Consider the following 40,810-nt stretch of genomic DNA (forward strand, 5'->3'; position numbering starts at 1 on the left):
CGGCCTGGGTGCCCGGGCCCCGCCCCGGGGCGCTTTATTTTCTGTACTCAGGTTGGGCGAAATCGGGGGGGCGGGCCCCTACGGGGGGGGGTGTGGGAAGTCGGACGGGCCGACTTCCCACTCCGCACCGGGCGGATCAGCTCGCCCAGCCGGACGTCCGCCAGGCGTTGACGCCCGGGTGGACGGCCTGGCGGAACAGGCGGGAACGGTCGTTCCAGGGGGCGGCCGGGCCGGCACCGGCCCGGCGCGCCGCCTCGGCGGCGGCCTGCGCGGCGGCGGCCCGGGCCTGGACCACCGCCAGGACGGCGGCGAGCTCCTCGGGGGTCGGCTGCCCGTGCAGCACGTGGATCGGTGCCATGGCTCATTCTCTCCCGACGAGGGCCTACAGGGGGATGTTGCCGTGCTTCTTCGGCGGCAGCACCTCGCGCTTGCCGCGCAGCGCCCGCAGACCCCGGACGATGTGCCGGCGGGTCTCGCTCGGCGGGATCACCGCGTCCACGTAGCCGCGCTCGGCCGCCAGGTACGGGTTCAGCAGGGTGTCCTCGTACGAGGCGATCAGCTCGGCCCGCTTCTGCTCGGCACCGCCCGCCGCCTCGGCCTCGGCGATCTCCCGCCGGTGCAGGATGTTGACCGCGCCCTGCGCGCCCATCACCGCGATCTGCGCGGTCGGCCAGGCCAGGTTGAGGTCGGCACCCAGGTGCTTGGAGCCCATGACGTCGTACGCGCCGCCGAAGGCCTTGCGGGTGATCACGGTGATCAGCGGGACGGTCGCCTCGGCGTAGGCGTAGATCAGCTTGGCGCCGCGGCGGATGATGCCGTCCCACTCCTGCTCGGTGCCGGGCAGGAAGCCGGGCACGTCGACGAAGGTCAGCACCGGGATGTTGAAGGAGTCGCAGGTCCGGATGAAGCGGGCGGCCTTCTCGCTGGCGTTGATGTCCAGGCAGCCGGCCAGGTCCATCGGCTGGTTGCCGACGATGCCGACGGACTGGCCCTCGACCCGGCCGAAGCCGGTGATGATGTTGCCCGCGTACAGCGGCTGGGTCTCCAGGAACTCGCCGTCGTCGACGATGTGCTCGATCACCTTGCGCATGTCGTACGGCTGGTTCGCCGAGTCCGGCACGATGGCGTCGAGTTCGAGGTCCTCGTCGGTGACGGTGAGGTCCGCCTGCTCGGGGTAGGACGGCGGGTCCGACAGGTTGTTGGAGGGCAGGTACGAGAGCAGGCTCTTGACGTACTCGACGGCCTCCTTCTCGTCGGTGGCCAGGTAGTGCGCGTTGCCGGACTTGCTGTTGTGGGTGCGGGCGCCGCCCAGCTCCTCCATGCCGACGTCCTCGCCGGTCACGGTCTTGATCACGTCCGGGCCGGTGATGAACATGTGCGAGGTCCGGTCGGCCATCACCACGAAGTCGGTGATCGCGGGGGAGTACACCGCGCCGCCCGCGCAGGGGCCCATGATCAGCGAGATCTGCGGGATCACGCCCGAGGCGTGCACGTTGCGGCGGAAGATCTCGCCGTACAGGCCGAGCGAGACCACGCCCTCCTGGATCCGGGCGCCGCCGGAGTCGTTGATGCCGATGACCGGGCAGCCGGTCTTCAGCGCGAAGTCCATCACCTTGACGATCTTCTCGCCGAACACCTCGCCCAGGGAGCCGCCGAACACGGTGAAGTCCTGGGCGAAGACGGCGACCTGGCGGCCGTCCACGGTGCCGTAGCCGGTCACCACGCCGTCGCCGTACGGGCGGTTCCGCTCCTGCCCGAAGTTCGTCGAGCGGTGCCGGGCGAACTCGTCGAACTCGACGAAGGAGCCCTCGTCCAGCAGCTCCGCGACCCGCTCGCGGGCCGTCAGCTTGCCCTTGGCGTGCTGCTTCTCCACGGCCGCGGCGGAGCCGGAGTGCACCGCCTCGTCGAGCCTGCGCCGCAGGTCGGCGAGCTTACCGGCGGTGGTGTGGGGGTCGTACGGCGCCTCGGTCATCCGGTGGCTCTCCCTGATCCATGGGCCGCGACCTGTTCGAGTGCGCGCGGGCCGGAGTGGGGGCCCGCGCATGAGGGCAGGGCGGCGCTGCGAACTACCGTTGGGTAGCGTAGCCAGCGCACCGGCCCGGACGTCATGTCCTGGCGTTATGGCCATCGACACAGTGTGTCAACGCGCGTTCTGCGGGACGATGGGGCGGCCTACGCCCCATGCGACCTGACACGCCCTAGTGTTCTGGACCATGACCGCACCCGACTCCCCCCGCCGCAGTGGACTGCGCGGTTTCGGCCACGCCGGGCCGTCGCCGTGGACCGACCTGGACCGCCCGCCGCTGGACGAGGCCGCGCTGCGCCGCGACCTGCTGGTCCCGGACGGGCTCTGGACCTCGGTGGACGTCGTCGCCGAGACCGGCTCCACCAACAACGACCTCGCCGCCCGCGCCCGGGCCGGCGCCCCGCAGGGCGCGGTGCTGGTCGCCGAGGTGCAGAACGCCGGGCGCGGCCGACTGGAACGCCAGTGGAGCGCCCCGGCCCGCTCCGGGCTGTTCCTGTCCGTCCTGCTGCGCCCCGAGGAGGTGCCGGTCGAACGCTACGGCTGGCTGCCGATCCTGGTCGGGGTGGCCACCGCCAGCACGCTGAGCCGGGTCGCCGGGGTCGAGGTCGGGCTGAAGTGGCCCAACGACCTCCAGGTGGAGATCGACGGCGCGGAGCGCAAGCTCGGCGGCATCCTCACCGAGCTGAGCGGCGGCGCCGTGGTCGCAGGCCTCGGCATCAACGTCTCGCTGCGCGAGCCGGAGCTGCCCGTCCCCACCGCCGCCTCGCTCGCGCTGGCCGGCGCCGAGGTCACCGACCGGTCCACCCTGCTGCGCGCCCTGCTGCGCGAGTTCGCCGGGCTGTACCGCACCTGGACGGCCGCCGCCGGCGACCCGCACACCAGCGAGCTGCTCCGCGCCTACGCGGACCGCTGCACCACGCTCGGCCGCCAGGTGAAGGTGCACCTGCCGGGCGACCGGGAGCTGGTCGGCGAGGCGGTGGCGATCGACGGCGACGGCCGCCTGGTGGTCCGCACCCCCGACGGCGCACGCCGGGCGGTCGGCGCGGGGGACGTCGTCCACGTGCGCCCCGAGCCCCGCTGAACGGCACTCTTCACCTCTCCTTGACCCGGGCTGATGCCCCGGATCACGCGATTCCGTGCGAACATTCCACCTGGCAGCGGTGTGAGGCGCGCCACTGCCCGCCGGGTGGCGGGCGCGCCCGGACAGGCAGGACACGAGGCAAGTGCGGCGACCGCACGGGGACGGACCGGTGGCAGAGGACGGCAGCAGCGGCGCGACATCGGGGACCCACGACCCCACGGTCGCGCTCGAACTGGAACGCCTGATCCTGGACGCGCCACGCCGCTACACCCCGTACCAGGCCGCGCGGGCCGCAGACGTCCCGATGGAGCTGGCGACCCGCTTCTGGCGGGCCATGGGCTTCCCCGACATCGGCCAGTCCCGGGCCCTCACCGACGGCGACGTGATCGCCCTGCGCCGGCTCGCCGGCCTGGTCGAGTCCGGCCTGCTCAGCGAGTCGATGGCGATCCAGGTGGCCCGCTCCACCGGCCAGACCACCGCCCGGCTGGCCGGCTGGCAGATGGACACCTTCCTGGAGAACCTCACCCAGGCCGTCGAACCCGGCCTGACCCGCGCCGACGTCGCCTACCCGCTGGTCGAGCTGCTGCTGCCGGAGCTGGAGCAGTTCCTGGTGTACGTCTGGCGCCGCCAGCTCGCCGCCGTCACCGGCCGGGTGGTCCAGGCCGCCGAGGACAACGAGATCACCAGCGGCCGCCTCGCCGTGGGCTTCGCCGACCTGGTCGGCTTCACCCGGCTGTCGCGGCGGCTGGAGGAGGAGGAGCTCGGCGAACTCGTCGAGACCTTCGAGAACACCTGTTCGGACCTGATCGCGGGGCAGGGCGGCCGGGTCATCAAGACCCTCGGCGACGAGATCCTCTACGTCTCCGAGGACCCGGTCACCGCCGCCGAGATCGCGCTCAGCCTGATCGAGGCCCTCGCCGAGGACGAGAGCATCCCCGCGCTGCGGGTCGGCATGGCCTTCGGCACGGTCACCTCGCGGATGGGCGACGTCTTCGGCACCACCGTGAACCTGGCCAGCCGGCTCACCTCGATCGCGCCCAAGGACGCGGTGCTGATCGACGGCGAGTTCGCCGCCGCGCTGGAGCAGTACGGCAGCGTGGCCCCGCCGGACGCGGACGGCCCCGGCCTCGCCGAGGCGCTGTCGGCCGCCGCCGGGATGCCCGCCTCGGGCCTGCCGGTGCCGGGCCTGGACGCCGGGCACCGGTTCCACCTGCAGCCGATGTGGCGCCGGCCGGTGCGCGGGCTCGGGTTGGTCGAGCCGTGGCTGCTGTCGCGGCGGCTGAAGCCGGAGTAGGACTCCGCCCCTGCCCCTCCCGGGCCCTTCTCACGCCTCTCCCGGACCCTTCCCGGTCTCTTCCGGGCCCCTTCCGGTCTTCTCCTGTGCCCTTCCCGGCTTTTCCCGGGCCTTTCCGGCCTTCCCCGGCCTTTTCCAGGACGCGGCCCCGGGCCGGTCCCGATGCTTGGGGTGCCGAACGGTTGAAACCCGTACGGCCGGTTGCGGGTCCGCCCCGGCAAACGGGGCATAACCGAACGAAACCGCCATAGTCTTGGTGAAAGCGGCCGGGTGGGTGCGGCCGCCGTCGGGGGTCCGGCAGGACCGAGCACAGGGAGCGAGGCGAGCCGGTGAGCAGTGAGGCGATCATGACGGACCGCGGCTGCGACTGCGACTGCGGCGGCCCGCAGCCGGCCGGCCAACTGCCCGACCTACGGCTGCAGTCCGTGGTCGAGCTGGCCCAGGACATGGCCGGCGCGCTCACCCCGCTGGAGGCCGTCCGGGCCGCCGCCGCCCGCGCCACCGAGGCGCTCGGGGCGACCATGGCGGCCGTCTCCGTCTGGGACCGCGAATCCGGCCGGCTCCGGGTCCTGGTCAACCACGGGGAGCTCGCGCCCGGCGAGGAGGAACTGCCCGAGGACGAGTCCTACCCCGTCGCCGACTTCCCCGAGATCGTCACCTATCTGGAGGAGCGCTGGACCACCGGGCGCCTCCCGCGGGCCTGGCTGCAGACCGCCGAGAACGCCGAACCGCACGCCGGGTACGCCCACCCCACCGCCGGCGCGTACTGCCAGGAACGCGCCGCGGCGCTGCGCCGGCGCGGCCGCGCCTGCTGCGTGGTCGCCCCGATCGTCCTGCACGGGCAGGCCTGGGGCGAGCTGTACCTGGCCCGCAGCGTCGGCAAGCCCGAGTTCGCCGCCGCCGACGCCGACTACGCGACCCTGCTCGCGGCCCAGATCTCGGCCGGCCTCGCCCAGACCGAACGCCTCGCCGACCTGCGCAAACTCGCCTTCTCCGACCCGCTCACCGGCCTCGCCAACCGGCGCGCCGTCGACACCCGGCTGGAGAGCGCCCTGACGGCGCACAACCGGGACAACACCGTGGTCTCGCTCGTCGTCTGCGACGTCAACGGCCTCAAGCGGGTCAACGACCAGCTCGGCCACGAAATGGGCGACCGGCTGCTCGAACGGTTCGCCCACCAGCTCTCGGTCGCCGCGGCCAAACTCCCCGGCAGCCTCGCCGCCCGCCTCGGCGGCGACGAGTTCTGCCTGCTCGCCGAAGGGCAGAAGGCCGACGAGGTCGTCGCCGTCGCCGAGGAGCTCTGCGCCCGGGCCCTCGCCCTGTCCGAGGGCGAGGGCGTCGCCTGCGGCGTCGCCTCCACCGGCGACTCCATCGGCCCGGTCACCACCCCCGACCGGCTCTTCCGGCTCGCCGACGCCGCCCAGTACCGGGCCAAGGCCGCCCGCGCCGCCCACCCCGTCGTCGCCGGGCGCAGCCACGGCCCCGGCTTCTCGCCCGACCCCACCGTGCTGCTCGCCGACGCCGCCGACCCGCACCACCGGGCCGACGGACGCGGCGCCCGCCCCGGCCGGGCCGGAGCGGGCGACCGGCGGCGCTTCCGGGGCGCCGCGCACAGTGCCGACCCGGGCCAGCTGCTCACCGCCGTCCTCGCGGCCCTCGACCAGGCCGCCGCCGCCCGGGCCGTCCACCCCGCCGACACCCTCGGCAAGCTCGTCGTCGTCGCCGAGGCCTCCGCCCGGCTGCTCGACGCCGTCGGCTGGTGGGTCTCCTACGTCCCGCCCGGCTCCCACCTCATGCGCACCGCCCAGCACGCCGTCTACCGGATGACCAGGGGCCCCAGCAGCACCCGCGCCGAGACCCAGCGGGCCCAGATCGAGGCCCCGGACGCCGTCTTCGACCTGCGCCACTACCCGATGACCCGCCGCGCCGTCCGCGGCGGCGCCTTCGCCCTGCGCGCCGGCGCGGCCGGCAACGACCCGGCCGAGGAGGCCATGCTGGTCGTCTCCGGCTACCGCGGCATGGTCGCCGCCGGCGGCCAGAACCCGGCCGGCGGCTGGCTCGTCGAACTCTTCGCCGACGACGCCACCCTGCCGCTCGGCCAGGCCGCCTTCGCCATGCGCGCCCTGGTGGCCGTCGCCCTGGCGGGCGCGGCCTCGCCCCCGGTGGTGTGAGGCCGGGGCGGGCGGCCGGTGCGGTCAGGCTCGCCCGAGGGCGCGCAGGACCGCCTCGACCAGGCGGTCGGCGTGAGCGTGGTCGAGCGGGCCGAGGCGGTAGAGCCAGCGGTAGTGGAGCGGGCCGTAGAGGAGTTCGAGGGCGAGGTCGAGGTCCGCGTCGGGGGCGAGCTGGCCGGCCTCGCGGGCGCTGCGCAGGCGCTCGCGGGTGACGTCGAGGAGCGGGTCCAGCAGGCGGGTGCGGTAGTCGGCGTACAGGGCCGGGTCGTTGAGCAGTTCGGCGGTGAGGGCGCGGTAGGTGCGGTCGAGGGCGGGATCGGTGAGCTCGTCGGCGGCGGGGCGCAGGACGGCCCGCAGGTCGGCGGCGAGGTCGCCGGTGTCGGGGAGGGCGAGGCTGCCCTCGTGCTCGTTGGCGGCGAGGAAGGCGTCGAAGACGACGGCGCCCTTGGAGGGCCACCAGCGGTAGATGGTCTGCTTGCCGACGCCGGCCCGGGCGGCGATCGCCTCGATGGTGAGCTTGCCGAAGCCGACGTCGGCGACGAGTTCGGCGGCGGCGGTGAGGACGGCGGCGCGGGAGCGTTCGCTGCGGCGGGCCGGGTCGGGGGCGGTTCTGTGGGCCATGGCGGAAATTCTAAGCGAAGTAGCGAGACGGACCGTATCGTCTTGACGCGGCGCCGGACCCCGGACCATGCTGGAGCGGCGCCAGCGAGACGGACCGTCTCGTCTCATTCTGGACCCTGGAGGCCCCCATGACCCGCTCCGCGCACCCCGCCCACATCCTGATGGTCTCGATCCCGGCCCACGGGCACGTCAACCCCAGCCTCGCCGTGATCGCCGAACTGGTCGCCCGGGGCCACCGGGTCAGCTACGTCAACGACGCCTCCTTCGCCGGGGCCGTCGAGTCGACCGGCGCCCGCTTCGTCCCGTACCCGACGAGGCTGCCGCTCGCCGGCGGCCCGGACGCCTGGGAGGAGGACCCGGTGGCGCTCCAGGAGCTGTTCCTGGACGACGCCCTCGCGATGTACCCCGTCCTGCTGGAGGCCTTCGCGGACGACCGCCCCGACCTGGTGCTCTGCGACATCGCGGGCTTCGCCGGGCGGGCGCTCGGCGAGCGGCTGGGCGTGCCGGTGGTGCAGCTGTCGCCCACCTACGTCGGCTGGGAGGGCATCGAGCAGGACATGGCGGAGGTGTACGAGGCGATCCGCAGCGGGCCAGGCGGCGCCGAGCACTACCGGCGGTTCGCCGACTGGCTGGCCGAGGCCGGGACGGTGGAGCGCGACGTGGACGCCTTCAAGGGCCGCCCGGCGCGGTCCGTCGCCCTGATCCCGCGCGCCCTGCAGCTCAACGCGGACCGGGTCGACGAACGGCGCGTCACCTTCGTCGGACCGTGCTTCGGCGACCGCGCCCACCAGGGCGGGTGGCAGCGGCCGGCGCACGCGGAGAAGGTGCTGCTGGTCTCGCTCGGCTCCGCCTTCACCCACCAGCCCGCGTTCTACCGGGCCTGCGTCCAGGCTTTCGGCGGCCTGCCCGGCTGGCACACGGTGCTCCAGGTCGGCGCGCACACCGACCTGGCCGACCTGGGCGAGGTGCCGGACACCGTCGAGGTGCACCGGTGGGTGCCGCAGCTGTCGGTGCTCGCGCAGGCGGACGCCTTCGTCACCCACGCGGGCATGGGCGGCTCCAGTGAGGGGCTGTACCACGGCGTGCCGATGATCGCCGTGCCGCAGGCCGTCGACCAGTTCGCCAACGCGGACGCGCTGGTGGGGCTCGGCGTCGCCCGCCGCCTGGACACCGCGCAGGCGACCCCGCAGGCGCTGCGCGGCGCGCTGCTGGAGCTGGTCGGCGACCCGGCGGTGGCCGAGCGGCTGAAGGCGCTGGCCGCCGCCGGCCGGGCCGAGGGCGGCACCGCCCGGGCGGCGGACCTGATCGAGGCCGAGCTCAGGGGGTGACCGGCGCGGCGGGGGAGGGCGCCGCTGTCGAGGGCGCGGCGGGGGAGGGCGAGGCGGGGGAGGGCGAGGCGATCCGGTCCGGCCGGGTGTAGACGTTCGCGCCCTCCCCGCGCAGGAAGCCGACCAGGGTCAGGCCCAGCTCCTCGGCGAGGTCCACCGCGAGCGAGGACGGCGCCGAGACGGCCGCCAGCAGCGGGACGCCCGCCAGCGCGGCCTTCTGGGTCAGCTCGAACGAGGCCCGGCCGCTGACCAGCAGGACGTGCCCGGTCAGCGGCAGCCTGCCCTCGCGCAGCGCCCAGCCGACCACCTTGTCCACCGCGTTGTGCCGCCCGACGTCCTCGCGGGCGCAGAGCAGGTCGCCGCTGGCGGCGTCGAACAGGCCGGCCGCGTGCAGGCCGCCGGTGGACTCGAAGGTGCGCTGGGCGGCCCGCAGTCGGTCCGGCAGGCCGTACAGCAGGGACGGCGGGACGGTGAGCGGGTCCTCGCCCACCGGGTGGCGGACGTGGGTGCGGACGGCGTCCACGGTGTCCCGGCCGCACAGGCCGCAGGCGCTGGTGGTGAGCAGGTTGCGGTGCGCGGACAGCGGCAGCGCGCGGGCGGCGCCGCGCAGGGTGGCGTCGACGACGTTGTAGGTGTTGGCGCCGGACTCGTCCGTCCCGGCGCAGTACCGCAGGGCGGCGAGCTCCTCGGCGGTGTGCACCAGCCCCTCGCCGACCAGGAATCCGGCCACCAGGTCGAAGTCCTGCCCGGGGGTGCGCATGGTGACGGTCAGCGGCTCGCCGCCGAGCCGGATCTCCAGCGGTTCCTCCGCCGCCAGCGAGTCCGGCCGCACCCCGCGCTCGTCCCCCCGCAGCCGCACCACCCGGCGCCGTGCCGTCGCCCGCGTCATCGCCCTGCCACCTCCGTGCGTGTCCGTGGGCACCAGCGTGCGGCACGGGGCGGCCCGGGTGAAAATCCTGCTGGTCGGTACGGGCGTACGATCGTGGCCGTTTCGGATGGCGACCACCTGTTGTCATATCTTCATTCACCTGATGTGATGGTGTATATGGATATGCACAGTGCTGTGGCCCCCGACGCTCCGCTGGTCCAGGTCGGCAAGGCCGACGTCAGCGCCGAGGACGTGCTGGCCGTCGCCCGGGGGAACGCCCGGGTCGAGATAGGCCCCGACGCGCTCGCCGAGATGGCGACGGCGCGGGCGCGGATCGACGCCCTCGCGGCCGAACCGCGCCCCGTCTACGGCGTGTCGACCGGATTCGGCGCGCTCGCCGTCCGGCACATCAGCCCCGAACTGCGCGCGCAGCTCCAGCGGTCGCTGGTGCGCTCGCACGCGGCCGGGATGGGACCGGCCGTCGAGCGCGAGGTCGTCCGGGCACTCGTCTTCCTGCGGATGAAGACGCTGGCCTCCGGCCGGACCGGGGTGCGCCCGCTGGTCGCGCAGACCATGGCCGCCCTGCTCAACGCGGGCATCACCCCGGTGGTCCGGGAGTTCGGCTCGCTCGGCTGCTCCGGCGACCTCGCGCCGCTGTCGCACTGTGCGCTGGTCCTGATGGGCGAGGGCGTGGCCACCGGCCCGGACGGCGTGGAGAAGCCCGCCGCCGAACTGCTCGCCGCCGCCGGCATCGAGCCCGTCGAACTGCTGGAGAAGGAGGGCCTGGCCCTCATCAACGGCACCGACGGCATGCTCGGCATGCTGGTGATGGCCATCGCCGACCTGCAGCGGCTGTACACCACCGCCGACATCACCGCCGCGATGACCCTGGAGGCGCTGCTCGGCACCGACAAGGTGCTCGCCCCCGAACTGCACGCCCCGATCCGCCCCCACCCGGGCCAGGCGCTGAGCGCCGCCAACATGCTGGCCGTCCTCAAGGACTCCGGCCTCACCGGCCACCACCAGGACGACGCGCCGCGGGTCCAGGACGCCTACTCGATCCGCTGCGCCCCGCAGGTGGCCGGCGCCGGCCGGGACACCCTCGCCCACGCCCAGCTGGTCGCCTCCCGCGAGCTGGCCGCCTCGGTCGACAACCCGGTGGTGCTGCCGGACGGCCGGGTGGAGTCCAACGGCAACTTCCACGGCGCCCCGGTCGCGTACGTGCTGGACTTCCTCGCCATCGCCGCCGCCGACCTGGGCTCCATCTCCGAGCGCCGCACCGACCGGCTGCTCGACAAGGCCCGCTCGCACGGCCTGCCGGCCTTCCTGGCCGACGACCCCGGCGTGGACTCCGGCCTGATGATCGCCCAGTACACCCAGGCGGCGCTGGTCAGCGAGAACAAGCGGCTCGCCGTCCCGGCCTCGGTCGACTCGATCCCGTCCTCCGCGATGCAGGAGGACCACGTGTCGATGGGCTGGTCCGCCGCCCGCAAGCTGCGCCAGTCCGTCGACAACCTCGGCCGGATCCTCGCCGTCGAACTCACCGCCGCCGCCCGCGCCCTGGAGATCCGCCAGCAGGCCGACGACGCGGGCCGGACGGCCCCGGCCACCACGGCCGCCATGGCCGCCGCCCGGGAGGCGGGGGTCGGCGGCGCCGGCCGCGACCGCTTCCTCTCGCCGGACCTGGAGGCCGCGGCCGCGCTGGTCGCCTCCGGGGAACTGGTGCGGGCGGTGGAGCGGGTCACCGGGCCGCTGGCCTGACCCGGTGTGACCCGGTGCGTTCGGTGAGATCGGCGTGACGGGCCGTCGGGTCCGGTGCGGCCGTCGGGTCCGGTGCGGGCGGCGGGGCTCAGTCCCAGTCGTCCCGGGACCGGGACCGCGGCTCGTCCCGGTCCCGGCGGTTGCCGAACGCGGCGGCGAAGTTGACCCCGACGATGCCCGCCCAGCTGACGATCAGACCGATGAAGCCGCCGCTCTGCGGGCTGGCCGCGATCGCGGTCAGCGGGATGCCGAGGACCAGCGAGATCACCGCCAGCCGGTTGCCGGGGCGGCCGGGCCCCGGCCCCGGGCGGTGCGGTCGGCGCCGGTGCGCGGGCTCGTAGTCGTCCATCCGCTCGGCCACCCGGCGCTCGACCCGGGCGTCCAGGCGGGCGTCCAGGCGGCTCAGGAACGAGTCGACCAGCTCCGGCTCGTACTCCTTGCCGAGTTCCTTGCGAGCGTGCAGGGCGGCGTCGAGGTCGCGCCGCAGGTCGTCCTGGCGAGTGTCCATGGGAACAGCCTGGGCCCGCGCCGGGGGCGCGGTCCATCCGTCGGTGGGGGAATCCGGGCGGGTTCAGGGAGAATTCAGGGTTACCCCGAGCTCCCACCCGCTCGGGCCGTCTCACCCGGCGTCCCGCCGTACGAGACGTCTTTGCCAGGCGCGACGCACTGCTGCACAGTCGTCGTCCGAATCGCTCGCATCCGGAGGTACCGCTGATGACCGCCACCGACGAGGCCGGCACGGTCGGCCCCTCCGCCCGGCTGCTCCAGCTGTTCGAAGGCCACCGACTGACCCCGACCCAGCGGCGGATCGCGCACTCGCTGGTCCGGCACGCTACCGAGGCGCCGTTCCTCTCCAGCGTCGAGGTCGCCGAACTCGCCGGCGTCAGCCAACCGTCCGTCACCCGCTTCGCGGTCGCCCTCGGCTACGACGGCTACCCGGCGCTGCGCAAGCAGCTGCGCGAACTCGGCGCGGGCGAGCCGGCCGCACCCGAGACCCCCGACGACGCGGTGCGCAACGAGCACCAGCAGGCCGTGCTCGCCGAGATCGCCCACCTGCGCCACCTCGCCGAACTCCTCGCCGACCCCGAGCCGATCACCCGCGCCGCCCGGCTGCTCGCCGCCTCCCGCCCACTGCCGGTGCTCGGCCTGCGGGCCGCCTCCGCGCAGGCGCGCGGCTTCGCCTACTTCGCCGCCAAGGTGCACCCGGACATCCGCCTCCTCGACGAGGGCGGCAGCATGCTCGCCGACCGGCTGGAACAGGCCGCCGCGGCCGGGGCCACCGCGCTGCTCTGCTTCGCGCTGCCGCGCTACCCGCGGGAGCTGATGGACGCGCTGACGGTGGCCCGCGAGTGCGGGCTGACGGTGCTGACCGTCGCCGACAGCGCCTTCGCGCCGGTCGCCAAGCTCTCCGACCTGATGCTGCCGGCCGCCGTCGGCACCGGGCTGGTCTTCGACACCGCGTGCGCGCCGATGATGCTCGGCCGGGTGCTGTTGCAACGCATGTGCGACGAACTCCCGGGCGCGGAGGCCCGGTTGGAGGCCATCGAGCAGTCCGCCGCGGCACGTGGCCTGTTTTTGGAGTAGACACGGCGGGGAGTAGCCGTCACGAACCCGGGCATCCCCTACAGCAGGGGGTGCCGCCCATGCGCGTGATCCACGAGATGAAGTTCGTCGCCCGCCTGGCCTCGGGTGTCGACGAATGGTCCTGCCCCACCTGCGGACGCCGCGTCACCCTGCGGCGCCTGCCCGATCCCGAACTGACCGTCCTCGACCCGGGAGACGAGTCCGCCGTGCACGTCGGCGTCATCGAACCCGACGCCCGCGCCGCCGCCGCGGCCGCCGAGAAGTACGGCCTCGGCCCGGTCCAGAACATCCCCCGCCCGCCGACCCCGCCCACCCCCGACGCCGCCGACCGCCGCTGGCTCGCCGAGATCGGCATCGACTGGGACGGCGACGCCGCGGCCTGAGGGCGCCAGTGCGACCCGTTCCGGCCACGCCGGTACGGGGGCTTCGGCGTGCCTGGGCGCGGCTGCGGGCCGCTGCTGATCGGATGGGTTCGGGGTCTGGTCGGGAGTTGATTGTTTGGATATATTCAGCCGAGCTGAATCTGAATGAATCCATCCGCAGGGAGGCCAGGACATGGTGCAGCAGGCGAGTGGGCCGCGTGAGGTCAGGGCGGCGCGGGGGACGGGGCTGACGGCGCAGGGGTGGCAGCAGGAGGCGGCCCTGCGGATGCTGATGAACAACCTCGACCCGGAGGTCGCCGAGCACCCGTCGAAGCTGGTGGTGTACGGCGGGACGGGCAAGGCGGCGCGGGACTGGCGTTCGTTCGACGCCATGGTGCGGACGCTGGAGGGGCTGAAGCAGGACGAGACCATGCTGGTCCAGTCCGGGCGGCCGGTCGGCGTCATGCAGACCCACGAGTGGGCGCCGCGGGTGCTGATCGCCAACTCCAACCTGGTCGGCGACTGGGCCAACTGGGAGGAGTTCCGCCGGCTGGAGAGTCTCGGGCTCACCATGTACGGGCAGATGACCGCCGGCTCGTGGATCTACATCGGCACCCAGGGCATCCTGCAGGGCACCTACGAGACCTTCTCGGCCGTCGCCAACAAGCGGTTCGACGGCACGCTGGAAGGCACCATCACCCTCACCGCCGGCCTCGGCGGGATGGGCGGCGCCCAGCCGCTGGCCGTCACCATGAACGGCGGCGTGGCGATCTGCATCGACTGCGACCCGTCGCGGATCGCCCGCCGGATCGAGCACCGCTACCTGGACGTCGAGGCCAAGGACCTCGGGCACGCGCTGGAGCTGGCCACCGCCGCCCGCGACAAGCGGCAGCCGCTGTCCATCGGCGTGCTGGGCAACGCCGCCGAGCTGGTCCCGCAACTGCTCGCGATGGACGCGCCGATCGACATCGTCACCGACCAGACCAGCGCCCACGACCCGCTCGCCTACCTGCCGGTGGGCGTCGCCTTCGACGACATGGCGGACTACGCGGCGGCCAAGCCCGCCGAGTTCACCCAGCGGGCCCGCGAGTCGATGGCCCGGCACGTCGAGGCGATGGTCGGCTTCCAGGACGCGGGCGCCGAGGTCTTCGACTACGGAAACTCGATCCGCGGCGAGGCTCAACTGGCCGGTTACGACCGCGCGTTCGCCTTCCCCGGGTTCGTCCCCGCGTACATCCGGCCGCTGTTCTGCGAGGGCAAGGGCCCGTTCCGCTGGGCGGCGCTGTCCGGCGACCCGCAGGACATCCACAAGACCGACAAGGCCGTCCTCGACCTCTTCCCGGAGAACGAGTCGCTGCACCGCTGGATCAAGATGGCCCAGGAGAAGGTGCACTTCCAGGGCCTGCCCGCACGGATCTGCTGGCTCGGCTACGGCGAGCGCGACAAGGCCGGCGAGCGCTTCAACGACATGGTCGCCTCCGGCGAGCTGTCCGCCCCGATCGTGATCGGCCGCGACCACCTCGACTGCGGCTCGGTCGCCTCCCCGTACCGGGAGACCGAGGCGATGCTGGACGGCTCGGACGCGATCGCCGACTGGCCGCTGCTCAACGCCATGGTCAACGTGGCCTCCGGCGCGTCCTGGGTCTCCATCCACCACGGCGGCGGCGTCGGCATCGGCCGCTCGATCCACGCCGGCCAGGTCACCGTCGCCGACGGCACCGCGCTGGCCGGCGAGAAGATCCGCCGGGTGCTCACCAACGACCCGGGCATGGGCGTGATCCGGCACGTGGACGCCGGCTACGACCGGGCCACCGAGGTCGCCGCCGAGCGCGGGGTGCGCGTCCCGATGGGTGAGCTGTGACGTCCTCGTTCGAAGAGATGTGGGCGGAGCTGCTCCCCGTGGGCCGCTCCGCCGCCTCCGGCGGCTACCGCCGCTTCGCCTGGAACTCCGCCGACGCCGAGTGCCGCGCCTGGTTCGAGCAGCAGGCCCGTGACCGCGGCCTCGCCTACGAGCTGGACCGCAACGGCAACCAGTGGGCCTGGCTGGGCGATCCGAACGCGGGCGGGGCGGTCGTCACCGGCTCGCACCTGGACTCCGTCCCGGACGGCGGCGCCTTCGACGGCCCGCTCGGCGTGGTCTCCTCCTTCGCGGCCCTGGACGAACTCCGCGGCCGCGGGGCCGAGTTCACCCGACCGCTGGCGATCACCAACTTCGGTGACGAGGAGGGCGCCCGGTTCGGCGTGGCCTGCATCGGCTCCCGGCTGTCCGCCGGCGTGCTCTCCCGCGAGGCCGCGTACGAGCTGCGCGACGCCGACGGCGTCCGGCTGCCCGACGCGATGGAGCGGGCCGGCTACGACCCGGGCGCGATCGGCGCGGACGACGACCGGCTGGCCCGGATCGGCGCCTTCGTCGAACTGCACGTCGAGCAGGGCCGCCTCCTCGCCGAGGACCGGCCGGTCGGCGTGGCCAGCGCGATCTGGCCGCACGGCCGCTGGCGGTTCGACTTCCACGGCGAGGCCAACCACGCCGGCACCACCCGGATCGAGGACCGCCGCGACCCGATGCTGACGTACGCCAACACCGTGCTCGCGGCCCGCAAGAAGGCCCGGCAGGCGGGCGCGCTGGCCACCTTCGGCAAGGTCGCGGTCGAGCCCAACGGCACCAACGCGATCGCCTCGCTGGTGCGCGGCTGGCTGGACTCCCGGGCCGCCGACGAGGCGACGCTCACCGCGCTGGTCGAGGAGATCGAGCAGGCCGCCGCCGAGCGCGGCGGGCGCGACGGCGTCCGGGTCGAGCTGACCCGCGAGTCCTACACCCCGGTGGTGGACTTCGACGGCCCGCTGCGCGACCGGCTCGCCAAGCTGCTGGACGCCCCGGTGCTGCCCACCGGCGCCGGACACGACGCCGGGATCCTGGCGTCGGCCGTCCCGACCGCCATGCTGTTCGTGCGCAACCCCAGCGGGGTGTCGCACTCCCCGGCCGAGCACGCCGAGGAGGCCGACTGCCTGGCCGGGGTCGCCGCCCTCGCCGACGTACTGGAGGACCTGGCGTGTCGCTGAGCCCATTGACCTCGGGGGCCGAGTCGGTGGCGTACTGGGCGCAGTACGCCTGGCTGCCGCACCCCAACGGGCCGGTGGTCGAGCGGAACGTGCTGATCACCGCCGGCCCCGGCGGCCGGATCACCGCGGTGACCCCGGACAGCGGGCCCTGCCCGCCCGGGGCCGTCCGCCTCGACGGGCTGCTGCTGCCCGGCCAGGCGAACGCCCACTCGCACGCCTTCCACCGGGCGCTGCGCGGCCACGTCCAGGTCGGCTCCGGCACCTTCTGGACCTGGCGCGACACCATGTACCGGTTCGCCGGGGCACTCGACCCGGACCGCTACCTGGCGCTCGCCACCGCCGTCTACGCCGAGATGGCGCTGGCCGGGGTCACCGCCGTCGGCGAGTTCCACTACCTGCACCACGCCCCCGGCGGCGCCCGCTACGACGACCCCAACGCGATGGGCGAGGCGCTGATCGAGGCCGCCGCCCGGGCCGGCATCCGGATCACCCTGCTCGACACCTGCTACCTGTCCGCCGGCTTCGGCGCCGAGCCGACCAGGCCGCAGCAGCGGTTCAGCGACGGCGACGCCGAGGCCTGGGCGGTGCGGGCGGACGCGCTCAAGCCCCGCGAGCACGCCCGGATCGGCGCCGCCGTCCACTCGGTGCGGGCCGTCCCGGCCGAGCAGTTGGGCACCGTCGCGCAGTGGGCGGCGGTGCGCGAGGCGCCGCTGCACGTCCACCTGTCCGAGCAGACCGCCGAGAACGACGCCTGCCTCGCCGCGCACGGCGTCACCCCGACCCGGCTGCTCGCCGACCACGGCGTGCTCGGCCCGCGCACCTCGGCCGTGCACGCCACCCACCTCACCGACGAGGACGTCCGGCTCCTCACCGACACCTCCACCACCATCTGCATGTGCCCCACCACCGAGCGGGACCTCGCGGACGGCATCGGCCCGGCCCGCCGGCTCGCCTCGGCGGGCTGCCCGGTCACCCTGGGCAGCGACAGCCACGCCGTCATCGACCCGTTCGAGGAGGCCCGCGCCCTGGAGCTGAACGAGCGGCTGCGCACCCGCACCCGCGGGCACTGGACGGCCAACCTCCTGCTGCGGGCCGGCACCGAGGACGGGCACGCCTCGCTCGGCTGGCCGGAGGCGGGGCGGGTCGAGGCCGGCGCGCTCGCCGACTTCACCGTGATCGCCCTGGACTCGGTGCGCACCGCGGGCCCGCCGCCCCGCCTCGGCGCCGAGACCGCCGTCTTCGCGGCCTCGGCGGCCGACGTGCGGCACGTGGTGGTCGGCGGCCGACAGATCGTCCGGGACGGCGTGCACCAGCTCGTCGCGGACGTGCCGGGCGCGCTGCGGGACTCGATCGGCGTGCTGGACCACTGACCTCTTTGTTCAATTCCCTTCGGAAGGCGTTGTCTTGAGCACCAGGACCACCTTGATCACGGGCATCGGCAGCCTGGTCACCAACGACCCCGGGCACGGCACCGGGCCGCTCGGACTGCTCACCGACGCGGCCGTGGTGATCGACGGCGGAACGGTTGCCTGGGTCGGCCCGGCGGCGCAGGCCCCGGCGGCGGACGAGCGCTTCGACGCCGAGGGCCGGGCGCTGCTGCCCGGCTTCGTCGACTCGCACGCCCACCTGGTGTTCGCGGGGGATCGTACGGCCGAGTTCAACGCCCGGATGTCCGGGCAGGCGTACTCGGCGGGTGGCATCCGTACGACGGTGGCGGCCACCAGGGCGGCGAGCGACGCCGAACTGGAGGCCAACCTGGCCGGGTTCGTCCGGGAGGCGCTGCGGCAGGGCACCACCACCATCGAGTGCAAGTCCGGCTACGGGCTGACGGTCGAGGACGAGGCGCGGGCGCTGCGGATCGCCGCGCAGCACACCCCGGAGACCACCTACCTGGGCGCGCACGTGGTCGCGCCCGAGTACGCCGACGACCCGGCCGGGTACGTCGACCTGGTCACCGGCGAGATGCTCGACGCCTGCGCCCCGCACGCCCGCTGGGTGGACGTGTTCTGCGAGCAGGGCGCCTTCGACGGCGACCAGGCGCGGGCCGTTCTGACGGCGGGGATCGAGAAGGGCCTCACACCGCGCGTGCACGCCAACCAGCTCACGTACGGGCCCGGCGTGCAGCTCGCGGTGGAGCTGGGGGCCGCCTCGGCGGACCACTGCACCCACCTGACGGACGAGGACGTGGCGGCGCTGGCGGGGTCGGCGACGGTCGCGACGCTGCTGCCGGGGGCGGAGTTCTCCACCCGGGCCGAGTACCCGAGCGGGCGCAGGCTGCTGGACGCGGGCGCGGTGGTGGCGCTGTCGACGGACTGCAACCCGGGCTCCAGCTTCACCAGTTCGATGGCGTTCTGTATCGCGGTCGCGGTGCGCGAGATGGGGATGACCCCCGACGAGGCGGTCTGGGCGGCAACCCTGGGCGGCGCCCACGCGCTGCGGCGCAGCGACGTCGGCACCGTCACGGTCGGCGCCCGCGCCGACCTGCTGCTGCTGGAAGCGCCGTCGCATGTGCACCTGGCCTACCGCCCGGGTGTCCCCCTGACGGCCGCGGTCTGGCGCGCGGGGGTTCGGGAGGCCTGAGCGGCTGGAACTGTATGACCTGGGGTGATGCCGTTCGGCGGAGCCAGATCGCCACGCGATCGCCGCACCTCGGCCAGCCGTCACGCATCACGTCGCTCGAACAAAGCAAACCGCCCCGGCCTTCTCGGCCGGGGCGGTTCTCTCATCTGCTCGAACTGACCGTTAGTGCCACGGGGGAGCGACGGGCAGCCCGGGCTGCTCGGGATGGCGATTAGGCCGCGTAGAACAGGGCCGTGGCTTCCTGGATCTCCAGGACGGCAGCAGCGAAGTCCTCGGGACCGCCGCCCCACGGGTCGGTGATGCCCGAGCCGAGGATCCTCACCGGCTGGTCGGAGTCAGCGGTGGCTTCGACCGCGAGCGCCGTTTCGTCGTCGACCGCGATCACGTCGTCAGCCCAGCCGAGCAGCCCCTCGTCCAGGAGCTGGCCCCGGTGGCCGGTCAGGTCGTAGCCGAAGGCGGAAGCGGCCTCGATCATCAGCGGGTGCGCGGGCTTGCCCACGTGCCAGTTGCGGGTGCCCGCCGAGCGCACGTCCAGCGCGCCCCCGGACCGCTCCGCGATGATCAGGGCGGCGATCGGGGAACGGCAGTGGTTCCCCTTGCAGACCACCAGTACCCGCCTTCGCCTACTCACCGGGGTTCACTCGCTCGATCTCGAACGTGATCACGCCGAGGGCTTCCTTCTCCGGCGGGAAGATCGCGTGGATCGCCCGCAACTGCTCGGCCTCGGTCGCGTGCGGGTTGACCGCCTTCACGTCCTCGGTGCCGAACATCTCCTTGAAGGTCCTGTACGTGCCGATGCGCTTCACCTTGGTCAGGCGCTCCTCGCCACGACAGGTGAAGTTGAGCAGGTCCCCGACCCTGATTCGCTTCATCGAGGCGTAGGCGACCCGGACTTCGACGGTCTTGGAGCCGTCGGCGATCAGGTCGAAGTACTGCTTGTAGATCTGGATGTTGCGGGGACGGCCATGCGCCTGGGATTGGTTCCTGGCAGGCTGGCGGGTGGTCATCAGGGCTTCCAATGCGGTCGTGGTGTAGGACCGGAAGAAGTGCCTCGGGCTGCTGAGCATCAGCTCACCGGCACCCGTGAGCGCTTCGACGTAGTCCGCTTGCGTGCCGGGCCAGGCGCCCGGGTCGAGCAGCCATTCCGCGGTGCTGCCTCCCGTCGCGTCTCCGGCTTCGGCAGCCGCGCGAAGGAGGCTCTTGGAGAGCTTCCCGCCGTCGCTGCCGAGGATCTGAGGGGTGAAGACGCGCAGCGGCACCGGAGCGGCCGGCGCCCCGATCGCGACGTGGGCGCCGTCCACCAGCTGGCAGCCGAACGCCCAGTCGCCGCCCTTCACCATCACGTGCAACGTGCCGTCGTCGGGGCGGTAGGACCGTTCCTTGACCACGTTGCGGTACAGGGTGGAGAGGTCCAGGTACCCGCCGCCGAGCGGCGTAACGTCCGCCTCGTAGCGGCCGTGCTCGTGGCACATCGCTTCGAACAGTGCCCCCGAGTCGTCCAACTCCAGCAGCCGCGTGTGGTCGGCGTACTTCTGGGCCCACCCGCACACCGGACACGGCAGCCGGATGTGTGCCGTACCGCTGGCCGGAGCCAGCCAGAACCGGATCTGATCCAGGAACTCCAGCGTCCGCAGGAACTCGGCCCGGAACTCCGGGCCCGCCTGCTGCTCGGTGTAGCTGCTGACCCTGTACTCCACGCCCGTGCGGCTGGTCATCGCGTCCAGAAGAGGGGCGTAGTACTCGGCGACCAGGGCGCGGATACCGTGATCACCGAGCTGGTGGTGGTAGGTAAGCTGGTACATCCGGCCGCCATCGGTGATCGTCTCCGCCGGGGCGTTGTCCAGAGCCACGAAGTCCACGGCCGTATCGACCCCGAACTCATCGCGGGCCCGCTCGGCGACCAGGAACGACAGGCTCTGCACCAGGTGCGTGCCGATGTGCGGACGCCCGTTGAGCTGCGTCCCCACGGTGAACTCGATCCGCTCCGTCCCGGCCTCCAGGAGGCGGGGACGGAGCACGTCCAGGGCATCGTCAACGGCGTTGGCCAGCACGGTGTTCGGCGACCTGAGAAGGTCGATGGTGTTCAAGTGGTGCCTCCGCTCTGCTCATGAACCGGTACGGCCGGCTCAGTGCTGGTCTCGGTGGCGCATGCGCTCGGCACGCAGGGTCCTGAACCGCTCCACAGCGGCGCTCACGGCATCCGGCGCTTCCGGGGTGTTGGGCGGCTCGGCGGACGTCGAGGACTCGCCCGCCTCGGTCGGCGCGGGAAGGGCGACCGCGTCATTCACCGGAGCCCCCAGCGCGACACCGGGGACACCCACACCCCGGCGGCAGCGGGTACCGCACCGGCCGGGACTCCGACTGTGCCACCCGGTACTCGTTCAGGATCACGGTCATCTTCTGCGGACTGGCACGTTCCCTGCTCCGGTGCGAACCGGCGGACCTCACAGCAGCGGACATACCTGGCTCCCTCTCCTTCGCCGATGCGTAGGGGCGTGGAGTAGACCGTACGAACCTCGGCCAGCGGCACTCAACGAAGTTGCTCATAGTTGCTGGAACCCGTCTGAGCGAGCTTCGGTGCTGTCGAACGCTTGACCTCGGGGTGGTCGTAGGGGCGAAGGTCGGAGATGACATGCGGCCGGATCGCGGGGGGAGCAACATGCGGCAACACAGCAGCGACGGCGACGACTTGACCGCTACGTTCTTCTGCACGGACCCCAACTCTCAGGCGGCGTCGAGCGCGAGTCGTTCTATGAGACCGACCGTGGCTCATGGATCGTGCAGCTCAAGAAGCGCGGGCCGAAGGTTCGGGATCAGCTCGCCGCCCTTGCCGAGGACGAGACGTTCGGGGAGATGTCCGGGCGGACCATGGATGTGTTCGTTCGGAAGTACGTCAGGGAGCGTTATGGAATTGATCTCGGCGGCACGCCGAATTGAGCCGCTGTTCGGTGAGCCCGCCCAAGAGGTCCGGAAGCTTGAGCTACGGGACTTCTACGAGGTGGACCGCCCGTTGTCCGAGGCATGGAGTTCAGGCGACCGTGGGACGGTCGAGGAGACGATGCGCGGGCATCGTGCGTTCCTGGCCGGCAAGGCCGTTGCCGGCTTTCCTTACTGGCGTGTGCGGGTCGTCTCCGAACCCCTCTCGGACTACCAGCGGATGGCGGTCGAGTTGGTCGACCCCACGGAACCTCTTCGGTGGCTTCCCCACCCTCTCGTATCGGTGCTGCCCTTGCCGGGGAACGACTGCCTGATCCGGGATGACCTGGTGGTCTTCAACCTCATCGGGGGAGACAACCAACAGACCGACATCCAGCTCTCGACCGATCCGGACGTGATCCGGTTCTGCAACGAGGCGGTCGAGCAGGCATGGTCGCTCGGCGTCCCCAATGGCGAGTACAAGCCGTAGCGACATGTCCGACCAGGAACCATCCGAGTCCGCAAGGCGCGCTTTCGGGACTCAGCTCAAGGAACTCCGTCGGGATGCCCATCTCTCGGGTGTCGAGCTCGCGCAGCGCTGTGGCTGGCACAAGACCAAGGTGTCGAAGATCGAGCACGGGACGCAGATCCCGACCGAGGAAGACATCCGACGATGGGCAACGGCCTGTGCCGTCGAGGGACAGACTCCCGAACTCATCGCGGTGAGTCGTGAGACGGAGCAGATGTGGACCGACTACAAGCGGTGGCACCGGCCGGGGATGAAGCGTCTCCAGTTCCAGGCCACGGACCTGTACGCGAAGACCAAGCTGATCCGGGTGTATGAGTCGCTGTTCGTCCCCGGTTTCCTACAGACGGTCGAGTACGCCAAGGCTCAGTTCACCATCCATGCCAAGCTGCACGGCCTGCCGTTGGATGACGTGGAGGAAGCGGCACAGAACCGCGTGGTCCGGAAGCGGTTCCTCGGCACCGGGGCGCCGATATTCTCGTTCCTCCTGGAAGCCTCAGCGCTAACTAACAATACGGGTGGTGCTGAGGTGATGAACAGGCAACTTGACCACCTCCTGGAAGTGTCCAGGCTCCCGTACGTGTCCATCGGGATCATCCCGCAAGGTCGGCCACGGTCGCTCTACCCTGGCGAGGGCTTCTACCTGTTCGACGAGAGCTTGCTCAAGCAGGAGTTCTGGTCGGGGGCGTTCCAGACGTCCAGGCCCGAGAACATCTCGTACTTCGTCCGCGTGTTCGCCGCTCTGCGGGACCAAGCGGTGTTCGGTACTGCGGCCCGAAACGAGATCGAAGCGGCCCGTGGCCGTCTTCAAGGGGCCTGAGAGCGCCACCCCCGGGGCATCGTCAGAGTCGGCCTGTACGCCGGGTTCATGTCGCCCCCGTCGAGCGCCGGCTCGACGGGGGCGATGTGCGTTCCCTTCAGGGGTTGGTGGTGAGGTGGTCGAACTCGCCGGCCTTGGCGCCTTGGAGGAAGCCGGCGAACTTGAGGTGGGTGGTGCGGACGATGACCTCGCCGTCGTCGGATTCACGGAGCTCGATGGCCCCGTCAAGGGCACGTACCTCGACGCAGTTGTTGGCTGCTTCGCTGAAGCTGGATTTCTGCCACTCGGAGCTATTCATACCTGTCGTTCAGTTCCTTCATGATCGAGCGAATGTGATCTCGTGACTCGCTCTCCGGGAGCGAGACGGCTTCGATGCGCTCCAGGATCGCGCGGTAGCCCGCCAGCTGGGCGGGCGAGTCGAAGATGTGGGAGCCGTGAGACGAGTCGGACTGGACCGTGTCCAGCTCGGGCACTGGCCCCTCCGCGTAGAGCAGATTCTCGCTGGGGCCGGGGAAGTTAGCCGTAGCAAAGGGCACGACTCGCAGTGAGACGCCCGAAAGCTCGGAGTCTTTGACGAGTGAATCGAGCTGGTCCCTGAGCACCTCGGGCCCGCCGTACTGGATGCGCAACGCCGCCTCGTGGACGAGCGCCGTGTACGGCGTTTCGCCGGACCGGATGATCTGCTGTCTCCGCAGGCGGAAGTTCACTCTGCGATCGACCTCGCGATCGGGGAGAGGGGTGAACCCTCTCGCGAACACCGCAGTCGCATACGAGTTCGTCTGTAGCAGTCCCGGGATGATGCCGATAGTGAAGCTCTTGAGCCTCTTCGCATGACCTTCGATCTCCGCCACATCGATCGGGGCGGCTGCGAGTGCCGCTCGATACTCATCCCACCAGGCCGGGTCTCGCTCCCTGGCCATGTCGGCGAGCGCTTCGACCAAGGGCGCGTTGGCGCACATGCAGGCTTCCGCGATCTCGTGCAGGCGCGCCACGCTGACGGCCGACTTCCCGATCTCCATCTGACTCACCAGGGCGGCAGTCACCCCGAGCAGCCTGGCGAGGTGGCTGCCGCCGAAGCCGGCTTGCTCTCTCATCCTTCGCAGTTCGGCGCCGAGGCGTCGCTGACGCAAGGTGGGGATTCGAAGGGCCATGGCGTCCTCTCTACTGGCGCAGAGGCCAGTGTGCCGCGCCGGTCGTCGGCAGATCCACCCGGGCTTGGGAGTGTGCCGTCCCCCGTTGGGAGGAACCTTCTCCCGTCTGGATTTAATTAAAGAGTCGATGCGCTATCGTCGTTCTCAGCTCGATCCGATGGATCGTCAGTAATGCCTGCGACCGGGGCAGTAGGTGCCTGCTGCCCGCGCGCCGAAGAGCAGTCACGCGTGGCCTGGCTCACGGCGACGACCGCCATCACCTCTCCCACACCACAGCCTCACGGAGGTTCCCGTGTGCACCCGTAACACCCCCTCGCTCACCCTCTCCAAGCAGGCCCTGCGGGACGCCATGACCCGCAGCGGCTGGGACGCCGACGCCGTCTTCAACGCCGAACTCGCCCTCTGCGAGCTCATCGTCAACGCCTGGCGGCACGGCGACACCCCCGCGCCCGTCGTCTGGTTCTCCATCCTCGACCGCACCCTCCGTGTCACCGTCTCCGACGAGAGCGACGCCCTCCCGCAGCCGCGCACGCCCGCCGACCTCGCCGAGACCGGTCGGGGCCTCCAGCTCGTGGACGGCCTCACCCACCGCTGGGGCGTCGACCCGCAGAAGCGCGGCAAAACCATCTGGTACGAGCTGGACTCCCGCGCGTGACCCGCGACCCCATCGTGCCGGAGGACCCCCGGATGCGCGACCACACCAAGCCCCAAATCATGTCCCTCCTAGGGGAGTTGCACAGGCGCGGCCTGCCGCACGGGCTCCTCTGGGGGTCCGCCTCGACGGGCGGGACCACCATCGACGGACGCATCCTGATCGACTTCGGGAACGCGCCGGTCAGCACTCTGCTCAACCTCCTCCGCCTGCTCCGCGACCTGGACGATGACGACGAGGAGCGGCACCAGTGAAGTTCTTCGTCGGCGCGATCCTCCTCGCCCTCCTCGCCCTCGCCATCACCACCGTCGCCCTCGGCGTCCTCGCCACCCTCAAGATGCCCCACCCCGACGACCGCGACGACCAGCACTGAACCGCGCGAAGGCCCTCGCCCACCCGGGCGAGGGCCTCGCGGGCGCCCGCTCAGCGTCAGTCCGCTTGAAGCTCCTTCACCACCTGCTCCGCCAACACGCGGGCGCCCCGAAGGCGAGGGTCCTCGGGATGCGCGTACGGTCCGAGGATCTTCGCCGCGACGAACAAGGTCATCAGCTTGCCGTCCCGGCTCGCGAAGTCGCCGCTCCGCTCGACACGGACACGATCAGCCAGCGCAGGAACGGCAAGCGACGCCGCCCACAGCGTGGCAGCGTCCAGGCCACGCGGGGCCATACCCCAGTCTTCCCAGTCGAAGACGCAGAACTCGGGCGCCGTCACGTTCGCCCAGTTCAGATCCGCATGCGCCGGACACCACTCGCTCACCGTGGCGTCGATGCCCGGGAACACCTGACGGATCGTCCGAGTCACCAGCTCCTGGGTGATCGTCTCCGTGTCCGGCGTGGCGATCCGATTCGTTCGCTGCCCCGCGAGCGCATCGAGAGAGGCGTTCAGCTCCGGCCACCAGCTGGGCGGCAGGTCGGGACCCTCGGTCACAACTGCGGACCCCGCTGGGGCGGATGGCAGTAGTTCGGCTTCATCGGCCCGCCACATCACTGGCTCGACCTCATCCCGCCAGGCGATGCCGGCCAGCCACGCGGGCTTCGCAATCCCTCGCAGGGCCTCAGCGGAGGGGGTGCCGTCCCAGCCCTGGGCACCGATTCGATCGAGCCCTCGCCGCTCGATGCGTACCCACGTGCCACGCGCCGTGCCGGCTCCCACGGATCGGCGCTTGCGGACCACTGTCGCCCTGTCGAGTTGCGTGCCCAAGGCCGTCTCGACACGTACCAGCACCTCGTCCACCGGTGCCCGGCGCAGATCCGTCATGGGACAACGGTAGCGATGCTCAGCGGAGTTGGGGCTCGCTCCGAACGGGACGCTGTTGGTCAATCATTGGCCAACGGCGCCCCCCAGGGCGAGCGTCTCGCGGTTGCACGTGTGCAGGGAACGCGCGTCCGGTTTGCGGCGCACCGTGCCCGCTGCGGCAGCCCTGACCGCAGACCGACCGGCCCGGTTTCCTGGCGCAGGAAGTCGGCCCGGCCGACCTCCTGCGCGTTCAGGTGCTTTCTACGCGCCAGTGACCAGGCTGCGGTGTTCGGTGGCGCGGGCGCCGCTCAGCCCACGTCCAAGGACCGCCGCAGGAAGTCCAGTTCGTGCCGGAGCAGGTGCTCCACCACGGCCTCGTCGGTCGGCCGGTGGCCGGTGGCGCGCAGCGGCAGGACCTCGTGCGGGCGCCCGGCGGTGAGCAGGGCGTGGGAGAGCCGCAGGGTGTGCGCGGGGAAGACGTTGTCGTCGGCGAGGCCCTGGATCAGCAGGAGCGGGCGGCGCAGCTCCGGGGCCACGGCGATCAGGGAGCCGTCGTCGTAGTGTCCCGGGTGCTCGTCGGGGTGGCCGAGGAAGCGCTCCTGCCAGTGGGTGTCGTAGAGCCGCCAGTCGGTGGGGGCGGCCCCGGCGGAGGCGGCGTGGAAGACGTCCGGGCGGCGCAGGACGGCGAGGGCGGCGAGGTAGCCGCCGTAGGACCAGCCGCGGATGCCGACCCGGTCGAGGTCGAGCAGTCCGGGCCGCAGCCGGGCGGCCTCGTGCAGGCCCTCGACCTGGTCCGCCAGGGCGGGGCCGGCCTTGTCGCCGTAGATCGTCTTGTCCCAGCGCGGTCCGCGCCCGGGGGTGCCACGGCCGTCGACGACCAGCACCGCGAAGCCCTGGTCGGCGAACCACTGGGAGACCCGGCCCCACCACGCGCCGCCGCTGGTGACCTTGTGCATCCCGGGCCCGCCGTACGGGTCGAGCAGGACGGGCAGCGGGGCGCCGCCGGGGCGGTGGCCGGTGGGCAGGAAGAGCGCGGCGCGCAGCTCGCGGGGGCCGAGGCGGAGCAGTTCGGGGCGTGCGGTGAGGACGGGCGGCTGCGCGTACGAGGCCATCGGGTGCGCCGTCCGGTCGTCGCGGTGGACGGTGGTGCGGCCGGCCGGGAAGCCCTCGGAGCGGGTGGTGAGGACGAGGGTGCCGCCGCGCCGGACGCCCGTGTGGACGCCGGGGCCGCTGCTCAGCCGCCGGATGCCGCGGCCCGGTTCGTACTGCCAGAGGTGGGTCTCGGTGGGGTCCTCCAGGGCGGTGAACAGGATCTGTTCGCCGTCCGTGCCGAGCACCTCCCACAGCTGTAGTCCGGGCGGGGTGACGGGCTCGCCGTCGACGGTGAGGTGCCGGGTGTCGCCGAGGTCGGCGGTGTCGACCAGGGCGCCGCCGGCGGTGCGCGCGGGCAGGCCGGGGAGGAGTTCGACCCAGTGCTCGTCGCGGCGCTCGGCGAGCACCCGGGTGGCGCCGTCGGGCCCGATCGCCAGGGTGCGGACGGTGCGCTGGTCGCGGCTCTGCACGGCGGCGTACGGGCCGTGGGCGTCCCAGCCGGCGGCGGTGAGGTACTCGAACGCGGTGCGGTCCCAGCGGACCTCGGTGCGGGTGCCGTCGAGGCCGAGCAGCAGGAGCGAGACCTCGGCGTTGGCGGTGCCGGCCAGCGGGTAGCGGATCACGCGGGGCGGGCGCTGCGGGTCGGTCGGGTCGGCGAGGTGCACGCGGTGGACGGGGCGCTCGTCGACGCGGGTGACGAGCAGCGCGGTGCCGTCGGGGGACCACCAGTGGCCGCGGGTGCGGTACATCTCCGCGGCGGCGACGTACTCGGCGACGCCGTACGCGACGTCCCCGGCCTCGGGCTCGGCGAGCGCCCGGTCGTCCGTGGTGCCCCCGTCGTCCGTGCCGTCCGCGTCGTTCGTGCCGTTGACGGTGACCACGCGCAGGGCGCCGTCGCCGGTGTAGGCGATCCGGCGGCCGGTCGGGTCGAGCCGCGGGTCGTGGACGCCGGTGGCGGTGGGGACGGCGCGGACGGTGCCGTCGGCGGTGTCGGCGAGCCAGAGGGCGCCGTCGAGCGCGAAGGCGGCGAGCCGGCCGGTGGCGCCGGTGCTGTAACCGGTGATGCCGTCGGTGGAGGGGCCGGCGCCCAACGCGGCCGGGTCGGCGATCAGCCGTTCCCGGCCGGTGGCGGTGTCGAGCGCCCAGAGGCAGGCCAGCGGGTCGGTGCCGCCGCGGCTGCGCAGGAACAGGACGGCGGTGCCGTCGGCGGTGATGCCCGGGTGGGTGGGGGCGCCCAGGGTGAAGCGCCGGGTGCGGGCGAGTTGGCGCGGTAACGGGTCGGTCGTCATGCCGGGCACCATAGGCACGGCCGGAGCAGCGCTGTCGAGCGAAAAACGGCCGGGGCCGCCGCGGATCCCAGGAATCCGCGGCGGCCCCGGCTCGGGCGGGCGCGAGCGTCAGTGGACGTCGCCCATGAGCGTGACGACCCGCTTGCGGTACGTCGCCAGCGCGATGCCGGCGACGATCGCCATGGCGCCCTGGACCGCGAAGTACCAGGTGCTGCCGACCACCTTGTCGCCCAGCACCAGCTGGAAGATGGCGGCCACGCAGTCGCCGGCGGTGACGGCGAGGAACCAGACGCCGACCATCTGGCTGGCGTACTTGGTGGGGGCCAGCTTGGTGGTGACGGACAGGCCGACGGGGGAGAGGGTGAGCTCGCCGACGGTCTGGACCAGGTAGACCATGGCCAGCCACAGCGGGGTGACCTTGGCGTCGCCGGAGGCGGCGCCCATCGCCGCCATCATGACCAGGAAGGACGCGCCGATCATCAGCAGACCGAAGGCGAACTTCATGGTGGTGCTGGGGTTCTTCGACCGGCGGGCCAGGGAGACCCAGAGCCAGGCGAAGACCGGGGCCAGCGCCATGATGTACAGCGGGTTGAGCGACTGGAACCAGCTGGACGGGAAGTTGATCCCGAACAGCGTGGAGGCGGTGTGTTCCTTGGCGAAGACGTTCAGCGTCGAGCCGGACTGGTCGTAGATCATCCAGAACACGGCGGCGGCGACGAAGAACCAGATGTAGCCGCTCATCTTGGACTGCTCGTCCGCGCTGAGGTCCTTGTCGCGCTTCACCTTGGCGAACACGAAGACCGGGATCGCCAGGCCGGCGATGGACAGCGGCCAGACCGCCCAGTCGATGGTGAAGTGGCCGGTGGAGACGACGATGCCGTAGAAGACGACCGCCGCGGCCAGCCAGATGCCGGCCTTGCGGAAGATCTTGCGCTTCTCGTCCGCGCCGATCGGCGAGGTCACGATGTCGCTGGTGGGGCTCAGGTGGCGGGTGCCCAGCAGGAACTGGACCAGGCCGAGCGCCATGCCGATGCCGGCCAGGGCGAAGCCCAGGTGCCAGTCGACCTTCTGGCCGACGGTGCCGACCACCAGCGGGGCGAAGAAGGCCCCGAGGTTGACGCCCATGTAGAAGATCGTGAAGCCGCCGTCGCGGCGCGGGTCGTTCGGGCCGTCGTAGAGGTGGCCGACCATCGTGGAGATGTTGGCCTTGAGCAGGCCCGAGCCCACCGCGATGCAGACCAGACCGGCGAAGAACGCGCCGGTGAACGGCACGGCCAGCAGGAAGTGGCCGGCCATGATGATCGTGCCGCCGATCGCGACCGTCTTGCGGGCGCCGAGGAAGCGGTCGGCGATCCAGCCGCCCGGGAGGGCCAGCAGGTAGACCATGGCCGTGTAGACGCTGTACACGGCGCCGGCGGTCGCCAGCTTCATGCCGAGGCCGCCGTCCGTGACGGAGGCGGTCATGTAGAGCACCAGCAGGGCGCGCATGCCGTAGTAGCTGAAGCGCTCCCACATCTCGCTCAGGAAGAGCGTGGCGAGCCCTCGGGGGTGACCGAGGAAGGTCTTGCCGCTGGGCGAGGCCGGGGTGAGGCCGGCTTCCAGGGTGGTAGACGCCATGAGTAGGGGTTCCTTGCCTGACAGCGTCCGCCAAGGGGGGTGGCGGCGGACGTGGACGGAACCACTCTACGTGGCGATATTTAGCGTTATCAGATGACAAAAGCCACGAATCAGGTATGGGAATGGCAAAGTCCGTGACAGATCTGCCCGATCTATCGATGGTAGACGGGCAAATTTCCCTTCAATTTCAAGATTGAAGGCCGGATTCTTCACCGAACAGGCGGTCTGCGACGGCGTGTTGGGCCTGAAGGGGCCCTTGTGTAACGATCACGCTCTGTGAACTACCTCACAAGGCAGTCCGCCATACCCGGGCGGACTACCATCACCACATGACCTGTGTGCTGCTCGCCGAGGACGATCCGGCGATCTCCGAACCGCTCGCCCGAGCCCTGCGACGTGAGGGCTATGAGGTGCTCGTCCGCGAGGACGGTCCGACCGCACTGGCCGCGGGCCTGACCGAGGAGGTCGACCTCGTCGTCCTCGACCTCGGCCTGCCCGAGATGGACGGCCTGGAGGTCTGCCGCCGCCTGCGCGCCGACGGCAAGAGCTGCCCCGTCCTGGTGCTCACCGCCCGCGCGGACGAGGTGGACACCGTGGTCGGCCTCGACGCCGGTGCCGACGACTACGTGACCAAGCCCTTCCGCCTGGCCGAACTGCTCGCCCGCGTCCGCGCCCTGCTCCGGCGCGGCAACGTCGACCAGCTCACCACCGGCGCGCACGGGGTGAAGATCGACATCGAGTCCCACCGCGCCTGGCTCGGCGAGGAGGAGCTCACCCTCTCCGCCAAGGAGTTCGAGCTGCTGCGCGTCCTCGTCCGGGACGCCGGCCGGGTGGTCACCCGCGAGGAGATCATGCGGCAGGTCTGGGACACCACCTGGTGGACCTCCACCAAGACCCTGGACATGCACATCTCCTGGCTCCGCAAGAAGCTCGGCGACGACGCGGCGAACCCGCGCTACATCGCCACCGTGCGCGGAGTGGGGTTCCGGTTCGAGAAGAATTAGCCCCGTACGGAGATCGCGGCCGGGAGTCGGCCGACGAAGCGGAGCACCTCGGGGAGCGGCAGCGTGAAACGCCGGATGATCAACTCGCTGCTGGGCGTCGTCCTGGTGGTGGTCGTGGTGTTCTGCGTGCCGCTCGCCCTGGTCGAGAAGCGCACCATCGTCAACTCGGCCCAGGACCGGGTGGACGCGGCCGCCGTCCGGGTGCTCGCCCTGGTCGAGAACCGGCTCTCCGCGGGTGAGTCGGTCACCGGCCGGGCCTTCGACAACCAGGTCACCGAGGGCAGCTACGTCGAGGTGCAGATCCCCGGCCAGGACGTCGTCTCCAGCGGCGAACGCCTGGCCGGCGGCCACCTGCTGAAGGCCGTCGAACGCGGCAACAGCGGCGAGGTCGTCACCGTCGAGCAGTCCCGCGCGGACGTCGACCACGAGATCGCCAACATGCTGCTGCTGCTCGGCGTGGTCGCCCTGCTGGCCGTCCAGGCCGCCGTGGCGCTCGCCGTCTGGCAGGCCAAACGGCTCGCCCGGCCGCTCACCGACCTGGCCGAGACCGCCGAACGGCTCGGCTCCGGCGACCCGCGCCCCCGCGACCGCCGCTACGGGGTGCCCGAACTCGACCGGGTCGCCGAGGTGCTGGACACCAGCGCCGAGCGGATCGCCCGGATGCTCACCGCCGAACGCCGGCTCGCCGCCGACGCCTCGCACCAGTTGCGCACCCCGCTCACCGCGCTCTCCATGCGGCTGGAGGAGATCACCGCCCTCGCCGAGGAACCGGAGACCGTCAAGGAGGAGGCGACCATCGCCCTCCAGCAGGTCGAACGGCTCACCGACGTCGTCCAGCGGCTGCTCACCACCCAGCGCGACCCGCGCAGCCCCACCGCAGTGGCCTTCGACCTGGACGAGGTGATCAAGCAGCAGGTCGAGGAGTGGGGGCCGTCGCTGCGCGAGACCGGCCGGGTGCTGTCCCTGGAGGGCCTGCACGGGGTCACCGCCGTCGGCACGCCGGGCACTGTCGCCCAGGTGCTGGCCACCCTGATCGAGAACTCGCTGATGCACGGCGCCGGGACGATCACCCTGCGGGTCCGGCCCTCCGGCACCTCGGTGGTGGTCGAGGTGCAGGACCAGGGCGCCGGCGTGCCGCCGGACCTCGGGAACCGGGTGTTCGAACGCGCCGTCAGCGGCCGCAACTCCACCGGCATCGGCCTGGCCGTCGCCCGTGACCTCGCGGAGGCGGACGGGGGCCGGCTCGAACTGCTCTCGCTGAAGCCCGCGGTGTTCGCGCTCTTCCTCGGCCGCAGCCACGCGGACTGAGCCGGGGGCGGGTACGGCCGGGGGTACGGCCGTCCAGGGCGGACGGCCGGTCGGCTATTCGGCCTTGGCGTAGCGGATCTGCTCGGCGGCCAGCATCAGCTCGGCCTGGGCGGCCAGCTCCTGGCCGCTGGTGCCGCTCGCGTCCTGCACGACAGGCTCGGGCAGTGCCTTGAACACCCAGGTCCGGTACGAGAAGAAGCGGAACACGGTGGCCACCGCGAGGCCGGCCACCTTGGCGCCCAGCTGCTCGTAGTGCGAGTCGAGGCCGAGCACGTACACCGAGAAGCCGAGCACGCCGGTCTCGATCAGCATGCCGATTCCGCTGTACACGAGGAACAGCGTGATCTCCCGCTTGCGCGAGGCGGCGTCGCGGTCCCGGTACAGCCAGTAGCGGTAGCCCAGGTAGTTGGTGGCGATGGCGATCAGCGTCGCCGCGATGTTGGACCGCAGCGAGGCCAGGCCCAGCCCGTTGAGGCACACCCAGAACACGGCGAAGTTGACCACCACGCCGCTCAGGCCGACCAGGCCGAACTTCACCACTTCGCCTGACAGCCCCCGCAGTTTCTGCGAGAGCGAAGGGCTCGAAGCTGCGGACGTCGCCATACCGGGCTGCCTCCATGTGCCTGCGGGTCGAAGAGCGGATCGCGTGGACGCGTCCACCCCTTGAGCCCTGCGTGCACGCACATGATCGGACTGCGCAGACCAGGACCTAGCCGTCCAGGCTACCCGCTTCCACCGAACGGCTCAGCCCCCAGGGCTCCGGGTTGACTGGGACGCCCAGCCCACCCCAGCGGTTCCACCGCCCCCGACCGGCCCGGATATCCTGGCGGGGTGACTTCCCCGGGCAATGTGAATTTTCCAGTGGTGGGCATGATCGGCGGCGGGCAGTTGGCCCGCATGGCACACCAGGCGGGCATCCCGCTCGGGGTCAGGTTCAAACTCCTCGCCGACACGCCCCAGGACTCCGCCGCACAGGTGGTCTCCGACGTCGTCCTCGGCGACTACCGCGACCTCGACACGCTGCGCCGCTTCGCGGCCGGCTGCGACGTGATCACCTTCGACCACGAGCACGTCCCCACCGAGCACCTGCGGGCCCTGGAAGCCGACGGCATCGCCGTCCGGCCCGGCCCGGACGCGCTGGTCAACGCCCAGGACAAGGGCGTCATGCGGGCCAAGCTCGACTCCATCGGCGTGCCCTGCCCCCGCCACCGGATCGTCGCCGACCCGGCCGACGTCACCGCCTTCGCGAATGAGGGCTCCGGCTACCCGGTCGTGCTGAAGACCGTCCGCGGCGGCTACGACGGCAAGGGCGTCTGGGTCGTCGACGGCGAGGAGGACGCGCAGGCGCCGTTCCTGGCCGGCGTCCCGGTGCTCGCCGAGGAGAAGGTCGACTTCGTACGCGAACTCGCGGCCAACGTCGTCCGCTCGCCCAGCGGCCAGGCCGTCGCCTACCCGGTGGTGGAGAGCGTCCAGGAGAACGGCGTCTGCGCCGAGGTCACCGCCCCCGCGCCGGACCTCGACCCGGCGCTCTCCGACGAGGCCCAGCAACTGGCCCTGCGCATCGCCGGCGACCTCGGCATCACCGGCCACCTCGCCGTCGAACTGTTCCAGACCAGGGACGGCCGGATCCTCGTCAACGAGCTCGCCATGCGCCCCCACAACTCCGGGCACTGGACCCAGGACGGCGCCGTCACCTCGCAGTTCGAGAACCACCTGCGGGCCGTCCTCGACCTCCCGCTCGGCGACCCCCGGCCGCGCGCCAAGTGGACCGTCATGGTCAACGTCCTCGGCGGCGACTACCCGGACATGTACCACGCCTTCCTGCACTGCATGGCCCGCGACCCCGGCCTGCGGATCCACATGTACGGGAAGGACGTGAAGCCCGGCCGCAAGGTCGGCCACGTCAACGTCTTCGGGGACGACCTCGACGACGTCCGCGAGCGCGCCCGCCACGCGGCCGCCTACCTGCGAGGAACGATCACCGAATGACCTCCTCCCCTTCGAGCCCGCTCGTCGGCATCGTCATGGGCTCGGACTCCGACTGGCCCGTCATGGAGGCCGCCGCCCAGGCCCTCGACGAGTTCGAGATCCCCTACGAGGTCGACGTCGTCTCGGCGCACCGGATGCCCCGCGAGATGGTCGCGTACGGCGAGAACGCCCACCGGCGCGGCCTCAAGGCGATCATCGCCGGCGCCGGCGGCGCCGCCCACCTGCCGGGCATGCTCGCCTCCGTCACCCCGCTGCCCGTCATCGGCGTGCCGGTGCCGCTGCGCTACCTGGACGGCATGGACAGCCTGCTGTCCATCGTCCAGATGCCGGCCGGCGTCCCGGTCGCGACCGTCTCGGTGGCCGGCGCGCGCAACGCCGGCCTGCTCGCCGTGCGGATGCTGGCCGCGTTCGACCCCGAACTGACCGAGCGGATGACCGACTTCCAGGCCGAGCTGAACAACCAGGCCACCGAGAAGGGCAAGAAGCTCCGCGCCAAGGTGGCCGGATCCTCCTCCTTCGGCTTCGGCAAGTAACCCCGGCGGCGGGTGGGGTAGAACAGCCGGTATGACTACCGAGCTGGACTCCCCCACCCCGCTGGACCGCGCCCGGGCCCTGCTGCGCACCGCCCCCGTGGTCGACGGCCACAACGACCTCCCGTGGGCGATGCGCGAGCAGGCCGGGTACGACCTCGGCGCGGTCGACCTCGCCGCCGACCAGAGCGACCGTCTGCACACCGACCTCGCCCGCCTCGCGGAGGGCGGGGTCGGCGCGCAGTTCTGGTCCGTCTACGTGCCGACCCGGCTGGCCGGCGACCACGCGGTGAGCGCCACCCTGGAACAGATCGACTTCGTCCACGCCCTGGTCGAGCGCTACCCCGACCGGCTCCGGCTCGCCCGCACCGCCGACGACATGGAAGCCGCCCGCGCCGAAGGCCGGATCGCCTCCCTGATGGGCGCCGAGGGCGGCCACTCCATCGACTGCTCGCTCGCCACCCTGCGGGCTCTCCACGAGCTCGGCGTGCGCTACCTGACGCTCACCCACAACGACAACGTGCCGTGGGCCGACTCCGCCACCGACAAGCCGGTGGCCGGCGGGCTGACCCGCTTCGGCGAGGAGGTCGTCCGGGAGATGAACCGGCTCGGCATGCTCGTCGACCTCTCGCACGTCTCCGCCGACACCATGCGCGACGCCCTGCGGGTCACCGAGGCCCCGGTCGTCTTCTCGCACTCCTCCGCCCGCGCCGTCTGCGACCACCCGCGCAACATCCCGGACGACGTGCTCGCCCAGCTGCCCGCCAACGGCGGCGTGGCGATGGCCACCTTCGTGCCCAAGTTCATCCTGCCCGCCGCCATCGAGTGGACCCTCGCCGCCGACGAGAACATGCGCGCCCACGGCTTCCACCCGCTCGACACCACCCCGCCCGCGATGGAGCGCCAGCGCGCCTTCGAGGCCGCCAACCCGCGCCCGATCGCCACCCCGGCCACCGTCGCCGACCACCTCGACCACCTGCGCGAGGTCGCCGGCATCGACCACATCGGCATCGGCGGCGACTTCGACGGCACCGCGTTCCTGCCCGACGGCCTGGGCTCGGTGGCCGGCTACCCCAACCTGATCGCCGAACTCCTGCGCCGGAACTGGTCCGAGGCCGACCTCGCCAAGCTCACCTGGCACAACGCCGTCCGCGTCCTGCGCGACGCCGAGTCCGTCGCCGCCGGGCTGCGGGCCGGCCGCCGCCCGTCCATCGCCACCATCGCGCAGCTGGACGGCGTAAAGGGCTGAGCTCAGCCCAGCCGCGGGATCTCGATGGCCGGGCACCTGTCCATCACCATGGCGAGCCCGGCCGTCCTGGTCCGCGCGTACGCGGCCTCGTCGACCACACCCAGCTGGAACCAGACGGCCTTCGCCCCGGCCGCCACCGCCTGGTCGGCCACCTCCCCGGCCAGCGCGCTGTTCACGAACACGTCCACCACGTCGACCGGGAACGGGATCTCGGCGAGCGAGGCGTAGCCGGGCTCGCCGAGGACCGTCTCGGCCTTCGGGTGCACCGGCACGACGCGCTTGCCGTACCGCTGGAGCACCCCGGCCACCCCGTACGCGGCCCGGGCGGTGTTGCCGGACAGGCCCACCACGGCCCAGGTGTCGCCGGTGCCGGTGAGGATCTCGCGAACCGTCGCGTCGTCGCCGTAGCTCGTCATGCCGGTGCCAACGACGACCACGGGCGCCGGATTCCCGCAGGTGTCAGCTGGGGCGGCCGAGCGCGCGGTAGGTCCAGCCGGCGGCGCGCCAGGCGTCGGCGTCCAGGACGTTGCGGCCGTCGAGGAGGCGGCGTTCGGCGACCACGGCACCGAGGACGGCCGGGTCCAGCTCGCGGAACTCGGCCCACTCGGTGAGGTGCAGGACGACGTGGGCGCCCTCGGCGGCCTCCATGGCCGAGTCGGCGTAGGCGAGCGAGGGGAACATCTTGCGGGCGTTGTCGACGGCCTTCGGGTCGTAGACGGTGACCTGGGCGCCCTGGAGCTGGATCTGGGCGGCGACGTTGAGCGCGGGGGAGTCCCGGATGTCGTCCGAGTTGGGCTTGAACGCGGCGCCGAGGACGGCCACCCGGCGGCCCAGGAAGCCGCCGCCGCACTGCTCGCGGGCCAGCTCCACCATCCGGGAGCGGCGGCGCATGTTGATCGAGTCGACCTCGCGCAGGAAGGTCAGCGCCTGGTCGGCGCCGAGTTCGCCGGCCCGGGCCATGAACGCCCGGATGTCCTTGGGCAGGCAGCCGCCGCCGAAGCCCAGACCGGAGTTGAGGAACTTGCGGCCGATCCGCTCGTCGTGCCCGAGCGCGGTGGAGAGCAGCGTGACGTCGGCGCCGGCCGCCTCGCAGACCTCGGCCATCGCGTTGATGAAGGAGATCTTGGTGGCCAGGAAGGAGTTGGCGGCGGCCTTCACCAGCTCGGCGGTCGCGTAGTCGGTGACCAGGAACGGCACCCCGGCCGCGATCGGCTCGGCGTACACCTCGCGCAGCAGCCGCTCGGCGCGCTCGCTGTGGGCGCCGACGACGATCCGGTCCGGGCGCAGGGTGTCCTGGACGGCGAAGCCCTCGCGCAGGAACTCCGGGTTCCAGGCGAGTTCGGCGCCCGCGCCGACGGGTGCCAGCGCGGCCAGCCGCTCGGCGAGCCGGCTCGCCGAGCCGACCGGCACGGTGGACTTGCCGACCACCAGGACCGGGCGGGTCAGGTACGGGGCGAGGCCGTCGATCGCGGCGTCGACGTACGACATGTCGGCGGCGAACTCGCCCTTGCGCTGCGGGGTGTTGACGCAGACGAAGTGCACGTCGCCGAACTCCGCGGCCTCCTGGACGGAGCTGGTGAAGCGCAGCCGGCCGGTCGAACCCTCGTGCCCGGCGACGTGCTTGAGCAGCAGCTCGGACAGCCCCGGCTCGTACATCGGGACGCGGCCGGCGGTCAGCGTGGCGATCTTGTCGGGGTCGATGTCCAGGCCCAGCACCTCGAAGCCGAACTCGGCCATCGCGGCCGCGTGCGTGGCGCCGAGGTAGCCGGTGCCGATCACGGAGATGCGGAGGGTCACGGGTTCCCCTTTGTGCGGACTCGACCTGTACGGGTGCCTCTGATGCTATCCGCCCCGACGGATCCGGCCTCGATCGCCCGTACGCCGGGGACGCTAGGCAGCCGCAGGTCGGAGCCCTAGGATCTCTACTGAACGGTAGTTAACACCGGATTGACGTCGATCACTGGACGAGGCGGGCATCATGGCGGGCAGCGCAGGGGCGGCTGACTTCGATCTCTTCCGTATCTCCGAGGAGCACGAGATGCTCCGTGAGGCGGTGCGTTCGCTGGCCGAGGCGAAGATCGCTCCGTTCGCGGCGGAGGTGGATGAGCAGGGGCGGTTCCCGCAGGAGGCGTTGGACGCGTTGCGGGGCAGTGATCTGCATGCGGTGCACGTGCCGGAGGAGTTCGGTGGTGCGGGGGCGGATGCGCTGGCGACGGTGATCGTGATCGAGGAGGTGGCGCGGGTGTGTGCGTCGTCCTCGTTGATTCCGGCGGTGAACAAGCTGGGGTCGTTGCCGGTGCAGTTGTCGGGTTCGCCGGAGTTGAAGGCGAAGTACCTGGGGGCGTTGGCGCGGGGTGAGGGGATGTTCTCGTACTGCCTGTCGGAGCCGGAGGCGGGTTCGGACGCGGCGGGGATGCGGACCCGGGCGGTGCGGGACGGGGACTTCTGGGTGCTGAACGGGGTGAAGCGCTGGATCACGAACGCGGGTGTGTCCGAGTTCTACACGGTGATGGCGGTGACGGATCCGGAGCTGCGGTCGAAGGGGATCTCGGCGTTCGTGGTGGAGAAGGGCGACGAGGGGGTGTCGTTCGGTGCGCCGGAGAGGAAGTTGGGGATCAAGGGTTCGCCGACGCGTGAGGTGTACTTCGACGATGTGCGGATTCCTGCGGATCGGATGATCGGTGCGGAGGGGACGGGTTTCGCGACGGCGATGCGGACGTTGGACCACACGCGGGTGACGATCGCGGCGCAGGCGGTGGGGATCGCGCAGGGGGCGCTGGATTATGCGAAGGGGTACGTGAAGGAGCGGCGGCAGTTCGGGAAGGCGATCGCGGAGTTCCAGGGTGTGCAGTTCATGCTGGCGGACATGGCGATGAAGCTGGAGGCGGCGCGGCAGTTGACGTATGCGGCGGCGGCGAAGTCGCAGCGCGGGGACGGGGATCTGACGTTCTTCGGGGCGGCGGCGAAGTGCTACGCGTCGGATGCGGCGATGGAGATCACGACGGATGCGGTGCAGTTGCTGGGCGGGTACGGGTACACGCGGGACTACCCGGTGGAGCGGATGATGCGGGACGCGAAGATCACCCAGATCTACGAGGGGACCAACCAGGTCCAGCGCATCGTCATGGCCCGCAACCTGCCGTAGCCGGACGGCGCCTCGGCCCCGACCGCGCCTCGGCCCGGACCGCGCCTCGGCCTCGAAAAGCGGGCGACGGCGGGCGGCCCCGCTTCGTAGGCTGCCCGCCATGTCCTCCGCACTGAGCCTGGCCCGGATCACCCCCGACACCATCGATGCCGCCCTCGCCCTGAAGGTGCGCCCCGACCAGGAGGCCCTGGTCGCGCCGGTGGCGACGTCGCTGGCCGAGGCGTACGCCCACGGGGACACCGCCTGGCCCCGGCTGATCATGGACGGGGAACGGCCGGTCGGCTTCGTGATGGCGTTCTTCGACATCGGGTTCAACCCCGAGCAGCCCGACGACCGCCCCCGCTCCGGCCTCTGGCGCCTGCTCGTCGACGCCGACCGGCAGCGCGGCGGCTACGGCCGCTTCGCCGTCGAGCAGGTCTGCGCCGAGATCCGCCGCCGGGGCGGCACCCGCGCCACCGTCACGTACGTCCCCGGCCCGGAGGGCCCCGCGGCCTTCTACACCGGCCTGGGCTTCCGCCCGACCGGCGAGACGAGCGGCGACCAGACGGTGGCGGAGCTGGAGTTGGAGCCGGCCACGTCCTAGAGCCGGCGGTGACGAGTAGGGTGCCGGACCATGACGGAGCCGGACTTCCTCACCACGACCAGGTCGTTCTACGACGCCATCGCCGTCGACTACGCCGACCGCTTCCGCGACGAACTGGCCGGCGAACCGCTGTCCCGGGCGGTGCTCGCGGCCTTCGCCGATCTGGTCCGCGCCGAGTCGGCCCGCACCGGGCGTGCGGACGGCAAGGTGGTCGAACTGGGCTGCGGCCCCGGCCGGGTGACGCACCACCTGCACGGCCTCGGCCTCGACGTCCGCGGCATCGACCTGTCGCCGCGGATGGTCGAGCTGGCCCGCGCGACGTACCCCGGGCTGGACTTCGCCGAGGGTTCGCTGTTCGACCTCCCGCTGCGCGACGGCGAGTTGACCGGCGCGGTCGCCTGGTACTCGATCATCCACACCCCGGCGGAGCGCCTGCCGGAGGTGTTCGCCGAGTTCGCGCGGGTGCTCGCCCCGGGCGGCCACCTGCTGCTCGCCTTCCAGGTCGGGGACGAGCCGCTGCGGATCGACCAGCCCTTCGGCCACCCGGTGACGCTGGACTTCCGCCGCCAGCAGCCCGACCGGATCGCGGAGTTGGTCCGCGCGGCCGGCTTGCGGCTCACCTCCCGCACGCTCCGCGAGCCGGAGGAGGGCGTGCAGCCGACCCCGCAGGCCTACCTGCTGGCCCGCAAGCCCGCCTGAGTCGCCTGAGTCACCTGGGGCGGTGGTGACAGCGGCATGACAGTGGCGCCGGTGGGGTGTGAGAGGTCCGACAGCGGGTGCCTCGAACCTTGATGACTGCACGTCAGTCCGCCGAAACGGGAGGCCCTGCCCCATGCCCCGACCCAGCCTCACCTCCGCCCTCAGAACCGGCGCCGCCGCGGCCGCCGGGCTGCTGCTGGCCGGTCTCGCCCCGGCCGCCTCGGCGGCGGCGGCCCCGGCGGCCCCGGCGGCCCCGGCGGCCCCGGCG

Annotated in this window: 39 protein-coding genes and 1 pseudogene; 25 read left to right on the top strand and 15 right to left on the bottom strand. The window is 72.1% G+C overall.

Features of this window, described 5'->3' with window-relative positions; all coding sequences use genetic code 11:
- Positions 1-136: 136 nt before the first annotated feature.
- Both ACFWPT_RS29175 and ACFWPT_RS29180 read right to left on the bottom strand, forming a co-directional pair.
- Positions 137-358 carry an acyl-CoA carboxylase epsilon subunit gene (locus ACFWPT_RS29175; RefSeq protein WP_350877317.1) on the bottom strand — a complete coding sequence of 74 codons (222 nt, stop codon included), beginning with the start codon at positions 356-358 and terminating at the stop codon, positions 137-139.
- Between the two features lie 24 nt (positions 359-382).
- Positions 383-1,972, bottom strand: a complete 1,590-nt coding sequence (locus ACFWPT_RS29180) for an acyl-CoA carboxylase subunit beta (protein ID WP_380485375.1) — start codon at positions 1,970-1,972, stop codon at positions 383-385.
- A 241-nt stretch (positions 1,973-2,213) separates the two neighbouring features.
- On the opposite strand from ACFWPT_RS29180, the gene ACFWPT_RS29185 reads away from it, so the two are divergent.
- From ACFWPT_RS29185 to ACFWPT_RS29195, 3 genes and pseudogenes are all read left to right on the top strand, one after another.
- Entirely contained in the window at positions 2,214-3,107 is an 894-nt protein-coding gene (locus ACFWPT_RS29185; RefSeq protein WP_063351348.1) for a biotin--[acetyl-CoA-carboxylase] ligase, read from the top strand.
- Positions 3,108-3,276: 169 nt separating this feature from the next.
- Positions 3,277-4,401: an adenylate/guanylate cyclase domain-containing protein gene (locus ACFWPT_RS29190; RefSeq protein ID WP_063349085.1), complete on the top strand. Its 1,125-nt coding sequence runs from the start codon at positions 3,277-3,279 to the stop codon at positions 4,399-4,401.
- Between the two features lie 446 nt (positions 4,402-4,847).
- Positions 4,848-5,984: pseudogene (locus ACFWPT_RS29195) on the top strand (diguanylate cyclase domain-containing protein); the annotation flags it as partial.
- Between the two features lie 612 nt (positions 5,985-6,596).
- On the opposite strand, the gene ACFWPT_RS29200 reads toward ACFWPT_RS29195, so the two are convergent.
- A complete protein-coding gene (locus ACFWPT_RS29200) occupies positions 6,597-7,193 on the bottom strand; it encodes a TetR/AcrR family transcriptional regulator (RefSeq protein WP_063349086.1) in 597 nt (198 codons plus the stop codon).
- Positions 7,194-7,321: 128 nt separating this feature from the next.
- Here ACFWPT_RS29200 and ACFWPT_RS29205 point away from each other — a divergent pair, with 128 nt between their 5' ends.
- Positions 7,322-8,521: a macrolide family glycosyltransferase gene (locus ACFWPT_RS29205; RefSeq protein ID WP_380485377.1), complete on the top strand. Its 1,200-nt coding sequence runs from the start codon at positions 7,322-7,324 to the stop codon at positions 8,519-8,521.
- Here ACFWPT_RS29205 and fdhD read toward each other — a convergent pair.
- Positions 8,511-9,410, bottom strand: coding sequence for a formate dehydrogenase accessory sulfurtransferase FdhD (gene fdhD, locus ACFWPT_RS29210; RefSeq protein ID WP_380379581.1), 900 nt, complete (start codon positions 9,408-9,410; stop codon positions 8,511-8,513). The two genes, ACFWPT_RS29205 and fdhD, sit on opposite strands and share 11 nt — an antisense overlap.
- A gap of 156 nt (positions 9,411-9,566) precedes the next feature.
- Between fdhD and hutH the strand changes: the two genes are divergently transcribed.
- Positions 9,567-11,150, top strand: a complete 1,584-nt coding sequence (hutH, locus tag ACFWPT_RS29215) for a histidine ammonia-lyase (RefSeq protein WP_107452919.1) — start codon at positions 9,567-9,569, stop codon at positions 11,148-11,150.
- Between the two features lie 88 nt (positions 11,151-11,238).
- Here hutH and ACFWPT_RS29220 read toward each other — a convergent pair whose 3' ends face one another.
- Positions 11,239-11,658, bottom strand: a complete 420-nt coding sequence (locus ACFWPT_RS29220; RefSeq protein ID WP_380485380.1) for a hypothetical protein — start codon at positions 11,656-11,658, stop codon at positions 11,239-11,241.
- Positions 11,659-11,864: 206 nt separating this feature from the next.
- On the opposite strand from ACFWPT_RS29220, the gene ACFWPT_RS29225 reads away from it, so the two are divergent.
- The 6 genes from ACFWPT_RS29225 (at position 11,865) to hutI (ending at position 18,736) form a co-directional block, all read left to right on the top strand.
- A complete protein-coding gene (locus tag ACFWPT_RS29225) occupies positions 11,865-12,734 on the top strand; it encodes a MurR/RpiR family transcriptional regulator (protein ID WP_363369166.1) in 870 nt (289 codons plus the stop codon).
- 59 nt (positions 12,735-12,793) lie between these two features.
- Entirely contained in the window at positions 12,794-13,117 is a 324-nt protein-coding gene (locus ACFWPT_RS29230) for a hypothetical protein (RefSeq protein WP_063349091.1), read from the top strand.
- A 172-nt stretch (positions 13,118-13,289) separates the two neighbouring features.
- Entirely contained in the window at positions 13,290-14,957 is a 1,668-nt protein-coding gene (gene hutU, locus ACFWPT_RS29235; protein WP_380485382.1) for a urocanate hydratase, read from the top strand.
- Positions 14,958-14,974: 17 nt separating this feature from the next.
- Positions 14,975-16,156, top strand: a complete 1,182-nt coding sequence (locus ACFWPT_RS29240; RefSeq protein WP_380427762.1) for an allantoate amidohydrolase — start codon at positions 14,975-14,977, stop codon at positions 16,154-16,156.
- Positions 16,147-17,526, top strand: coding sequence for a formimidoylglutamate deiminase (locus ACFWPT_RS29245; RefSeq protein WP_380485384.1), 1,380 nt, complete (start codon positions 16,147-16,149; stop codon positions 17,524-17,526). The genes ACFWPT_RS29240 and ACFWPT_RS29245 overlap by 10 nt, the downstream gene beginning before the upstream one ends.
- 34 nt (positions 17,527-17,560) lie before the next feature.
- The gene (gene hutI, locus ACFWPT_RS29250; protein ID WP_380485386.1) at positions 17,561-18,736 is read left to right on the top strand and encodes an imidazolonepropionase; all 1,176 of its coding nucleotides are present in this window, start codon (positions 17,561-17,563) and stop codon (positions 18,734-18,736) included.
- A gap of 211 nt (positions 18,737-18,947) precedes the next feature.
- Here hutI and ACFWPT_RS29255 read toward each other — a convergent pair whose 3' ends face one another.
- Together ACFWPT_RS29255 and ACFWPT_RS29260 are read right to left on the bottom strand one after the other, a co-directional pair.
- A complete protein-coding gene (locus tag ACFWPT_RS29255; protein ID WP_380485388.1) occupies positions 18,948-19,343 on the bottom strand; it encodes a low molecular weight phosphatase family protein in 396 nt (131 codons plus the stop codon).
- Between the two features lie 16 nt (positions 19,344-19,359).
- The gene (locus tag ACFWPT_RS29260) at positions 19,360-20,823 is read right to left on the bottom strand and encodes an ASCH domain-containing protein (protein ID WP_380485390.1); all 1,464 of its coding nucleotides are present in this window, start codon (positions 20,821-20,823) and stop codon (positions 19,360-19,362) included.
- A gap of 691 nt (positions 20,824-21,514) precedes the next feature.
- Here ACFWPT_RS29260 and ACFWPT_RS29265 point away from each other — a divergent pair.
- Genes ACFWPT_RS29265 through ACFWPT_RS29275 form a run of 3 tightly spaced genes read left to right on the top strand, consistent with a single transcriptional unit; the run spans position 21,515 to position 22,998 of the window.
- Positions 21,515-21,673, top strand: coding sequence for a hypothetical protein (locus ACFWPT_RS29265; protein WP_380485392.1), 159 nt, complete (start codon positions 21,515-21,517; stop codon positions 21,671-21,673).
- Positions 21,642-22,142, top strand: a complete 501-nt coding sequence (locus ACFWPT_RS29270) for a DUF6879 family protein (protein WP_380485394.1) — start codon at positions 21,642-21,644, stop codon at positions 22,140-22,142. The genes ACFWPT_RS29265 and ACFWPT_RS29270 overlap by 32 nt, the downstream gene beginning before the upstream one ends.
- Before the next feature lie 4 nt (positions 22,143-22,146).
- Positions 22,147-22,998, top strand: a complete 852-nt coding sequence (locus ACFWPT_RS29275; protein ID WP_380485396.1) for a helix-turn-helix domain-containing protein — start codon at positions 22,147-22,149, stop codon at positions 22,996-22,998.
- A 97-nt stretch (positions 22,999-23,095) separates the two neighbouring features.
- On the opposite strand, the gene ACFWPT_RS29280 is transcribed toward ACFWPT_RS29275, so the two are convergent.
- Both ACFWPT_RS29280 and ACFWPT_RS29285 read right to left on the bottom strand, forming a co-directional pair.
- Positions 23,096-23,296, bottom strand: a complete 201-nt coding sequence (locus ACFWPT_RS29280; protein WP_380427752.1) for a DUF397 domain-containing protein — start codon at positions 23,294-23,296, stop codon at positions 23,096-23,098.
- Positions 23,289-24,149, bottom strand: coding sequence for a helix-turn-helix domain-containing protein (locus ACFWPT_RS29285; protein WP_380485398.1), 861 nt, complete (start codon positions 24,147-24,149; stop codon positions 23,289-23,291). The genes ACFWPT_RS29280 and ACFWPT_RS29285 overlap by 8 nt, the downstream gene beginning before the upstream one ends.
- 292 nt (positions 24,150-24,441) lie before the next feature.
- Here ACFWPT_RS29285 and ACFWPT_RS29290 point away from each other — a divergent pair, with 292 nt between their 5' ends.
- Genes ACFWPT_RS29290 through ACFWPT_RS29300 form a run of 3 tightly spaced genes read left to right on the top strand, consistent with a single transcriptional unit; the run spans position 24,442 to position 25,174 of the window.
- On the top strand, positions 24,442-24,804 hold the full coding sequence (locus ACFWPT_RS29290) for an ATP-binding protein (RefSeq protein ID WP_380485400.1): 363 nt from the start codon (positions 24,442-24,444) through the stop codon (positions 24,802-24,804).
- Entirely contained in the window at positions 24,801-25,055 is a 255-nt protein-coding gene (locus ACFWPT_RS29295; protein WP_380345507.1) for a hypothetical protein, read from the top strand. The genes ACFWPT_RS29290 and ACFWPT_RS29295 overlap by 4 nt, the downstream gene beginning before the upstream one ends.
- A complete protein-coding gene (locus ACFWPT_RS29300; RefSeq protein ID WP_363369142.1) occupies positions 25,052-25,174 on the top strand; it encodes a hypothetical protein in 123 nt (40 codons plus the stop codon). Before ACFWPT_RS29295 ends, ACFWPT_RS29300 begins: the two co-directional genes overlap by 4 nt.
- 56 nt (positions 25,175-25,230) lie before the next feature.
- On the opposite strand, the gene ACFWPT_RS29305 is transcribed toward ACFWPT_RS29300, so the two are convergent.
- From ACFWPT_RS29305 to ACFWPT_RS29315, 3 genes are all read right to left on the bottom strand, one after another.
- A complete protein-coding gene (locus ACFWPT_RS29305; RefSeq protein ID WP_380345476.1) occupies positions 25,231-26,058 on the bottom strand; it encodes a phosphotransferase in 828 nt (275 codons plus the stop codon).
- 287 nt (positions 26,059-26,345) lie between these two features.
- Positions 26,346-28,418, bottom strand: coding sequence for a prolyl oligopeptidase family serine peptidase (locus tag ACFWPT_RS29310; RefSeq protein WP_380485404.1), 2,073 nt, complete (start codon positions 28,416-28,418; stop codon positions 26,346-26,348).
- Positions 28,419-28,526: 108 nt separating this feature from the next.
- Complete coding sequence (locus ACFWPT_RS29315) at positions 28,527-30,035, bottom strand: peptide MFS transporter (RefSeq protein WP_063349097.1); 1,509 nt, start codon at positions 30,033-30,035, stop codon at positions 28,527-28,529.
- Positions 30,036-30,364: 329 nt separating this feature from the next.
- Between ACFWPT_RS29315 and ACFWPT_RS29320 the strand changes: the two genes are divergently transcribed.
- Positions 30,365-31,039 (top strand): response regulator transcription factor, encoded by a 675-nt coding sequence (locus ACFWPT_RS29320; protein WP_030290974.1) that lies wholly within the window; start codon positions 30,365-30,367, stop codon positions 31,037-31,039.
- A 63-nt stretch (positions 31,040-31,102) separates the two neighbouring features.
- Complete coding sequence (locus ACFWPT_RS29325; RefSeq protein WP_063349098.1) at positions 31,103-32,347, top strand: ATP-binding protein; 1,245 nt, start codon at positions 31,103-31,105, stop codon at positions 32,345-32,347.
- 54 nt (positions 32,348-32,401) lie between these two features.
- On the opposite strand, the gene ACFWPT_RS29330 is transcribed toward ACFWPT_RS29325, so the two are convergent.
- Complete coding sequence (locus ACFWPT_RS29330; protein WP_380485405.1) at positions 32,402-32,950, bottom strand: GtrA family protein; 549 nt, start codon at positions 32,948-32,950, stop codon at positions 32,402-32,404.
- 246 nt (positions 32,951-33,196) lie between these two features.
- Here ACFWPT_RS29330 and ACFWPT_RS29335 point away from each other — a divergent pair, with 246 nt between their 5' ends.
- From ACFWPT_RS29335 to ACFWPT_RS29345, 3 genes are read left to right on the top strand one after another with little or no spacing between them, the layout of a single operon-like run.
- The gene (locus tag ACFWPT_RS29335; protein ID WP_063349100.1) at positions 33,197-34,336 is read left to right on the top strand and encodes a 5-(carboxyamino)imidazole ribonucleotide synthase; all 1,140 of its coding nucleotides are present in this window, start codon (positions 33,197-33,199) and stop codon (positions 34,334-34,336) included.
- Positions 34,333-34,869, top strand: coding sequence for a 5-(carboxyamino)imidazole ribonucleotide mutase (gene purE / locus ACFWPT_RS29340; protein WP_063349101.1), 537 nt, complete (start codon positions 34,333-34,335; stop codon positions 34,867-34,869). The genes ACFWPT_RS29335 and purE overlap by 4 nt, the downstream gene beginning before the upstream one ends.
- Before the next feature lie 31 nt (positions 34,870-34,900).
- Positions 34,901-36,115, top strand: coding sequence for a dipeptidase (locus tag ACFWPT_RS29345; RefSeq protein ID WP_063349102.1), 1,215 nt, complete (start codon positions 34,901-34,903; stop codon positions 36,113-36,115).
- A gap of 2 nt (positions 36,116-36,117) precedes the next feature.
- Here the strand turns inward: ACFWPT_RS29345 and ACFWPT_RS29350 are convergent, their stop codons facing one another.
- On the bottom strand, positions 36,118-36,531 hold the full coding sequence (locus tag ACFWPT_RS29350; protein ID WP_380485416.1) for a CoA-binding protein: 414 nt from the start codon (positions 36,529-36,531) through the stop codon (positions 36,118-36,120).
- 43 nt (positions 36,532-36,574) lie between these two features.
- Positions 36,575-37,912, bottom strand: a complete 1,338-nt coding sequence (locus ACFWPT_RS29355) for a UDP-glucose/GDP-mannose dehydrogenase family protein (RefSeq protein ID WP_063349103.1) — start codon at positions 37,910-37,912, stop codon at positions 36,575-36,577.
- Between the two features lie 181 nt (positions 37,913-38,093).
- Here ACFWPT_RS29355 and ACFWPT_RS29360 point away from each other — a divergent pair, with 181 nt between their 5' ends.
- The 3 genes from ACFWPT_RS29360 to ACFWPT_RS29370 all read left to right on the top strand — a co-directional run bounded on the left by ACFWPT_RS29360 (position 38,094) and on the right by ACFWPT_RS29370 (position 40,542).
- Entirely contained in the window at positions 38,094-39,260 is a 1,167-nt protein-coding gene (locus ACFWPT_RS29360; protein WP_380485407.1) for an acyl-CoA dehydrogenase family protein, read from the top strand.
- A 100-nt stretch (positions 39,261-39,360) separates the two neighbouring features.
- Positions 39,361-39,843 carry a GNAT family N-acetyltransferase gene (locus ACFWPT_RS29365; protein ID WP_380485409.1) on the top strand — a complete coding sequence of 161 codons (483 nt, stop codon included), beginning with the start codon at positions 39,361-39,363 and terminating at the stop codon, positions 39,841-39,843.
- Between the two features lie 30 nt (positions 39,844-39,873).
- Entirely contained in the window at positions 39,874-40,542 is a 669-nt protein-coding gene (locus ACFWPT_RS29370) for a class I SAM-dependent DNA methyltransferase (protein WP_380485411.1), read from the top strand.
- Positions 40,543-40,810 lie beyond the last annotated feature (268 nt).

This window comes from Kitasatospora sp. NPDC058478 (assembly GCF_042720345.1).
Lineage (GTDB): Bacteria > Actinomycetota > Actinomycetes > Streptomycetales > Streptomycetaceae > Kitasatospora.

What these genes read in the sequence shown, in the direction of transcription:
- ACFWPT_RS29175 (WP_350877317.1), bottom strand. Translation starts at nt 358, where the DNA reads ATGGCACCGATCCACGTGCTGCACGGGCAGCCGACCCCCGAGGAGCTC.
- ACFWPT_RS29180 (WP_380485375.1), bottom strand. Translation starts at nt 1,972, where the DNA reads ATGACCGAGGCGCCGTACGACCCCCACACCACCGCCGGTAAGCTCGCC.
- ACFWPT_RS29185 (WP_063351348.1), top strand. Translation starts at nt 2,214, where the DNA reads ATGACCGCACCCGACTCCCCCCGCCGCAGTGGACTGCGCGGTTTCGGC.
- ACFWPT_RS29200 (WP_063349086.1), bottom strand. Translation starts at nt 7,193, where the DNA reads ATGGCCCACAGAACCGCCCCCGACCCGGCCCGCCGCAGCGAACGCTCC.
- ACFWPT_RS29205 (WP_380485377.1), top strand. Translation starts at nt 7,322, where the DNA reads ATGACCCGCTCCGCGCACCCCGCCCACATCCTGATGGTCTCGATCCCG.
- fdhD (WP_380379581.1), bottom strand. Translation starts at nt 9,410, where the DNA reads ATGACGCGGGCGACGGCACGGCGCCGGGTGGTGCGGCTGCGGGGGGAC.
- hutH (WP_107452919.1), top strand. Translation starts at nt 9,567, where the DNA reads ATGGATATGCACAGTGCTGTGGCCCCCGACGCTCCGCTGGTCCAGGTC.
- ACFWPT_RS29220 (WP_380485380.1), bottom strand. Translation starts at nt 11,658, where the DNA reads ATGGACACTCGCCAGGACGACCTGCGGCGCGACCTCGACGCCGCCCTG.
- ACFWPT_RS29225 (WP_363369166.1), top strand. Translation starts at nt 11,865, where the DNA reads ATGACCGCCACCGACGAGGCCGGCACGGTCGGCCCCTCCGCCCGGCTG.
- ACFWPT_RS29230 (WP_063349091.1), top strand. Translation starts at nt 12,794, where the DNA reads ATGCGCGTGATCCACGAGATGAAGTTCGTCGCCCGCCTGGCCTCGGGT.
- hutU (WP_380485382.1), top strand. Translation starts at nt 13,290, where the DNA reads ATGGTGCAGCAGGCGAGTGGGCCGCGTGAGGTCAGGGCGGCGCGGGGG.
- ACFWPT_RS29240 (WP_380427762.1), top strand. Translation starts at nt 14,975, where the DNA reads ATGTGGGCGGAGCTGCTCCCCGTGGGCCGCTCCGCCGCCTCCGGCGGC.
- ACFWPT_RS29270 (WP_380485394.1), top strand. Translation starts at nt 21,642, where the DNA reads ATGGAATTGATCTCGGCGGCACGCCGAATTGAGCCGCTGTTCGGTGAG.
- ACFWPT_RS29275 (WP_380485396.1), top strand. Translation starts at nt 22,147, where the DNA reads ATGTCCGACCAGGAACCATCCGAGTCCGCAAGGCGCGCTTTCGGGACT.
- ACFWPT_RS29280 (WP_380427752.1), bottom strand. Translation starts at nt 23,296, where the DNA reads ATGAATAGCTCCGAGTGGCAGAAATCCAGCTTCAGCGAAGCAGCCAAC.
- ACFWPT_RS29285 (WP_380485398.1), bottom strand. Translation starts at nt 24,149, where the DNA reads ATGGCCCTTCGAATCCCCACCTTGCGTCAGCGACGCCTCGGCGCCGAA.
- ACFWPT_RS29305 (WP_380345476.1), bottom strand. Translation starts at nt 26,058, where the DNA reads ATGACGGATCTGCGCCGGGCACCGGTGGACGAGGTGCTGGTACGTGTC.
- ACFWPT_RS29310 (WP_380485404.1), bottom strand. Translation starts at nt 28,418, where the DNA reads ATGACGACCGACCCGTTACCGCGCCAACTCGCCCGCACCCGGCGCTTC.
- ACFWPT_RS29315 (WP_063349097.1), bottom strand. Translation starts at nt 30,035, where the DNA reads ATGGCGTCTACCACCCTGGAAGCCGGCCTCACCCCGGCCTCGCCCAGC.
- ACFWPT_RS29320 (WP_030290974.1), top strand. Translation starts at nt 30,365, where the DNA reads ATGACCTGTGTGCTGCTCGCCGAGGACGATCCGGCGATCTCCGAACCG.
- ACFWPT_RS29330 (WP_380485405.1), bottom strand. Translation starts at nt 32,950, where the DNA reads ATGGCGACGTCCGCAGCTTCGAGCCCTTCGCTCTCGCAGAAACTGCGG.
- purE (WP_063349101.1), top strand. Translation starts at nt 34,333, where the DNA reads ATGACCTCCTCCCCTTCGAGCCCGCTCGTCGGCATCGTCATGGGCTCG.
- ACFWPT_RS29345 (WP_063349102.1), top strand. Translation starts at nt 34,901, where the DNA reads ATGACTACCGAGCTGGACTCCCCCACCCCGCTGGACCGCGCCCGGGCC.
- ACFWPT_RS29350 (WP_380485416.1), bottom strand. Translation starts at nt 36,531, where the DNA reads ATGACGAGCTACGGCGACGACGCGACGGTTCGCGAGATCCTCACCGGC.
- ACFWPT_RS29360 (WP_380485407.1), top strand. Translation starts at nt 38,094, where the DNA reads ATGGCGGGCAGCGCAGGGGCGGCTGACTTCGATCTCTTCCGTATCTCC.
- ACFWPT_RS29365 (WP_380485409.1), top strand. Translation starts at nt 39,361, where the DNA reads ATGTCCTCCGCACTGAGCCTGGCCCGGATCACCCCCGACACCATCGAT.
- ACFWPT_RS29370 (WP_380485411.1), top strand. Translation starts at nt 39,874, where the DNA reads ATGACGGAGCCGGACTTCCTCACCACGACCAGGTCGTTCTACGACGCC.